Below are 56899 nucleotides of genomic sequence, written 5' to 3' on the forward strand. Positions count from 1 at the left end.
ACGGCCCGTCGGCGCGTACCTCCGGAGCAAGCCCGGAGCGAGGGAACCCCCGAAGCGCAGCGTAGGGGGCCGGATGATGGGAGCAGGCGGCTTTGGTTACTTTGGCCGTCCAAAGTAACCCGCCGTAAGGGCGGAAAGGTGAATAAAAGCCGCTATCGTCAATGAATGCGCGTATATCTCCAAAAGCAATCACCATAAGCCCCGAACCCGAACCCGAACCCGAACCCGAACCCGAACCCGAACCCGAACCCGAACCCGAACCCGAACCCGAACCCTACCCCCAACCCCACATTCCAAGTAAAGTGCCGCTCCCCGCCGTACCCCAGCACCCAGAAGGACCCACCCCCATGACGACCCAGCTAGACATCGCCGTAGTAGGCGCCACCGGCACCGTAGGCGAAACCCTGGTGCAGATCCTCGAAGAACTGGCCTTCCCGGTAGCCACCCTGCACCTGCTGGCCAGCATGGAATCGGCGGGCAGCAGCGTCATGTTCGCCGGCAAGAAGCTCAAGGTTCGCGAAGTCGACAGCTTCGACTTCAGCCAGGTCAAGCTGGCGTTCTTCGCCACCACCCCGGCCGTCAGCCGCAGCTTCGCCGCCAAGGCGCACAAGGCCGGCTGCGCGGTGATCGACCTGTCCGGCGCACTGGACGGCGCCGTGGCCATGGTGCCCGAGGCCAACCCTGAACGCCTGGGCCAATTGCCGCAGCCAGCCCTGATCACCAGCCCCAGCGCCGGTGCCGTGGCCCTGGCAGTGGCACTGGCCCCGCTCAAGGGCCTTGTGGATATCGAGCGCATTCAGGTCAACGCCTGCCTGGCCGTCTCGGCCCAGGGCCGTGAAGCGGTCAGCGAGCTGGCGCGCCAGACCGCCGAGCTGCTCAACGCCCGCCCGCTGGAGCCGCGTTTCTTCGACCGGCAAATGGCCTTCAACCTGCTGGCCCAGGTCGGTGCGCCCGACGAGCAAGGCCACACGGCCGTTGAGCGGCGTCTGGTCGGCGAACTGCGCCAGCTTCTGGGCATGCCGGAACTGAAGATTTCCGTGACCTGCATTCAAGTCCCGGTGTTTTTCGGCGATAGCTTCAGTGTGGCGTTGCAGAGCCGTCGCGCGGTCGACCTCGACGCGGTCAACCGGGCGCTGGACAGCGCCGAGAGCATCGAGCGGGTCGAAGCGGATGATTATCCGACCCCGGTAGGTGACGCAGTAGGCCAGGACGTGGTCTATGTTGGTCGTGTACGGCATGGCATTGATGAAGATGAACAGCTCAATCTGTGGCTGACCACCGACAATGTGCGCAAGGGAGCGGCGCTCAACGCCGTGCAAGTGGCGCAATTGTTGATAAAACACATGGCGTAAAAGATACTGGCCAGCAATTTTGTCCTACACCGCGACAGGGTTTTTGGGACGGTTCATACAAGGGAAGAGTTCATGCTGCGAATTCGCAAACTGGTTCTGGCCATCGCGGCCGCCTCGGCGTTGTCGTCGGGCGTCGCGAACGCACTGGGGTTGGGGGAGCTGACCTTGAAGTCGGCGCAGAACCAGCCGCTGGATGCCGAGATCGAATTGCTGGACGTGCGCGACCTCACCGCCACCGAAATGGCCCCGAGCCTGGCCTCGCCGGAAGACTTCGCCAAGGCGGGCGTGCCGCTTCCGACCTACCTCGAAGACCTGACCTTCACCCCGGTGATCAACCCCAATGGCCGCAGCGTGCTGCGCGTCACCTCCAGCAAGCCGTTGCCGGAGCCGGTGGTCAAGTTCCTGGTGCAGGTGATGTGGCCGCAAGGCCGCCTGCTGCGTGACTACAACGTGCTGCTCGACCAGGCCCAGGCCCAGGGCGAGCAGCCTGCCAAAGCCAACATCACCCCTGCGGTGAGCGCCGGCAGCTACACCACCAAACGCCGTGACACCCTGTGGCAGATCGCCGCGCGCAACACCCACGGCGGCACGGTGCAGCAGACCATGCTGGCGATCCAGGCCCTGAACCCGGATGCCTTCATCGGCAACAACATCAACCAGCTCAAGATCGGCCAGGTGCTGCGCCTGCCCGACCAGCAGCAGGTGCAGAGCATCCCTCGCCCCGAAGCCAACCGCGAAGTGGCCGAGCAGTACGCCGCCTGGCGTGAAGGCCGCCGCCTCGGCCCGCGTGCCCGCCAGCTCGATGCCACCCGCCGTGGCGAGGCCGGTGCCACGCCGTCGCGCATCAACCAGGGCGACAACCTGCGCCTGGTGTCGCCCGGCGGCAAGGCCGGTGCAGGTGAGGCCAAGGCGCTCAACGACAAGCTGGCGGTGGCCCAGGAAAGCCTGGACACCAGCCGTCGTGACAACGACGAACTGAAAAGCCGCATGACCGACCTGCAGAGCCAGCTGGACAAGCTGCAGCGTCTGATCGAGCTGAAAAATGACCAGTTGGCGCGCCTCGAGGCCCAGGCCTCGGCGCCAGCGGCACCGGCCGCGCCCGCCGCGCTGCCGGGTGAACCGGGCCCGGCTGCCCCGGCACAACCTGTAGTCAATGCTCAGCTGACCCCTGCCGAGCCTGTGGTCGCGCCTGCACCTGCTGCCACCGATACCGCCCCGGTCGAAGCCGAGGCGCCGGCCAGCGAAGAGCAGGGCATGCTCGACCAGGTGCTGGGCAACCCGCTGATGCTGGGCCTGGTCGCAGGTTCCGCGTTCCTGGTGCTGTTGCTCTTGCTGTTGCTGCTGGCGCGCAAGCGCAAGGCCCAGCAGGAAGCCGAGAAACATGTGCGCATGGCCCGCGCCCTGGCCGAGGAGGGCGAGCGCGCCCCGGACCTGGAGCTGCCAGCAGACAGCTTTGACGGCCTGGACATGTCGGCCCCCAGCGTGACCCTGTCGCCAGCCGTGGTGGCCGCGTCTGCCGCCGCCGCCACTGCCGCAGAGAAGCCGGTGCAGCCGGCCGTCGTCGAAGCCCCTGTCGTCGACCCGCGTGCCGCGTTGCTGGCCGAGGTGGACGAAAGTATCGCCCGCGGTCGCCTCAACCACGCCGCCGACCTGCTGGAGGCCGCCGTGGCCTCTGACCCGCAGCGCAGCGACCTGCGCCTGAAACTGATGGAAGTCTACGCCCGCCAGGGCGACCAGGACGCCTTTGCCGTCCAGGAGCGCAAGCTGGCGCCGAACGAGGCGAACCAGGCCGAAGTGGCATCGCTCAAGGAGCGCTTCCCCGCCATGCTCGGCGCAGCTGCCGTGGTGGCCAGCGCCGCAGCCCTGGCTTCGGGCCTGGACGAGCAGTACGTTCAGGAGTTGCTGCAGGAGCCGCCAGCGGCCGAAGCCGCGCCTGAGCCTCAAGTGCAGCCCGAGCCCGAGCCGGTTGCAGCCCTGGAGCCTGAGCCCGAGCCTGCACCAGCCATCGATGAGGATGATCTGGACAGCGCGTTCGACCTGAGCCTGGACGACGACCTGCCGGTGGATGACCCGCTCGACCTGCCGGTGCTGGATGAAACGGCAGGCTTGGAAGCGCTGGTCGAACCCCAGGCAGCTCCCGCAGCCGGCGAAACTGACGCCGACGACGACTTCGAAGCGCTGCTCGCCCAGGCCCAGGCTGCCGAGCCTGCACCTGAGCTGTCGGCTGACGACCTGGCTGACTTTGACCTGGACGTCGGCGACACCACGCCTGCTGCCGGCGGCGAAGAAGCCCCGGTGGATGTCGCCGCCGAGCTGGCAGCGTTCGAGGCCATGCCGGAATTCGACCCGATCTCCGAGCTGGAGCTGCCGGAAGACTTCGACCTGTCGTTGTCGCTGGAAGACGACTCGCCGGCGGCCAAAAACTTCGCCTCCGAACTGGATGATGTCAACGCCGAACTGGACAAGCTGTCGCAGAACCTCGAAGCCCCGTCGCTGGAGCCGCAGTTCACCGCTGAAGACGCGGCTCTGGAGCCCGAGCCGCTGGATGACCTGGACTTCGACTTCTTCTCCGGCACCGACGAGGTGGCCACCAAGCTCGACCTGGCTCGCGCCTACATCGACATGGGCGACCACCAGGGCGCCCGCGATATCCTCGACGAAGTGGTCAAGGATGGCGACGACAGCCAGCGCCAGGAAGCCAGCGATATGCTCTCGCGCCTGGTCTGAGGTGGTTCAAGGCCCCTTCGCGGGTAAACCCGCTCCCACAGGAAACGCGCAGTCCCTGTAGGAGCGGGTTTACCCGCGAAGAGGCCGGTGCAGGCAGTACAAAACCTACGGCAGCCCACCCGGGCTGCCGTTGTCGTTATAATCGCCGCTGTTTCGTATCACCTCACAGGTTCTCCGCTCTTGGACATCATCGACACCGCCGCCGCCGAATCGGCCGCCGAAGGCTACTCCCGCATCGCCCTGGGCGTGGAATACAAAGGCTCGCGCTACCGCGGCTGGCAGCGCCAGAGCAGTGGCGTGCCGAGTGTCCAGCAGGCGCTGGAAGAGGCGCTGTCGAAGGTGGCCAACGAGCCGATCAGCGTGCTGTGCGCCGGGCGCACCGACGCCGGTGTGCATGGCAGCGGGCAGATCGTGCACTTCGACACCCGCGCCGTGCGCGACGAGCGCGCCTGGACCTTGGGCAGCAATCAAAACCTGCCCCACGACATCAGCGTGGTCTGGTCGCGGCCGATGCCGGCGCACTTCCATGCCCGCTTCAAGGCCACCGCGCGGCGCTACCGCTACGTGATCTACAACGACCCGATCCGCCCGGCCCACCTGGCCGAGGAAGTCACCTGGAACCACCGCCCGCTGAATGTACAAAGCATGGCCCTGGCTGCCCAGTACCTGCTCGGCACCCACGACTTCAGTGCTTTTCGCGCCAGCCAGTGCCAGGCCAAGTCGCCGGTCAAGCACATCCACCACCTGCGCGTCACCCGCCATGGCCAGATGATCGTGCTCGACATCCGCGCCACGGCTTTTCTGCATCACATGGTGCGCAACATCGCCGGCGTGCTGATGACCATCGGTGCCGGTGAGCGCCCGGTGGAGTGGGCGCGGGAAGTGCTGGAGGGGCGCAATCGCCGCGAGGGCGGGGTGACTGCCCACCCGTACGGGCTGTACCTGGTGCAGGTGGAATACCCGGAGCAATACCAACTGCCCCAGCGTTACATCGGCCCACACTTTCTCACTGGCTTCGAGGCCCTGGGCGACTGACGGGGCACGGGGCATTTGCTAACATCCGCCGTTCACCGATCACCCAGGGTTCGCTTTCCATGAGCAACGTTCGCAGCAAGATCTGCGGGATCACCCGCATCGAAGACGCCCTGGCGGCCGCCGAAGCCGGCGCCGATGCCATCGGTTTCGTCTTCTATGCCAAGAGCCCGCGCGCGGTGGACGTGCGCCAGGCCCGGGCGATCATCGCCGAATTGCCGCCGTTCGTGACCACCGTGGGGTTGTTCGTCAACGCCTCGCGCTGCGAGCTCAACGAGATCCTCGAAGTGGTTCCGCTGGACCTGCTACAGTTCCACGGCGATGAAACCCCGGCCGACTGCGAAGGCTTTCACCGGCCCTGGATCAAGGCTTTGCGGGTACGCCCGGGCGATGACATCGAGGCAGCCTGCCGTGAGTACTCAGGCGCTCGGGGCATTTTGCTGGACACCTTCGTACCGGGCGTGCCCGGCGGCACCGGTGAGGCCTTCGACTGGTCGCTGGTGCCGGCAACACTCAGCAAGCCGATCATCCTTGCCGGCGGCCTGTCGGCCGACAACGTCGCCCAGGCCATCCGCCAGGTGCGCCCGTTCGCGGTAGATGTCAGCGGTGGGGTAGAGCAGGCCAAGGGCATCAAGGATGCCGCGAAGATAGAGGCTTTCATGCAGGCCGTACGGCAGGCGTAAGCGCGGATGTGACGGCTGGCCGCGCGCCATCGTCCATAGGTTTCGCAACGCGATACCGGCAGGCAGCGCCTGTGTTGGGTATCGACGTACATATTGGAGGTGGGGCGGCATGTGGCAGTGCCATGGCCGGCCCATCGTCGTTTTAAGCAGAATTTGAGCTCAAGGGCAGGTGTGGTGGCTAAAGGCTCCCTCTGCCGATACTGGAGAAAGCAAGCATGAGCAACTGGTTGGTAGACAAACTGATCCCATCGATCATGCGTTCCGAGGTGAAGAAGAGCTCGGTCCCTGAAGGCCTGTGGCACAAGTGCCCGTCTTGCGAGGCCGTGCTGTACCGCCCGGAGCTGGAAAAGACCCTCGACGTCTGCCCCAAGTGCAACCACCACATGCGCATCGGCGCACGTGCGCGCATCGACATCTTCCTCGACAAGGATGGCCGTGCCGAGCTGGGCGCGGAGCTTGAGCCGGTCGACCGCCTGAAGTTCCGTGACGGCAAGAAGTACAAGGACCGCCTGACCGCGGCGCAAAAGCAGACCGGCGAAAAAGACGCCCTGATCTCCATGAGCGGCACCCTGATGGGCCTGCCGATCGTGGTCAGCGCCTTCGAGTTCTCGTTCATGGGCGGCTCCATGGGTGCCATCGTCGGCGAGCGTTTCGTACGCGCCGCCAACTACGCCCTGGAACACCGCTGCCCGATGGTCTGCTTCTCCGCCTCGGGCGGTGCGCGCATGCAGGAAGCGCTGATCTCGCTGATGCAGATGGCCAAAACCTCCGCCGTGCTGGCGCGCCTGCGCGAAGAAGGTATTCCGTTCATCTCGGTACTGACCGACCCGGTCTACGGCGGCGTTTCCGCCAGCCTGGCCATGCTCGGCGACGTGATCGTCGGTGAGCCAAAGGCCCTGATCGGCTTCGCCGGCCCGCGCGTGATCGAGCAGACCGTACGGGAAAAACTGCCAGAAGGCTTCCAGCGCAGCGAGTTCCTGCTGGAGCACGGCGCCATCGACCTGATCATCTCCCGTGACGAGCTGCGCCCACGCCTGGCGCGTCTGCTGGCGCAAATGACTGGCCAGGCCACCCCGGCCGAGGCCAAAGAGGTCGCTGCGGTCGCCTGATGAACCAGCGCAGCCTGGGCGACTGGCTCGCCTACCTCGAGCAATTGCACCCCTCGGCCATCGACATGGGCCTGGCGCGCTCGCAGCAGGTGCTCGAGCGCCTGCAGCTGGGCGCCCTGGCGCCGCGGGTGGTGACCGTTACCGGCACCAACGGCAAGGGCTCCACCTGCGCCTTCGTCGCCTCGCTGTTGCGGGCGCAGGGGCTCAAGGTCGGGGTGTACAGCTCGCCGCACCTGCTGCGCTACAACGAACGGGTGCTGATCGACGGCCGCGAGGCCAGCGATCAGCAGCTGTGCGAGGCCTTTGCCGCCATCGAGGCGGCGCGGGGCGATGTTTCGCTCACTTATTTCGAAATGGGCACCCTGGCGGCGTTCTGGCTGTTCAAACAGTCGGCATTGGACGCCGTGGTGCTCGAGGTCGGCCTGGGCGGCCGGCTGGATGCGGTCAACCTGGTGGATGCCGACGTATCGCTGGTGACCAGCATCGGTGTCGACCACGCCGACTACCTGGGGGATACCCGTGAGTCGGTGGCCTTCGAGAAGGCCGGCATCTTCCGCCAGGGCAAGCCTGCCCTGTGCGGCGACCTGGACCCGCCACAGCCGTTGCTGGACAAGGTTGGCGAGCTGGCCTGCCCGTTCTTCCTGCGCGGTCGTGACTTTGACCTGGCGAGTACCGACAGCCACTGGCACTGGCGCGGTACCGCAGGCGATGGCGCAAGCGTAGAACTGCGTGACCTGCCGCTGCTCGACCTGCCCATGGAAAACGCCGCGCTGGCGCTGCAGGCCTTCCTGCTCCTGGGCCTGCCGTGGAACGAGCCGCAGGTTCGCCAGGCGCTGCTGGATACCCGCATCACCGGCCGGCTTGACCGCCGTGTGGTGCAGTTCGCCGGCAAGCCGGTCGAGCTGTTGCTGGATGTCGGGCACAACCCGCATGCCGCCGAATACCTGGCCCGCCGCCTGGCGGCGCGGCCGCCCAAGGGCCGGCGCCTGGCGGTGTTCGGCCTGCTCGCCGACAAGGATCTGCAAGGCGTACTCGCACCCCTGCACGCGCTGGTCGACGACTGGGCCGTGGCCCCCCTGGATACACCGCGCAGCCGTCCGGCTGCCGAGCTGGCCCAGGCCTTGACGAACCTTGGTGCGACAGTGAAGTCTCACCCAGGCGTCGATGCTGCTCTTGATGCGCAGTGCGGCCAGGCGACGGCGGATGACCAGATCCTGCTGTTCGGTTCGTTTTTCTGCGTCGGCGAGGCCTTGGCCTGGCTCGAACGGCAGGTCCCCATGAATGGAGTAGATGGCAGTGCTGGATAAAGGGATGAAGCAGCGCATGGTCGGTGCGCTGGTGCTGGTGGCGCTGGCGGTGATCTTCCTGCCGATGCTGTTCACCCGTGAGGACGAGATGCGCCAGGTGCGCGTCGAGGCGCCGGAGGCGCCAGCCATGCCGAGCCTGCCGCAAGTGCAGGTGGAGCCGGTGCAGGTGCCGGAGCCGCAGCCATTGCCCGAGCAGAACGAGCAGCCGCCGGTGGTGGTGGATGAGTCTACCGCACCGCCGAGCACGCCCAGCCAGCCCATTACCCCGTCACCCCAGGTGCAGGCCCAAGTGCAGCCGCAGGCGCAGCCCAAGCCGCAGACCCCGGTTCCAACGCCAAAGGCTGCAACACCTGCGGCCGCCCCGGCAGCTGCGGTGGCAGCCAAGCCGGCAGCACCGTCCAAGATTGACCCCAACGGCCTGCCGGTCAGTTGGTCGATCCAGCTGGCCAGCCTGTCCAACCGTGCCGGTGCCGACAACCTGCAGAAAACCCTGCGCAGCCAGGGTTACAACGCTTACATTCGTTCGGCCGATGGTATGAACCGGGTGTACGTGGGTCCGCTGATCGAACGTGCCGAGGCCGAGCGCCTGCGCGATGTGATCAACCGCCAGCAAAACCTCAAGGGCTTCGTGGTGCGCTTCCAGCCCGAGCGTGGTTAAAGCCGCACCCACGGGTGCAGTACCGAATCTGGTCTTTGCATGGCACTGTGGGAGCGGGTTCACCCGCGAAGCAGGCGGCGCGGTGGATGGCACCGGCTGCGCCGGTGTTCGCGGCTAAAGCCGCTCCTACAGGGATCGCATGACTTTCAGGCCCTGTTGGAGTCGGCTTGCCGGCGATGGGGCCCGAGCAGGCAAACCCAAGCCTCAAAGCTGTCCCCCGAGTCAGCCCGCAGCCCTTCAACCACGTGACATTCCGCTTACCCCAAGCCCGCTGCTCTGCTAAAATGCGCCGCCTCAAACGTTAGCAGGCAGCACCGTGGCATTTACCTGGGTTGATTGGGCGATCATCGCGATCATCGCCGTTTCCTCACTGATCAGTCTCAAGCGCGGCTTCGTCAAGGAAGCCTTGTCTCTGCTCATCTGGATTGTCGCGGGTGCCGTGGCCTGGATGTTCGGCGGCTCGCTGGCACAGTATCTGGAGAGCTACATCCAGACGCCCTCGGCCCGGGTCATCGCTGGCTGCGCCATTCTTTTCGTCGCCACCCTGCTGGTGGGGGCGATGCTCAACTTCCTCATCGGCGAGCTGATCCGCGTCACCGGGCTGTCCGGTACCGATCGCTTCCTCGGCATGGCCTTTGGCGCCGCGCGCGGGGGCTTGCTGGTAGTGGTGGCCGTCGGGCTGCTGAGCCTGGGCCCGGTACAACAGGACCCGTGGTGGCAGGAGTCGCGGCTGATACCACAATTTCTATTGGTGGCCGACTGGTCGAAGAACCTCATACTCGGGTTCACCGGCCAGTGGATGTCCAATGGGGTCAGCGCACCTGCTGACCTTCCGTTCAAGGAACAGCTGCTCGGGCCCATCAAGCCCTGAGCGCTTTTCACTCAAGTTTCATCAAAGTAGGGGTTGCGTCGCATGTGTGGCATCGTCGGTATCGTCGGTAAGTCGAACGTCAATCAGGCGCTGTATGACGCGCTTACGGTCCTCCAGCACCGCGGCCAGGACGCTGCCGGTATCGTGACCAGCCATGACGGCCGGTTGTTCCTGCGCAAGGATAACGGCCTGGTGCGCGACGTCTTCCAGCAGCGCCACATGCAGCGCCTGGTCGGCAGCATCGGCATCGGCCACGTGCGCTACCCCACCGCGGGCAGCTCCACCTCGGCCGAGGCCCAGCCGTTCTACGTCAACTCGCCATACGGCATCACCCTGGCGCACAACGGCAACCTGACCAACGTCGAGCAGTTGGCCAAGGAGATCTACGAGTCCGACCTGCGCCACGTCAACACCAACTCCGACTCCGAAGTGCTGTTGAACGTATTCGCCCATGAGCTGGCGGTGCGCGGCAAGCTGCAGCCCACCGAAGAAGACGTGTTCGCCGCTGTTTCCCACGTGCACAGCCGCTGCGTCGGCGGCTACGCGGTGGTGGCGATGATCACCGGCTACGGCATCGTCGGTTTCCGTGACCCCAACGGCATTCGTCCGGTGGTGTTCGGCCAGCGTCACACCGACGAAGGCGTGGAATACATGATCGCCTCCGAAAGCGTCGCCCTGGACGTGCTCGGCTTTACCCTGATCCGTGACCTGGCCCCGGGTGAAGCGGTGTACATCACCGAAGAAGGCCAGCTGTTCACCAAGCAGTGCGCCGATGCGCCAAAACTGCAGCCGTGCATTTTCGAGCATGTCTACCTGGCCCGCCCGGACTCGATCATTGACGGCATCTCGGTGTACAAGGCGCGTCTGCGCATGGGTGAAAAGCTCGCCGACAAGATCATGCGCGAGCGCCCCGAGCACGACATCGACGTGGTCATCCCGATCCCCGACACCAGCCGCACCGCCGCCCTGGAGCTGGCCAACCGCCTGGGTGTGAAGTTCCGCGAAGGCTTCGTCAAGAACCGCTACATCGGCCGTACCTTCATCATGCCCGGCCAGGCCGCGCGCAAGAAATCGGTGCGCCAGAAGCTCAACGCCATCGAGCTGGAATTCCGCGGCAAGAACGTGATGCTGGTGGACGACTCGATCGTGCGCGGCACCACCTGCAAGCAGATCATCCAGATGGCTCGCGAAGCCGGCGCCAAGAACGTCTACTTCTGCTCCGCAGCCCCTGCGGTGCGCTACCCGAACGTCTACGGCATCGATATGCCGAGTGTCCACGAACTGATCGCCCATAACCGGACCACCGAACAGGTGGGCGAGCTGATCGGCGCCGACTGGCTGGTCTACCAGGACCTGCCGGATCTCATCGACTCGGTCGGTGGCGGCAAGATCAAGATCGATCACTTCGATTGCGCGGTGTTCAACGGTGAATACGTCACCGGCGACATCGATGCGGCCTACCTGGATCGCATCGAACAGGCCCGTAACGACCTGGCCAAGGTCAAGAACCAGGCTGTCAGCGCGATCATCGACCTGTACAACAACTGATTTGGGAGCCACGGCATGACGGATCAATGGGATGCCGGACGACTGGACAGTGACCTCGAGGGTGTCGGTTTCGACACCCTGGCGGTACGCGCCGGTCAGAACCGTACACCGGAGGCCGAGCACAGCGAAGCGCTGTTCCTGACCTCCAGCTATGTCTTCCGCACGGCCGCCGATGCGGCCGCGCGCTTTGCCGGCGAAACACCCGGCAACGTCTACTCGCGCTACACCAACCCCACCGTGCGGGCGTTCGAAGAGCGTCTGGCGGCGATGGAAGGTGCCGAGCAGGCGGTCGGTACCTCCACCGGCATGGCGGCAATCCTCGCCGTGGTCATGTCGCTGTGCAGCGCCGGTGACCACGTGCTGGTGTCGCAGAGCGTGTTCGGCTCGACCATCAGCCTGTTCGAGAAGTACTTCAAGCGTTTTGGCGTGCAGGTGGACTACGTGCCGCTGGTCGAGCTGAGCGGCTGGGAGAAGGCCATCAAGGCCAACACCAAGCTGCTGATCGTCGAGTCGCCGTCCAACCCGCTGGCCGAACTGGTCGACATCCGTGCGCTGGCCGAAATCGCCCACGCCCGTGGCGCCATGCTGGTGGTGGACAACTGCTTCAGCACCCCGGCGTTGCAGCAGCCGCTCAAGCTCGGTGCCGACATCGTGTTCCACTCGGCTACCAAATTCATCGACGGCCAGGGCCGCTGCATGGGCGGTGTGGTTGCCGGCCGTGCCGAGCAGATGAAAGAAGTGGTGGGCTTCCTGCGTACCGCAGGCCCGACCCTCAGCCCGTTCAACGCCTGGATTTTCACCAAGGGCCTGGAAACGCTGAAGCTGCGCATGCGCGCGCACTGCGAAAGCGCCCAGGTGCTGGCCGAATGGCTGGAGCAGCAGGACGGCGTGGAGAAGGTGCATTACGCCGGCCTGCCGAGCCACCCGCAGCACGAGCTGGCCAAGCGCCAGATGAGCGGCTTCGGTGCGGTGGTCAGCTTCGAGGTGAAGGGCGGCAAAGAGGGCGCCTGGCGCTTCATCGACGCCACCCGGGTGATCTCCATCACCACCAACCTGGGTGACAGCAAGACCACCATCGCCCACCCGGCCACCACCTCCCACGGCCGCTTGACGCCGCAGGAGCGTGAAGCGGCGGGAATCCGCGACAGCCTGATCCGGGTTGCCGTGGGCCTGGAAGACGTGGCTGACCTGCAGGCGGACCTCGCCCGTGGGCTGGCGGCACTGTGATGGAAATCCGCGGCGGTGGGCCAGGCCATAACGGCCGGGTCGCCCTGGTAACCGGTGCCGCCCGCGGCATCGGCCTGGGTATCGCCGCGTGGCTGATCTGCGAAGGCTGGCAGGTGGTGCTGAGCGATCTCGATCGCCAGCGCGGCGCCAAGGTGGCCGAGGCGCTGGGTGACAACGCCTTGTTCATTGCCATGGACGTGGCTGACGAGGCGCAGGTCAGCGCCGGGGTGTCCCAGGTGCTCGGCCAGTTCGGCCGCCTGGATGCGCTGGTCAGCAATGCGGCCATCGCCAACCCGCACAACCAGACGCTGGAGAGCTTGTCGCTTGCCCAGTGGAACCGTGTGCTGGCGGTCAACCTCAATGGCCCGATGCTGCTGGCCAAGCACTGTGCACCGTACCTGCGCGCCCATGGAGGCTCCATCGTCAACCTGGCCTCGACCCGGGCGCGGCAGTCCGAACCGGATACCGAGGCGTATGCCGCGAGTAAAGGTGGCCTGCTGGCATTGACCCACGCCCTGGCCATGAGCCTGGGCCCGGAGATTCGCGTCAATGCGGTGAGCCCGGGCTGGATCGATGCCCGCGACCCGGCGCAACGCCGCGCCGAACCCCTGACCGACGCCGACCATGCCCAGCATCCGGCGGGCAGGGTAGGGACGGTGGAGGACGTCGCAGCGCTGGTGGCCTGGTTGCTGTCGCGCCAGTCGGGCTTCGTCACTGGCCAGGAATTTGTGGTCGATGGCGGCATGAGCCGCAAGATGATCTACACCTGAGTGGTAAGTTATTGAGATACAACAGAAAGGGGCCGAAAGGCCCTTTTTTTGTGCCAAGGCTTAGTGTGCATTGCCGTGGGTGCGGGCTTGCCCCGCGATCAGCCTTCGCCAGCCCCTCCTTTTTTCATCTTTTTTAAAAAAACTTCAATGGGGCTATTGACTTAGCATCGGTACCTGCGTAAATTTCGCGGCCTCAGCGAAGCAAACGCAACAAGCAACATCGCGGGGGTGATTAGCTCAGCCGGGAGAGCATCTGCCTTACAAGCAGAGGGTCGGCGGTTCGATCCCGTCATCACCCACCACTTCCTGAGACGTTCCTGGTTCGGCAGCTTCTTATAGAAGCCGTTGGCAGAGAGGAACAGGACGCATGTCCAACTATGCGCGGCGGTAGTTCAGTCGGTTAGAATACCGGCCTGTCACGCCGGGGGTCGCGGGTTCGAGTCCCGTCCGCCGCGCCACTTTTCTCCAGATGGGTGTTTACACCGGTCTGAGGCCGCAAGGCCAGATCCCAGTTTCAATCAGGCGCAAGCCTGAACGATACGCAGCGGTAGTTCAGTCGGTTAGAATACCGGCCTGTCACGCCGGGGGTCGCGGGTTCGAGTCCCGTCCGCTGCGCCATCTTCTGCATCAAGCCCCTTGAACAGCTTGAAGCAAACCAGAAAAGGCGATCACAAGTCGCCTTTTTTGTGCCTGGCTTTCGCGTTTTTATGCTTGAAAGCTCAGATCCTAGTTTCAATCGGGTGCAAGCCCGAACGATACGCAGCGGTAGTTCAGTCGGTTAGAATACCGGCCTGTCACGCCGGGGGTCGCGGGTTCGAGTCCCGTCCGCTGCGCCATCTTGCGCACCAAGCCCCTTGAACAGCTTGGTGCAAACAAAAAAAGCGACCTTCGGGTCGCTTTTTTTGTTTCTGCACTCCTGCAAGCCGGCCCACGCCTGCAGGGGCAGGCTTGCCTGCGATGAGGCCAGCACAGCCAACACCAGCCTTCACGCACTCTCAAAGCCTGAACTGCCCCAGCAACCCCTGCAGCTCTTCACCCAGCCCTTTCAGCTCGACGGCTGCCGCCTGTACCTCACGCGTGGCGCTCAGCGAGCCTTGCGCCACGTCACGCACGTTTTCCACGTTCTGCTGGATGGTCAGCACCACGGCGTTCTGCTGTTCGGTGCTGGCGGCGATCTGCTGGTTCATGCCCTGGATGTCGTCGACGCTGGCGGTGATGATCTGCAGCGCCTCACTGGCCTGGTTGGCCAGGGTGACAGTTGCCCCGGCGCTGTTGCGATTGCCGTGCATGCGTTCAACGGCATGCCGGGCATCGTCCTGCAGGGTGGCGACCAGGGTTTCGATTTCGGCGCTGGAGTGCTGGGTGCGCTGAGCCAGGCTGCGCACCTCGTCGGCAACCACGGCAAAGCCGCGCCCGGCCTCGCCGGCACGGGCGGCCTCGATCGCGGCATTGAGCGCCAGCAGGTTGGTCTGCTCGGCCACGGACTGGATCACCGTCATGATGCCGCCGATCTGCTCGGCAGAGGCCGACAACTGCTGCACCGCCTCGGTGCTGGTGCCGATATCGCTGGCCAGCTGGGTGATCTGCTGCTGGGTGTCGCACACCACCCGCAAGCTGAGGTCGGCTTTGTCGCTGGCCTGGCGGGTGGCCTCGCTGGCCAGCGAGCTGTTATGCGCCACCTCCTGTACGGCGCAGGCCATCTGGCCCATTGCGGTGGCCACCTGGCTGGTTTCGGCCTGTTGGCTGGCCGCGCCCTGGCTGGTGCGCTCGATTACCCCGGTCAGCGAGGCCGCGGCGCCCGACAGCCGCGTACAGACTTGGCTGACCTGCTGCAGGGTACGCCGCAAATTAGCGCTGCTGCGCTGCAGCGCCAGCAGCAACTGGCCGAATTCGTCGCGGCGGGGCGCGACCGGGCTTTCCTGCAGCTCGCCTGCGCCAATGCGTTGGGCCATGTCCAGGGCTTGCTGCAGGGGGCTGCAGATCTGTCGGACCAGCAACCAGGCGACTAGCCCGGCCAGCAGTACGGTGGCCAGGAATATGCCCAGCATCAGCTGTGAGCGCTGCCGCAGCTCTTCGGCGCTACGCAGGTTTTGCTCGCTGATCAGCGCGTTCACCTGGTCGATGGCCTCGGCCACCTGCGCCGTCAGTTGCTTGCCGATGCCCACCGGCAGTTGCCGGCCATTGCTGTCCAGGGCGTTCTGCAGGGTTTGCTGGTAGCCCTGCATGATCCGGCGGATCGCCGGCAGGCTGGCCTGGGCCTGGGGGTCGGGTATTTTGGCCAGGTTTTCAGCGATCAGTGCGTCGATCTGTTGCTGGGCATTGCCCAGCGTCTGCAGCTCGCCAGGCTCGCTGGTGAGCGCATAGGCCATCTGTGCGGCGCGTATGTCGTTGAGGTGGTCGAGGATGTAGTTCACCGATACCAGCCGTTCGGCGCGGTGGGTGAGGGCTGAGAGGCTGAGCACGGCAATGGCGGCAAGCGAGGTTACCAGCAGCAGCAGGGGCGCCAGGCCCAATAGCAGTTTCAGGCGTACCGAAAGGTTTTTCATCGTGGGTCCTGATGCGATGCATTCATGAGGGCACACGAGTCTATTCAGCAAGGCTGATTTTTTCGGTCAGGCGGGGCTAGTAATTGCTGTAGGGGAGGTCTCTGAATTGTGTATGAAAATTCCCCTAAGCAACTGCCGGTTTTACCGGACTTTACATGAACCTTGCGCGCTCAAGGTTTCGAAGGCCTGCGGATGTGTTGCACAATAGGCGCCGTTCGATTTACCCCGGAATTCACGATGTCCAGATCATCCGTCTACGGTGCGCTCGGGCTGGCCCTGGTGCTGGCGGGCGTGACCGGTTGCTCCTCGAAAAAGCCTGCCGTGTACGAGCACGAGAACTTTGACGACTCGGGCACCTTCTCGCGCAGTTTCTCGGTGAGCGAGGCTGGCTCGTGCGAGGCCGCGCGGCGCGCGTTGCTCAGCCAGGGCTACATCATCACCAGCAGTGATGCCAACCAGGTGGCCGGCAACAAGAGCTTCCAGCAGACCGCCGAAAACCACATGCAGATCAGCTTCAACATCACCTGCGTGCCCGATATGGGCGACAAGCAGCGCTCGACCATGTTCGCCAACGCGCTGCAGGACCGTTACACCCTGAAAAAGTCCAACACCTCGGCAAGCCTTGGGGTGGGTGTGCTGGGTTCGGTGTCGATGCCGATCGGCTCCTCCGACGACTCCATGGTAAAGGTCGCCAGCGAGACGGTCACTGCGCCGCAGTTCTACGACCGCTACTTCGCGCTGGTGGAAAGCTACCTGCCGAAACCGAAAAAAGTTAAAAAGCCCGAAGCCGAACCTGCCAAGGTCGAAAAGCCCGCCCAGGACCTTGGCCTGCCGGAACCTGCGCCCGCCGCACTGGCCCCAGCCCCGCAGCCCGCCGCGCCGGTTGCCGTGAGTGCGCCGGAGCCTGCACCGGCAAGCGTCGCGCCTGTCGCCGAGCAGCCGGCAACCGCTGTGCCCGCCAGTGAGGCACCTGCCGCACCGGTAGTGGATGACAGCCAGGGCTCGCAGCCTGTTGCGCCGCCCGTCGAGGCCGCGCCGATCCAGGTGCAGCAGCAGGCACCTCAAAGCGAGGCGGCACCGGCTTCGCTGTAAAGCCCAGCCTTTGCCGCCCGTCGATTTGGCGCTCCCCCTGTAGGAGCGGCTTTAGCCGCGAACACCGGCATAGCCGGTGCCAGGCACCGCGTCGTCTGTTTCGCGGGTAAACCCGCTCCCACAGGGAGCGCGCGGGGCCTGAGTCAGCCGCTCTTCAGCCATCGATAACTTCCCCACACGCTGCTACGTTTATCTCTCAAGGCCTGTCATCAAAGCGTCACCCCGCCGAAATAGGGTGAAGCCAGACCGATGAACGACGAGCGAACACAGAGGAAGCAGCCAATGGACGAGTATCAGGAAGAACTGCTGGAATTTCAGGCCTACGAGCTGGATATGCCAGAGCCCGCCGACGACGCCACCGAGCTTTAACCCGCCAGCCGCTGCCTGCGGCGATATTCCCCCGGCGTCAGCCCGCTCCAGCGCTTGAATGCGCGCTGGAACGCCTCGGCCGAGGCAAACCCCAACAGATAGGCGATCTCGCCGAAAGCCAGTTCCGTGTCGCGGATATAGGCTTCGGCCAGGTCGCGGCGCGTGTCGTTGAGCAGGTCGCGAAAGCGCGTACCCTCTTCGGCCAGCTTGCGGCGCAAGGTCCAGGTGGGCAGGTGCAGGTGCTGCGCCACCTCTTCCAGGTCCGGCTCGCGTCCGCCATTGAGCAGCGGCCCCAGCAGGTGCACGATGCGCTCGCCCAGGCCGCGCACCCGGGTGCGTTGCGCCAGTTCCGCCTCGCACAGCTGCAGCAGGTGCTGCCAGGTACTCGGGCAATGTTGCGGGTTGGCCAGCGCCAGGGTGGCGGCGTCCAGGCGTAGCTGGTTGCCGCCAGCAGCAAACTGCACCGGGCCGTTGCACAGGCTCTGGTACTGCTCGGCATAGTCCGGTGCGTCAAACTCGATCTCCAGGCGCTCGGCCTGCACTGGCCTGCCGGCCAACGCACCCAGTTGCGCCAGCCAGCCGGCCAGCAGCGAGTCGACCACGAAACGGTTGTAGTGGTTGTATGGGCTGATCGAATAAAACCGCAGCCACGCCCCCTGGCCGTCCTCGTGAAAGCTCGACTGGCCGCGGTAGTTGGCGGCATACAGCGGTTCGAAACGCAGCAGGGTGCGCGCAGCCTCGCCCAGGGTGGGGGCCTGGGCGGCGGTGACCCCGGCCAGCCCGGCCTGGGCCAGGCGGCTCAGGCGGCCCATGTGCAGGCCCAGCCCAGGCTCGCCGCACAGGGCAATGGCAGCGTGGCCCAGGTGCATGTAGCGGGGGATCGACAGCCGTGCGCCGGGCTCGGTCAGGCGCTTTTCGTCGAGCCCGTAGCGCAACAGCAGCGGCCGTGGGTCGTGGCCGAGGGCGAGCAGGGCGTCGCCCAGCGGCTGCACGAAACCGACCGACAGGTCCCCCAGGCGTACCCGTGCGCGCGTCATGGCGCTACAGCCACAGGTTGAGCAGGCGCGCGCCGGAGCTGGCGGTACCGGCCCACCAGGCAGCGCCCTGGTGGGCGAAGCCCTGGCCGTCGCCGGCCTGCTCCCAGAACTGCCCGCGCAGGAACACGCTCATGCTGCTGATGCCGTTGCCGGCACTGTGGGTGAGCTGCTGCCAGGCATCCTGCTCGCTGACCTGGCCACGTTGCAGCGCCAGTGTGCTGGCCGCGTCCTGGTGGCGGTTGCCGCGCCACGGTGCCTGCCAGCTGTGCTTGCCGCTGAGAAACACCGGGTTGGCGATCAGTTGCACCGACTGCGCGGCCAGTTGCTGGTGGTTGGCGGGGTACCAGCTGTCGCTGCCCACCAGCACGCCCAGGCGCCCGGCGGGGGTCTGCAGCACCTGCAAGGGGTACTGCTGGCCGCCCTGCACATAGCGGCGGGTTTCGCTGTCCGGGTATTGCTGGTACTGCGGCTGCCCCAGTACCGAACCGTCGGCTGCAAACACCAGGCTGGTATTGAACAGTGGCCCGTTGCCAGCGTGCAGCACGCCGTCTTCTACGTAGGGGGCGGGCAGGATGATCGAGCCGGCCACCAGGGTTACGCCGTATTCGCGCGCCAGCCCGCCGAACAGTTGTTGGTAGTCGGCGGCCATCTGCCCGGCCTTCATGCGCAGGTGGGCATCGGTGCGCCGGTCATCGCCCTGGGCGGCCAGCATGGCCAGGCCGTAGCGTATCGGGTTGCTCAGCTCCAGCCACTGCCAGGCTTCGCGGCGCTGGGTCACCTGATACAGCTCTTTCTTCTCCCCCCGGGCCCACAGCCAGGTGCCGATATGCTCGGGCAGCACCACCACCGTGCGGGCGTTGACCAGCCCCTGGGCGCGGGCCTGGTCCAGGTAGGCGGACAGTTTGCGGTGCAGGCGCGTGAGGTTCTGGTAGTCGCTGGGGAACAACAGCGGCTCGACCCCCAGCAGGTTGCCGTGCCCGCCCGGCGCACCCTGGTTCAGCGCCAGGGTGATGCGCAGGTCGGACAGGTAGTGGCCTTGCGGGCGTTGCAAGGTCCAGAAGCCATAGCCGCAAAGGCCGGCGACGATGACCAGCGCCAGGGCGCTGGCGAGCAGTTTTCGCATTGGGGCAGTCGGTGCTGTGGGTAATGAGGTGGCCTAGGGTAAGCCTGCTGTGCAGCGGGATCAATAAGTTGTCAGTTTCGATCATTGAGCGCATTCAAACGCCTGTTTAATGTCCATGGCAGACAAACGACAGGCCCCGCCAAGCCGGTAGAGGCGCCTGCATTCCGTGATCACGCCAACTGTGGAGTCCATCCATGGCTACCCAAGCTTACCCGCACCTGCTGGCCCCGCTCGACCTGGGTTTCACCACCTTGCGCAACCGCACCCTGATGGGCTCGATGCACACTGGCCTTGAGGAGCGCCCGGGCGGTTTCGAGCGCATGGCCGCCTATTTTGCCGAGCGGGCCCGTGGCGGCGTCGGCTTGATCGTCACCGGAGGCATTGCGCCGAACGAGGAGGGCGGCGGGTATACCGGCGCCGCCAGGCTGTGCACCGTGGAAGAGGCGGACAAGCACCGTACCGTCACCGATGCGGTGCATGCTGCAGGCGGCAAGATCTGCATGCAGATCCTGCACACCGGGCGCTATGCCTACAGCCCGAAACTGGTCGCGCCCAGTGCCATCCAGGCGCCCATCAACCCCTTCAAGCCCCGCGAGCTGGACGAAGACGGCATCGAGCAGCAGATCCGCGACTTCGTCACCTGCGCAAGCCTGGCCCAGCGCGCCGGCTATGACGGGGTCGAGGTGATGGGCTCGGAAGGCTACTTCATCAACCAGTTCCTCGCTGCCCACACCAACCACCGCACCGACCGTTGGGGCGGCAGCTACCAGAACCGCATGCGCCTTGCGGTGGAGATCGTGCGCCGGGTACGCGAAGCGGTCGGGCGCGAGTTCATCATCATCTTCCGCCTGTCGATGCTCGACCTGGTCGAGGGTGGCAGCACCTGGGACGAGATCGTCGAACTGGCCAAGGCCATCGAGCGGGCCGGCGCTACCCTGATCAACACCGGTATCGGCTGGCACGAGGCGCGCATCCCGACCATCGCCACCAAGGTGCCGCGGGCGGCGTTCAGCAAGGTCACCGCCAAACTGCGTGGCGCGGTGAGCATCCCGCTGATCACCACCAACCGCATCAACACCCCTGAAGTGGCCGAGGCCGTGCTGGCCGAGGGCGATGCCGACATGGTTTCCATGGCCCGGCCGTTCCTCGCCGACCCGGACTTCGTCAACAAGGCCGCCTCCGGTCGTGGCGACGAGATCAACACCTGCATCGGCTGCAACCAGGCCTGCCTGGACCACATTTTTGGCGGCAAGCTCACCAGCTGCCTGGTCAACCCCCGCGCCTGCCACGAGACCGAGCTCAACTACCTGCCGGTGCGTGCGGTCAAGCGCATTGCCGTGGTGGGTGCAGGCCCCGCCGGCTTGTCGGCTGCCACCGTGGCAGCCGAGCGTGGCCATGAGGTGACCCTGTTCGATGCCGCCGGCGAGATCGGCGGGCAGTTCAACGTGGCCAAGCGCGTGCCGGGCAAGGAGGAGTTCTTCGAGACCCTGCGTTACTTTGCCAACAAGCTGCGCAGCACCGGCGTCGACCTGCGCCTGAACACCCGCATGGATGTGCAGGCGCTGGTGGCCGGCGGCTTTGACGAGGTCATCCTGGCCACCGGTATCGCCCCGCGCACCCCGGCCATCCCCGGCATCGACAACGCCAAGGTGCTCAGCTACCTGGACGTGCTGCTGCAGCGCAAACCGGTGGGCGAGCGGGTGGCGGTGATCGGCGCAGGCGGCATCGGCTTCGATGTGTCCGAGTACCTGGTGCACAAGGGCGTGGCCACCAGTCAGGATCGCGAGGCGTTCTGGAAGGAGTGGGGCATCGACACCCAGCTTGAAGCCCGTGGTGGCGTGGCGGGCGTGCAGCCCGAGCCGCATGCCCCGGCGCGCCAGGTGTACCTGCTGCAGCGCAAGAAAACCAAGGTGGGCGACGGCCTGGGCAAGACCACCGGTTGGATTCACCGCACGGGGCTAAAGAACAAGCAGGTGCAGATGCTCAACAGCGTGGAATACCTGAGCATCGACGATGCCGGCCTGCACGTACGCATCGGCGAGGGCGAGCCGCAGTTGCTGGCGGTGGACAACATTGTCGTGTGCGCCGGCCAGGACCCGCTGCGTGAACTGCACGAAGGGTTGCTGGCGGCGGGGCAGTCGGTGCACCTGATCGGTGGCGCCGACGTGGCCGCCGAGCTGGATGCCAAACGGGCCATCAACCAAGGGTCGCGGTTGGCTGCCGAGCTGTAATCGCCTGGGCGGGCCCCATCGCCGGCAAGCCGGCTCCTACAGGTACAGCGCAGGTTTCAGCGGTTGCGCAAACCTGTAGGAGCCGGCTTGCCGGCGATAGGGCCCGCCCCGGCAACTGATAAACTCGCGCCATGCCTGAATTCTCTCTCCCCCAAGCTCCCCTGCAACGCCTCGACCTGCCCTGGCTCCAGCCTGCCGGGGTCGAGCTCGCGACCCTGCGCCTGGACCTGATCGACCCACTGATCAGCGGCAACAAGTGGTTCAAGCTCCGCCACCACCTCATCGAGGCTCGGCAAGCGTCGGCCCCGGGCCTGATCAGCCTGGGCGGCAACCACTCCAACCACCTGCACGCCCTGGCCGCCGCTGGCAAACGCTTCGGCTTCGCCACCGCCGGCCTGCTGCGCGGCCATGAGCAGGACACCCCCACCGTGCGCGACCTGCGAGCCCTGGGCATGACCCTGCACTGGCTGGGCTACGGCGGTTACCGCGAGCGCCACCTGCCCGAATTCTGGCAACCCTGGCAGGCCCGGTACCCCGGCTGGCACTGCATCCCTGAAGGCGGTGGCGGCATGGCCGGCGCCCAGGGCTGCGGGCTGATCGTCGAGCAATGCCAGGCTCAACTTGCCAGTGTGGGTTGGGATGATTACCACGCCTGGTGGCTGGCCGCCGGTACCGGCACGACGCTGGCCGGCCTGGTGCTGGCAGAGGCGGGCGGGCACCCGGTGCATGGCGCCCTGGCGGTGCCGGCAGGCCATGGGGTGACAGAAACGCTTGCGGGGTTGGTCGGCACCCAGGGCTATGAACTGCACCACGCCAGCCGTGGCGGCTTCGCCCGCCTCGACGACGAACTGCTGGCGTTCATCGCGCAGAGCGAGCGCGAGGCGCGCATGCCGCTGGAGGCGCTGTACACCGGCAAGGCCCTGCTGGCCCTGCGCGAGCAGGTGCAGGCCGGGCGTTTCGCCCCCGGCAGCCGCCTGGTGTTCGTGCACACCGGCGGCCTGCAGGGGCGGCGCGGTTATTTGTAGGGCAGCATGCGCAGCAGGGTGTTATCGCGGCGCACGTAGTGGTGGTAAAGCCCGGCCACCGCATGTAGGCCGATCAGCCAATACCCCCAGCTGCCGATGCGCTCGTGCCAGCCCTTGATGAACTTGGCAAGGTCCGGGTCGGGGGATGTGATGGCCGGCAGCTCCAGGCCATAGAACGGGATCGGCTTGTCGGCGGCGCTGAGGATTGCCCAGCCAGCCAGGGGCAGGCCGATCATCATCAGGTACAGCAACAGGTGCACAAGGTGCGACAGGCCCGTCTGCCAGGCCGGGGGCTTGGGGATGATCGGTGGGGTCGGGCGCGACAGGCGCATGGCCAGGCGCAGCCACACCAGCACGAACACGCTCAGGCCAAGCATGAAGTGCAGGTCTTTCATCAGGTCACGCTCGGCGCTGCCCTTGGGGAACAGGCCGCGCAGTTCGATGCAGGCGTAGACCGCCGCCAGCAGCACCAGCATCAGCCAGTGCAGCACGATCGACGGCCGCGCGTAGTGGGCTGCGGGAGTGGATGAAACCATGGTGGGTCCTCGTCATCAGGTCGGTTGGGGCGCTCTTGCTGGCGCCTGGCGATCATCGTAATGGTTGGCTGTAAAAATTGTGTTGTTCCCCTGTAGGAGATCACCCAGCCCTTCGGGCTGCGCTGTCGCGCAGAGAACTGGGCACGAGCCCGCCGCGGTACCTGTGGGAGCGGGCTTGCCGGAGTGCCGGACCACCGCGAAGCAGGCGACGCGGTGTCTGGCACCGGCTTCGCCGGTGTTCGCGGGCAAGCCCGCTCCCACAGGCCCCTGCTAAATCAATGAGTTGTAGTTTGTTCTATGAGAGCCGGCTTGCCGGCGATAGGGCCACCCCCGCCGAGCTGGCTCACCCGCCCAGATGCGGCCACCTGTCGGCCACCAGAAACACCCGCTCGGCCTCCTGCCAGGTGCCGTCGTCATCCTCTTCAAGGCGCACCAGCAACTGCGCCGGCGCCACCTCGTCCAGCCCTTGCAACCAGTGCTCGAATTGCCCCGGCGCCCAGCAACTGCCTGCCTCGACCCGTGCCGGCGCCAGCCAGCTGTGCCTGGCCAGCGGCTGCCAGTGCTCGGCGCCCAGCGGCCAGTCGCGCCGGTGCTGCCAACGCCCGCGCAGGTGCCGCGGGTGGGCGCCTGCCGGTGGTTCGGCATGGCCCGGCCAGGGGTAGAACAGGTAGCCACCCAGCCACAGATGCGCCTGAACCTGCTCGACGCCCAGCCTGTGCAAGGCTTCGCGGCTGTGCGGCTGCGCCGAGATCGGCAACTGGTGCCCGGCCAGGTGCGCAAGCTTCAGGCTCAGCCGGTCATGGCAGCCGGGGCCCAGCCACTGCGCGGGGTCCTGGTCATCGCCTGCCTGGGGGCCCAGGTACAGCTTGATCGCCAGTTCCAGGTGATGGTCGCCTTCACGGTCACGCAACAGGATGTCCAGTTCGCCCAGGGTGCGCCCGCCTTCGCGGATCGCCAGGTTGGCCGCCAGCAGTTCGATGCCCGGGGCCTGCTGCAGGGCGAACTGCCACAGGTGCTCGTAGTACAGGCCCAGGCGCCGGCTGGTCAGGCGTGTGAGCCACGCCAGCAAGGGCGCGGGGTCACGGTCCAGGGCGTGCAGCCAGGCGGCCAGGCGCTCAGGTTCGTCGGCCCAGGCGCTGCCCGCCAGCGGGTGGCGCTGGCGGCACGGGGCGTCGCCCAGCAGCGGCGCAGACAGCAGCACCCAGGCCAGGTCGCGCACCGCAGGGTGGCGCAGGCGGCGGGGCAGGGGCTCGAGGTGGGCGAAAAGCGTCATCCAGCGAGCATAGCCGGTTTGCCGCTGGCCGGTCGTTTCGCCCATAATCGCGCTATTGTCACCCCGCCGCAGAGCCTTGCAGGAGCACCATGGAGCAATTTCGCAATATCGGTATCATCGGACGCCTTGGCAGCTCCCAGGTGCTCGACACCATTCGCCGACTGAAAAAATTCCTCCTCGAGCGCCACCTGCACGTGATCCTCGAGGACACCATCGCCGAAGTGCTGCCCGGCCACGGCCTGCAAACCTCCACCCGCAAGCTTTTGGGCGAGGTCTGCGACCTGGTGATCGTGGTCGGTGGCGACGGCAGCCTGCTGGGCGCCGCCCGCGCCCTGGCCCGGCACAACATCCCGGTGCTGGGCATCAACCGCGGCAACCTGGGCTTTCTCACCGACATTCGCCCCGACGAGCTGGAAGAAAAGGTCGCCGAGGTGCTCGACGGCCACTACCTGGTGGAGAACCGCTTCCTGCTGCAAGCCGAGGTGCGCCGCCACCACGAGGCCATCGGCCAGGGTGACGCGCTCAACGACGTGGTGCTGCACCCGGGCAAGTCGACGCGGATGATCGAATTCGAAATCCACATCGACGGCCAGTTCGTCTGCAGCCAGAAGGCCGACGGCCTGATCGTCGCCACCCCCACCGGCTCCACGGCCTACGCGCTGTCGGCCGGCGGCCCGATCATGCACCCCAAGCTCGACGCCATCGTCATCGTGCCGATGTACCCGCATACCCTGTCGGGCCGGCCAATCGTGGTGGACGGCAACAGCGAGCTGAAAATCGTGGTGGCCAACGACCTGCAGATCTACCCGCAGGTGTCCTGTGATGGCCAGAACCACTTCACCTGCGCCCCCGGCGACACCATCACGGTGAGCAAGAAGCCGCAAAAACTGCGCCTGATCCACCCGCTGGACCACAATTACTACGAGGTCTGCCGCACCAAGCTCGGCTGGGGCAGCCGCCTGGGGGGCAGGGACGACTGATGCTCGATCCGGCGCGCAGTTTCGACATCATCGGTGACGTGCATGGCTGCGCGCACACCCTCGAACGCCTGCTCGATGCGCTCGGTTACAAGCGCACCGGCGGGGTGTGGCGCCACCCGCGGCGCCAGGCGCTGTTTCTCGGCGACATCGTCGATCGCGGCCCGCGCATTCGCGAGGCGCTGCACATCGTCCACGACATGGTCGAGGCCGGTCAGGCCTTCTGCATCATGGGCAACCACGAGTACAACGCCCTCGGCTGGGTCACCCCGGGGTTGCCCGGTAGCGGCAAGGCCCATGTGCGCGAGCACACCCCGCGCCATGCCCGGCTGATCGACGAGACCCTCACCCAGTTCGCTCAGCACCCTGGCGACTGGCACGACTTCATCAACTGGTTCTACGAGCTGCCGTTGTTCGTCGATGCCGGGCGCTTCCGCCTGGTGCACGCCTGCTGGGACCCGCAACTGATCGGCCCGCTGCGCCAACAGTACCCCAACGGCTGCATCGACGAGCATTTCGTCCAGGCCTCGGCGGTCAGCGGCAGCTTCGCCGCCACGGTGTGCAACCGTCTGCTGCGCGGCACCGACATGCGCCTGCCTGATGGCCTTACGCTCACCGGTGGCGACGGCCTGACCCGGGCGTTCTTCCGCACCAAGTTCTGGGAAGAAGACCCGCAAACCTACGGCGACATCGTCTTCCAGCCCGACGCGCTGCCCGACGAAGTGGCCCGCGCACCGCTCAGCCACAGCCAGAAGAACGCCCTGCTGCGTTACGGGGCGGACGAGCCGCTGCTGTTCGTCGGCCACTACTGGCGCAGCGGCCGCCCGGCGCCGATCCGCGACAACCTGGCGTGCCTGGACTACAGCGCCGTGCTGTACGGCAAGCTGGCCGCCTACCGCCTGGATGACGAAACCCGCATCGACCCGCACAAGTTCGTCTGGGTCGATGTCGAACGCCCGCAGGCCAGCCAATGAGCGCGGTCGAGGTACTGCGCCTGCCGCTGGCCGTCGACCTGGCCGGCTTCGTCGCCTTGCTGCGCCGCCTGCAGGTGCCGCACCGGGTGGTGGAGGAGGGCGAGGAGCAGGTGCTGTGGGCGCCGCAGGCGATTGCCGCCGATGTGCATGAACTCTACCAGCGCTACCCCGACGGCAATGCCGACCTGCAGCTTGCAGACACCGACTTGCCGGCGCTGGCGCCCGCGCGGCCCTCGCTGAAAGACCAGGCCCGCGCGGCCAAGGTCACTACCTTCACGTTGTTCCTGTGCCTGTTGGTGGCCGGTATCACCAACCTGGGCGACAACCTTGCGACCATCGCCTGGTTCAGCTTCCTGCCGTTCCAGGTGCAGGGCGAGTACCTGTATTTCACAGGCTTTGCCCAAAGCCTGGCCGAGGGCCAGTGGTGGCGCCTGGTGTCGCCAATGCTGCTGCACTTTGGTGTGCTGCACCTGGCCATGAACGGCATGTGGTACTGGGAGCTGGGTCGGCGCATCGAGTCGCGCCAGGGCCCGCTGATGCTGCTGGCACTGACCCTGCTGTTCAGCCTGGTGTCCAACCTGGCTCAGCACTTTACCAGCGGCCCGGGCCTGTTCGGCGGGCTGTCGGGGGTGCTGTACGGCTTGCTCGGGCATGTATGGCTGTACCACAAGCTGGCGCCCAACCCGCAGTTCAGCCTGCCCCGCGGCGTGCTGGGGATGATGCTGATCTGGCTGCTGGTGTGCCTGAGCGGGGTGGTCGGCAAGCTGGGCTTTGGCGAAATCGCCAACGCCGCGCACGTGGGTGGCCTGCTCATCGGATGCCTGACGGGCCTATTGGGTGGAATGATCGCCCGGCGTAAACTAGCCGCCTGACTGAGGAGACAGCATGTCCACATTCGCGCAAATGATCGAAAACATCACCCCGGAAATCTACGAAAGCCTGAAAACGGCCGTGGAAATCGGCAAATGGTCCGATGGCCGCAAGCTCACCACCGAGCAGAAAGAGCTGTCGCTGCAGGCCGTGATCGCCTGGGAGATGCAAAACCTTCCCGAAGAGCAGCGCACCGGCTACATGGGCCCGCAGGAATGCGCCTCCAAGTCGGCGCCAATCGCCAACATCCTGTTCAAGTCGGACTCGGTACATTGATCGAACTCGCTCGTGGCTCTTTGAGCAAGATGGCGGTGCGTCTGGAAGCACCGGTCGTGCAGTACAGTTTTCGCCTGGACGACACCCAGGTGCCGGTGAACCCGCTGATCGGCCAGTCGATCCGCCTGGAATACCTCGGCGCCATCCACTGCACCCACTGTGGCAAACGCACCAAGACCAGCTTCAGCCAGGGTTACTGCTACCCGTGCATGACCAAGCTGGCCCAGTGCGACGTGTGCATCATGGCCCCGGAAAAATGCCACTACGACGCCGGCACCTGCCGCGAGCCGTCGTGGGGCGAGCAGTTCTGCATGACCGACCACGTGGTGTACCTGGCCAACTCGTCGGGCATCAAGGTCGGCATCACCCGCGCCACCCAACTGCCCACCCGCTGGCTCGACCAGGGCGCCAGCCAGGCGCTGCCGATCATGCGCGTGGCCACCCGCCAGCAATCGGGCCTGCTCGAAGACGTACTGCGCAGCCAGGTGCCGGACCGCACCAACTGGCGTGCGCTGCTCAAGGGCGACGCCGAAGTGCTGGACCTGCCGGCCATTCGCGAGCAGATCTTCGACGCCTGCGCCGACGGCATTCGCACCTTGCAGGAGCGCTTCGGGCTGCAGGCCATCCAGCCGCTGCCGGACGCCGAAGTGGTGCAGATGAACTACCCGGTTCAGGCTTACCCGCAAAAAATCGTCAGCTTCAACCTGGACAAGAACCCGGTGGTGGAGGGCACGCTGCTGGGCATCAAGGGCCAGTACCTGATTTTCGACACCGGCGTGATCAACATTCGCAAGTACACGGCCTACCAGTTGGCCGTGCTCCAGTAAAGGATCGTCACCATGCGTACCGAACAACCGCAAGTGATCTACCTCAAGGACTATCAGGCCCCCGAGTACCTGATCGACGAGACGCACCTGACCTTCGAGCTGTTCGAGGACCACAGCCTGGTCCATGCGCAACTGGTCATGCGCCGCAACCCCGAGCGCGGCGCCGGCTTGCCGCCGCTGGTGCTCGACGGCCAGCAACTGGAGCTGCTGAGCGTGCAACTGGACGACCAGGCGCTGGCCGCCGGTGACTACCAGTTCGACGACAGCACCCTGACCGTGCAGCCGCAAGCCGAGCGCTTCACCCTCGACACCAGCGTGAAGATCCACCCCGAGAGCAACACCGCGCTGGAAGGCCTGTACAAGTCGGGCAAGATGTTCTGCACCCAGTGCGAGGCCGAGGGTTTTCGCAAGATCACCTACTACCTCGACCGCCCGGATGTGATGAGCGTCTTCACCACCACGGTGATCGCCGAGCAGCACCGCTACCCGGTGCTGCTCTCCAACGGTAACCCGGTCGGCAGCGGCCCGGCAGAAGATGGCCGCCACTGGGCCACCTGGGAAGACCCGTTCAAGAAGCCGGCCTACCTGTTCGCCTTGGTGGCCGGTGATTTGTGGTGTGTCGAAAGCGAGTTCACCCGTAAGTCCGGCCGCGACGTGACCTTGCGCATCTATGTCGAGGAAGAGAACCTCGACAAGTGCGACCACGCCATGGTCAGCCTGAAGAAGTCCATGCGCTGGGACGAAGAAGTCTATGGCCGCGAGTACGACCTGGACATCTTCATGATCGTCGCGGTCAACGACTTCAACATGGGCGCCATGGAAAACAAGGGCCTGAACATCTTCAACTCAAGCTGCGTGCTGGCCCGCGCCGAAACCGCCACCGATGCCGCTCACCAGCGGGTCGAGGGTGTGGTCGCCCACGAGTACTTCCACAACTGGTCGGGCAACCGCGTCACCTGCCGCGACTGGTTCCAGCTGTCGCTTAAAGAGGGCTTCACGGTGTACCGCGACGCCGAGTTCAGCGCCGATATGAACTCGCGCACGGTCAAGCGCATCGAGGACGTCGCCTACCTGCGTACCCACCAGTTCGCCGAAGACGCCGGCCCCATGGCCCACCCGGTGCGCCCGGACAGCTTTATCGAGATTTCCAACTTCTACACCCTGACCGTGTACGAGAAGGGCGCCGAGGTGGTGGGCATGGTCCACACCCTGCTGGGCGCAGAAGGCTTCCGCAAGGGCAGCGACCTGTACTTCGAACGCCACGATGGCCAGGCGGTGACCACCGACGATTTCATCAAGGCGATGGAAGACGCCAATGGCGTCGACCTGACCCAGTTCAAGCGTTGGTACAGCCAGGCCGGTACCCCGCGCCTGGAGGTCAGCGAGCAGTATGACGCGGGCGCGAAGCGTTACAGCCTGACCTTCCGCCAGAGCTGCCCGCAGACCCCGGACAAGCAAGCCAAGCTGCCGTTCGTGATCCCGGTGGCCCTGGGCCTGCTGGACGCCGAGGGCAACGACCTGGCGCTGCAACTGGCCGGCGAAAGCGCCGCCAGCGGCACCAGCCGCGTGCTGTCGGTGACCGAAGCCGAGCAGACCTTCACCTTCGAAGGCATCCAGGCCAAGCCGCTGCCGTCGTTGCTGCGCGGGTTCAGCGCGCCGGTCAAGCTGAGCTTCCCGTACGACCGTGACCAGCTGATGTTCCTGATGCAGCACGACAGCGACGGTTTTAACCGCTGGGAAGCGGGGCAGCAGCTGGCGGTGCAGGTGCTGCAGGAACTGATCGGCCAGCACCAGCGCGGTGAAGCGCTTGTGCTCGACCAACGCCTGATCACCGCCCTGGGCACCGTGCTGGGCAATGCGGCGCTGGACCCGGCCATGGTCGCCGAGATGCTCTCGCTGCCCGGTGAGGCCTACCTCACCGAAATCAGCCAGGTGGCCGATGTGGATGCCATCCACGCCGCCCGCGAATTTGCCCGCAAGCAAATCGCCGGGCAGCTGTTCGACGCCCTGTGGGCGCGCTACCAGGCCAACCGCGAGGTGTCGCGCAAAACCGCTTATGTTGCTTCTGCCGAGCACTTCGCCCGCCGCAGCCTGCAGAACATCGCGCTGTCGTACCTGATGCTGTCGGGCAAGCCGCAGGTGCTGCAGGCGACCCTGGAGCAGTTCGAGCACTGCGACAACATGACCGAGCGCCTCACCGCCCTGGCGGTGCTGGTCAACTCGCCGTTCGAGGCCGAGCGGGCCAAGGCCCTCGAAGCCTTTGCCGAGCACTTCAAGGACAACCCGCTGGTCATGGACCAGTGGTTCAGCGTGCAGGCGGCAAGCGCGCTGCCGGGCGGGCTGGCGCGGGTCAAGGCGCTGATGCAGCACCCGGCGTTCACCCTGAAGAACCCGAACAAGGTACGTGCGCTGGTTGGCGCTTTTGCCGGGCAGAACCTGGTCAACTTCCACGCCGCCGACGGTTCGGGCTACCGCTTCCTGGCGGATCTGGTGATCGAGCTCAACGCCCTCAACCCGCAGATCGCTTCGCGCCAGCTGGCGCCGCTGACCCGCTGGCGCAAGTACGACGACGCGCGCCAGGTGCTGATGAAGGGCGAGCTGGAGCGCATTCGTGCGTCCGGTGCGCTGTCCAGCGATGTGTATGAGGTGGTGAGCAAGAGCCTGGCGTAAGCCTGGAAAAACCGGGGCCGCTACGCGCCCCTTCGCGGGTAAACCCGCTCCCACAGGGTTTATGTAATTTCTGTGGGAGCGGGTTTACCCGTGAAGGGGCGCGCAGCGGCCCCAGTCATTTTCGCGGTTAACAAAACATAACGTCCCGCTCGTTGTTTTCTGTCGGACAATCCCGATAGCATGGCCAAAAGCTATTCCAGGGCTCTGGAACAGGGTTTTCACAGCACCTGGCAATAGATTGACCCGCGACAAGAACACAACAGGGGGCAGTCATGAGAGAGCGGTTCAAGCCACGCCGCAGGCTGGCGACCGGCGCAATGCTGGCGCTGGTGCTGGGCATCGGCGCCAGCGATGTGGAAGCGGCGGTGGCCGCCGAGCAGTACTCGGTGGAGTCGGCCAAGGCCGCGCAGAGCCTGCTGATCGGCGCCACCCATGCCGGCAAACGCCTGGTGGTGGTCGGTGATCGCGGCCACATCTTGTTCTCTGACGACCAGGGCAAGACCTGGACCCAGGCCCGGGTGCCCACCCGGCAACTGCTCACTGCGGTGTTCTTCCTCGACGACAAGCGCGGCTGGGCCGTCGGCCACGACGCGCAGATTCTCGCCAGCAGCGATGGCGGCGCCACCTGGAGCAAGCAGTTCGAAGACCTCGAGCGCGAAGCGCCGTTGCTTGACGTGCGCATGCTCGACGCCCAGCGCGGTTTCGCCGTGGGCGCCTACGGCGCACTGCTTGAAACCAGCGACGGCGGCCAGCACTGGCAGGACGTCGCCGAGCGCCTGGACAACCCCGACCAGCTGCACCTCAACGCCATCACTCAGGTGAAGGACGCCGGCCTGTTCATCGTCGGCGAGCAGGGCGGCATGTTCCGCTCCAGCGACGACGGCCAGACCTGGAGCAAGGTGCAGGGCCCCTACGAGGGCTCGCTGTTCGGCGTGATCGGCACCGCCCAGCCACACACCCTGCTGGCCTACGGCCTGCGCGGCAACCTGTTGCGCAGCACCGATTTCGGCGACACCTGGCAAGCCATCGAGCTCAAGGCCGAACGCGGCCCCCTCGAATTCGGCCTGGCAAGCGCTACGCTTCTCGAAGATGGCAGCCTGGTGCTGGTGGGCAACGGCGGCAGCGTGCTGCGCAGCACCGACGACGGGCAGAGCTTCAGCGTGCACAACCGCAGCGACCGCATCGCCCTGGCCGGCGTCAGCGGCCTGGCCGGTGGCGGCCTGCTGCTGGTGGGGCAGGGTGGGGTACACCTGGCCACCGCCAACGGCGCAGAGGAGGCACGCCCATGACCAGCCGGGAGAGCTTCGACATGCAGCACAAGGACAAGGCCACCCTGCTGGAACGGCTGATCTTCAACAACCGCCCGGTGGTCATCGCCATCTGCGTGCTGGTGAGTATTTTCCTGTTCTGGCAGGCCACGCAGATCCGCCCCTCCACCAGCTTCGAAAAGATGATCCCGCTGCAACACCCGTTCATCGAGCAGATGATGGAGCACCGCAACGACCTGGCCAACCTGGGCAACACCGTGCGCATATCGGTGGAATCGACCAAGGGGGACATCTTCGACAAGGACTACATGGAGACCCTGCGCCAGATCCACGACGAGGTGTTCTACATCCCCGGTGTCGACCGGGCCGGCCTCAAGTCGCTGTGGAGCCCCAGCGTGCGCTGGAGCGAGGTCACCGAAGAGGGCTTTTCCGGTGGCGAGGTGATCCCCAACACCTACAACGGCTCGCAGGACAGCCTCGACACCCTGCGTGACAACGTGCTCAAGTCCGGCCAGGTGGGGCGCCTGGTGGCCAACAACTTCAAGTCCAGCATCGTCGACATCCCGCTGCAGGAAAGCTACCCCGACCCGCAGGACCCGGGGCGCCAGGTCAAGCTCGACTACCAGCAGTTCTCCCACCAGCTGGAAGAGAAGATCCGCGACAAGTTCCAGGCGCAGAACCCCGACGTGAAGATCCACATCGTCGGCTTCGCCAAGAAGGTCGGCGACCTGATCGACGGCCTGGTGATGGTGGCGATGTTCTTCGGCGTGGCGCTGGTGATCACCTGGGCGCTGCTGTACTGGTTCACCTGGTGCATCCGCAGCACCATCGCCGTGCTCATCACCACCCTGGTGGCGGTGGTCTGGCAGCTGGGCCTGATGCATGCCGTGGGTTTTGGCCTGGACCCGTACTCGATGCTGGTACCATTCCTGATTTTCGCCATCGGTATTTCCCACGGCGTGCAGAAGATCAACGGCATCGCCCTGCAGTCCAGTGACGCCGACAACGCCCTGACCGCCGCCCGGCGCACCTTCCGCCAGCTGTTCCTGCCGGGGATGATCGCCATCCTGGCCGATGCGGTGGGCTTCATCACCCTGCTGATCATCGACATCGGGGTGATCCGCGAGCTGGCCATCGGCGCCTCCATCGGCGTGGCGGTGATCGTGTTCACCAACCTGATCCTGCTGCCGGTGGCCATCAGCTACGTGGGCATCAGCCAGAAGGCCATCGCCCGCAGCAAGAAGGACGCCACCTGCGAGCACCCGTTCTGGCGCCTGTTGGCCAACTTCGCCAGCCCCAAGGTGGCGCCGGTGTCCATTGCCCTGGCGTTGGTGGCCTTCGCCGGCGGCCTGTGGTACAGCCAGAACCTGAAGATCGGCGACCTCGACCAGGGCGCCCCGGAGCTGCGCCCGGACTCACGCTACAACCAGGACAACAGCTTCATCATCAGCAACTATTCCACCAGTTCCGACGTGCTGGTGATCATGGTCAAGACCCCGGCCGAGCAGTGCTCGGTGCACGCCACCATGGCGCCGATCGACGAGCTGATGTGGGCGATGGACAACACCCCCGGGGTGCAGTCGACCATCTCCTTGGTGACCGTCTCCAAGCAGGTCATCAAGGGCATGAACGAGGGCAGCCTGAAGTGGGAGACGCTGTCGCGCAACCCGGACATCCTCAACAACTCCATCGCCCGGGCCGACGGCCTGTACAACGCCGATTGCTCGCTGGCGCCGGTGCTGGTGTTCCTCAACGACCACAAGGCCGAAACCCTTGAGCGGGTGACCGCTGCGGCCAAGGCCTTCGCCGACAGCCACAACAAGGACGGCCTGCAGTTCCTGCTGGCAGCCGGTAATGCCGGCATCGAGGCGGCCACCAACGAGGTGATCAAGTCGGCCGAGCTGACCATTCTCATCCTTGTGTACCTGTGCGTGGCGGTGATGTGCATGATCACCTTCCGCTCCTTCGCCGCCACCCTGTGCATCGTGCTGCCGCTGGTGCTCACCTCGGTGCTGGGCAACGCGCTGATGGCGTTCATGGGCATCGGCGTGAAGGTGGCCACCCTGCCGGTCGTCGCGCTGGGCGTGGGCATTGGCGTGGACTACGGCATCTACATCTACAGCCGCCTGGAAAGCTTCCTGCGTGCCGGCCTGCCACTGCAGGAGGCCTACTACGAGACCCTGCGCTCCACCGGCAAGGCGGTGCTGTTCACCGGTCTGTGCCTGGCCATCGGCGTGTGCACCTGGATCTTCTCGGCCATCAAGTTCCAGGCCGACATGGGCCTGATGCTGACCTTCATGCTGCTGTGGAACATGTTCGGCGCGCTGTGGCTGCTGCCGGCGCTGGCGCGCTTCCTGATCAAGCCGGAAAAGATGGCGGGCAAGCAGGGCGGGTCGATCTTCGCCCATTGAGGGGGCCATTCAAGGGTGCATTGGGGCTGCTTTGCAGCCCTTCGCGGGCAAGCCCGCTCCTACAGGTGAGGCGCAGGCTTTGAGCCCAGCGCCGTACCTGTGGGAGCGGGCTTGCCCGCGAAGGGCCGCAGAGCGGCCCCATTGGTTATAATGCCCGACCCATTTTTTCGGACAAACCCATGACCCTCGCCACCGCCCTCGCAGCCTGCGACATGCTCCTGATCGACGGCCTGCACGCCTTCGACTTCACCTTCGACGACACTGGCCTCACCATCGAATGCATGGACGGTCGCCAGCTGCGCCGCTGGGCCTTCACCCCCGAGCAGGTCGCCGCCGCCACCGGTGCCGGCGATGACTGGCAGCTGGCCTCTGAAGCAGGCGAGCATCGTCTAGTCTGTATGAGTGCTTTCCGCGCCCCGGACGAAGAAGACGATGAACCGCAAATGGACGAGCCTGCTGACCGCTAGCCTGATGACCCTCGTACTCGATACCCACGCCGCCGTGTTGCTGGTGGGCAGCTATACCGATGGCGCCAGCCAGGGCATCTACCGTTACGACTTCGACACCCGCAACGGCCATATCGCCAGCACGCCGCAACAGGTGGTCAAGAGCGTCAGCCCGTCGTGGCTGGTGCTGTCGGCCGACCAGCGCCAACTGTTCGCGGTCAACGAAACGCCCCAGGGCCACGTGAGCAGCTTCACCGTGGACGCCAAGGGCCAGATCACCCCGCTGAACCAGGTGCCAAGCCAGGGCGATGAGCCGACCCACGCCAGCCTCAGCCACGACCAGCGTTACCTGTTCGTCGCCAACTACGCCGTCGCCCCCGAGCCTGGCGGTAGCCTGGTGGTGATCCCGGTGATGAAGGACGGCAAGCTCAAGCCCGTGGTGCAACAGGCGCGGCACGCGCCGAGCAAGGTCAACCCCGAGCGCCAAGCCGGCGCTCATGTGCATTCGCTGGTGCTCTCGCCGGACGGCCAGCATCTGTATGCCTGCGACCTGGGGGCGGACAAGGTGTTCATCTACCGCTACGACGGCGCCAGCCCGGAACGCCCGCTGAGCCCAGCCATTCCACCTTCGGTAACGTTGCCGCCCGGCAGCGGCCCGCGCCACCTGCTGTTCGACGCCAAGGGCCGGCATGCCTACCTCACCCTTGAGATGAGCGCCGAAGTGGTGGTGTTCGATGTGCAGGACGGCGCCCTGAGCGAGCGCCAGCGCCTGCCGCTGACCGAGAGCAAGGATATTGCCGCCAAGGCCGGCGGCGGTTTGCACCTGTCGGCTGATGGGCGCTTTCTGTATGTGAGCAACCGCGGCACTGCCAACCAGATGGTGGTGTACGCGGTGGGCAAGGAGGACGGCCAGCTCACCTTGCTGCAGCGCCGCTCGGTGGAAGGCGATCACCCCCGCGAGTTCGCCCTGGACCCGACGGGTAACTTCCTGCTGGTGGCCAACCAGAAGAGCGACCGGATCGTGGTGTTCAAGCGCGACCCGCGCAAGGGCACCCTTGGTGAGGTGATACAGACGTTCGACCAGCCGGCACCGTCGGACCTCAAGTTTCTGTAGGAGATCACCCAGCCCTTCGGGCTGCGCTGTCGCGCAGAGAACTGGGCACGAGCCCGCTGCGGACCCTGTGGGAGCGGGCTTGCCCGCGAACACCGGCGAAGCCGGTGCCAGACACCGCGTCGCCTGCTTCGCGGTGGTTCGGCACCCCGACAAGCCCGTTCCCACAGGTCCCCGCTAAATCAATGAGTTATGTGTAGTTCTATGAGAGCCGGCAAGCCGGCTCCTGCAGGGGCGGTGAACGCCACTATCGATCTGGGTGATATCCGCTACTGCTGCAATGAATTTCAGCCAGCGGCCGCATCGGCGTAAGTTTTGACTCAAGGCCCCGACGGGCCAACGTCAACCACCGAAACCGAGGTCCGCCATCATGAATTTCAACCTGTTCCCGGTCATCGCCGCTTCCGCCATTTCCGCCTCCGTCGTGCTGCCGGCCCATGCTCAGGCCGACCAAGCCGGCAAGGTACCTACCACCCACAGCTACACCGAAAAATACCTGCAACAGAGCGCGCACTTTCACGCCGCGCTGAGCAAGCACTCGCACTGAAAGGGTAAAGGAGTTGGTAATAGCACAACGCCATGTGTTTTAATTTGACGCTGTATTTTTGACTCTCCAAGGGGCAGAGCATGATGTGGCGTATCACGGCGGTAGTGCTGTTGCTGATGTCCGCGCCGATTCTGGCGATCTGATTTCAACCTGCTTCGGCCCCACAGGGCTGATCACTTGGCCATGACTGCCTTGAACAAGGCCGATTCCAGCCAGCCTTCCAGCCAGCTCCGCAACCGTGGATAAGCCGCCTCGGCGAACCATTGAGGTTCGACCCCGGCAAACTGGCGCATCAAGGGCAGCAAGGCGGCATCGGCCAGGCTCGGGTGGTCGGCCAGCAGGTAGCGCTTGCCTTCGAGCAGGCCCTCCAGTCGCGCCAGCCAGGCTTCGGCCTGGCTGCGGTAATACTCCCGCGAATGCTCGGGGTAACGCTCGGCGTACTTGTACAGGTTCACCTGCGCTTTGAAGGTGCTGTCGTTGTGCGCAATCAGCGCCTCGGCCTGCTCGGCCGCAGTCGGGTCGGCCGCCAGGCGCCAGTCCTGCGGGTCGTGCCGGGCCAGGGCCCAGCGCATGATGTCCAGGCTTTCCTCCAGCACCCCGTCACCGGTGTCGAGCACCGGCACCGTGCCCTTGGGCGACAGTGCCAGCAGCTCGGCGGGCTTTTGCTTCATGTGTACCTCCACCACCTGCACCGCGCAGCCGGCATAGCGCAGCGCCAGGCGCGCACGCATGGCCCACGGGCAGCGGCGGAACGAGTAGAGAATCACCCACACACCTCCACGTCGCTCAGGCCGTTGCCCTGGCGGCGCACCTGGATCTGCACCGGGATACGCTCGTGCATCTCCTGCACGTGGGAGATCACTGCCACTTTGCGGCCCTGGGCCTGCAGGCCGTCGAGGGCGTCCATGGCCAGTTGCAGCGACTCGGGGTCGAGGCTGCCGAAGCCCTCGTCGATGAACAGCGACTCGATGCGCAGGGTGCTGGAGGCCATCGATGCCAGGCCCAGGGCCAGGGCCAGCGACACCAGGAAGGTCTCGCCGCCGGACAGCGAGTGTACCGAACGCATTTCATCGCCCATCTCGGTATCCAGCACCAGCAGGCCCAGGGCACTGCCGCCGCGCTTGAGGCGGTAGCGTTTGGCCAGTTGGCGCAGTTGGCTGTTGGCGTGGTGCAGCAGCAGGTCGAGGTTGTAGCCCTGGGCGATCTTGCGGAACACATCGCCTGAGGCCGAGCCGATCAATGCGTTCAACCGCGCCCAGCGCTGCCACTGGCGGTAGGCCTGGTCGATCTGCTCGGCCAGGGCCTGGCTGGCGTGCTGGCGGCGCTGGTCTTCGGCCTGGCGGGCGCGCAGCTCGGCGCACTGGTGCTCCTGGGCGGCCAGTTGTTGCGCCAGGGTTTCGAGGCTTTGCTCCAGTTCTTCAGCCGGCAGCTCGCCGTGGGCCTGGGCACTGTGCTGTTGCAGGCGCTGTTCGCGTTCCTGCAGCAGCACCCGGCCTTGCTCGACGGCTTTTTCAGCGTGCTGCAACTGCTGGCGCAGCTCGCCCACCTGGGCGTCGTCGATGGCCAGCAGGCGATCGAGGCCGCTGTCATCCAGCTCGGGGTGCTCCGCGCGCCACTGGGCGATAGTGCCTTGCAGCTGTTGGTGTTCCTGCTCCAGTGCCTGCTGGCGCTGGTGGTTGGCTTTCAGCTCGCCGGCCAGTTGCACGCCCTGGGTGTGCATCGCCTGCAACTGCTGCGCCGTGTCAGCCTCGCGCTGACGGGCCTGTTCCAGCTGGGTGTCCATATGCTGTTGCCAGGCCTCGGCGCTGGCCTGCTCGCCGAGCAGTTCGGCGAGGCTGGCAGCCACCTGCTGGTGCTGCGCATCCAGCGTGGCGAGTTTTTGCTGCACCTGCTGCAAGGCTTGCTGGCGCGCCTGCTGTTGGTCGTGCAGCTTGTCCAGCTGCACCTGGCGGGCTTGCTGTTCTTGCTGCTCATCCTGGCGCTGGTCGAGCTGCTGGCGGCGCTGGGCGATCTGCTGGTCCAGGCCGAGGAAGGCGTTGGCCGGGTCGTCGCGCAGGGCCTGGAGGATCTCCCCGGGTAGCACGCTGGCCAGGTCGTTCAGGCCCTGTTCCAGTTGCTGCTGGTCAGCCGCCAGTGCCTGATGCTGCTGGTCGAGGTGGCGCTGGGCCTGCTGCTGGGCATCGCTGGCAGCCTGCAACTGCTGGGTCAGGCGTGCGGCGTCCTTTTGCAGGCCGAGCAGGGCGGCCTGGCGCTTCTCGTCGCGCTCGATCTCTTCGCCCAGGCGCCGTAGCTGGCCGTCGAGCCAACGGCTGCGGGCCTGATCGTCCTGAGGGGCGAGGGCTGGCCACAGGGCGTGGCCCTGCACCTGCGCGGTCTGCGCCTGCAACTGCTCGCCCAGCTGGGCCTGTTGCTGCTGGTAGTCCTTGAGCTGGGCATTGACCACGCCCAGCTGGGTGCGCAGCTCCACCAGGCTGGTGTTGAGCTGCTCCACCTGCTTTTGCGCGGCGTCTTCTTCGGCCTGGTCATGCCGGCCGAGGCTGTGCAGCAGCGCTTCGGGCTGGTGGAACGGGTGCTCGGCGCTGCCGCACACCGGGCAGGGTTCGCCATCGCGCAGTTGGGCGCGCAGTTCTTCAACGCTGGTGTTGCGTGCCAGGCGCTGGCGTTCGAGCAACTGGCGGGTTAGGGTCAGGGCCTGCTCGGCGGCTTGCAGTTCGGCCTTGGCCGCGGTGCCTTCGGTGATCAGTTGCTGGCGCTGCTGCATGGCCTGCTGCTGACGCTCGCGCAGGCTGTCGAGGCCTTGGCGCAGTTCCAGTTCGCGGCCGTGCAGGCGTGCCAGCTCCTCCACCGCCCGCTGTTGCTTGCGGTTGTCCTGCAGCATGCCGCCCAGCAGGTCGATCTGTTCGGCCAGGGCGCCGGGTTCGGCGCCGGCTTCGCGGAACAGCAACTCGAAGCTGTCGCGTTGCCCCTGCAGCTGGGCAGTGGCCTGGCTGGCCTGGGCTTGCAGCCCGGGCAGCTCTTCGCGGCCCTTGGCCAGGCGCCCGCCAATCAGCATCACTTGCTTGAGCTGCGGCAGGTAGGCCTGCCAGGCATCGGCCAGGCTGGCCAGGTGGCTGCTCTCGGCCAGGGCGCTGTCGATCTGGGCAAGCTGTTGCAGGCTGCGTTGCTGGTTGTCTTGCAGCTGTTGCAACTGCTGCTGGCCTTCGCTGACCTGCTGTTCGGCCTGCTGGCAGGCTTTGCGCAGTTCTGTCTGCTCGTTGTCCAGCCGCGCCAGGTCGCCCTGGGCGGCGAACGCCTGGCGCAGGTGCGGTGCGTTTTCGCTGTGCTGGCGTTGGCTGTCGGCCAACAGCCCACGTGCGGCGCCCAGTGCCTGCTCCTGTTCGGCGGTGCTGGTTTGCAGGGCATCCTGCTGAGTTTGCTGCTGGGTGATCTCATCGAGCAGCGGCGCCAGTTGCGCGGCCAATTGCTGCTGGCGATGGAACTGGTGGCGCTGCGGCGCCAGGCGTTCCAGGCGTTGCAGGTCGACACGCTGCTCGCCCAGTTGCTGCCACTGCTGTTCGGCGGCTTGCAGGGTTTGGCTGGCTTCGCCGTGCTGGGCCTGCAACTGGCGTTGCTCGTTCAGCCAGGTGCGCTGCTGCTCCAGCTGGCGCTGGCGCGCCTGATCGGCCTTGAACTGCTGCTGCGCCTGCTCCAGCTGTTGGTCCAGCTCGGCGCGGGCTTCGTCGGCCAGGGGCAGCAGGTGCTCGGCCTGTTTCTTCAGGTCGTTGTGCGCCTCGCCGGTTTCCCGGGCCTTGCTGAAGGCGCGCTGGCCGAGGCGGGTGTAAATGGCCGTGTTGGTGAGCTTTTCCAAAAGCTCGCTGCGTTCTTTGTCGTCGGCCTTGAGGAAGGCGCCGAACTCGCTCTGGGCTAGCATCACCGCGCGGGTGAACTGCTCGAAGTTCAGCCCCAGGCGCGCCTCGACCAGTTGCTTGTAGTCGTTCTTGCCGCTGGCCAGCAGTTGCTCGCTGTCCAGGTCGTAGAAGCTCTGGCGGCTGTGCTGCAGCTTGCCGTTGGCTTTTTCGCGGGCGCGGTTGGCCTCCCAGCGGGCGCGGTAGCGGCGCCCGTCGATGCCGACGAAGTCCACCTCGGCAAAACCGCTGCCGGTGCCGCGGCGCAGCAGGTTGCGCGGGTCGGAGGTGGGGATTTCGCCATCGGCGTCGGGCACCTTGGCTTCCCGGGCGATGTCGTTGAGCCGCGGCACGCTGCCGAACAGCGCCAGGCACAGGGCGTCGAGCAGGGTGCTCTTGCCGGCGCCTGTAGGCCCGGTGATGGCGAACAGGCCGGCGCTGGCCAGGGGCTCGGCGGTGAAGTCGATATCGATGGGGCCGGCCAGGGATGCCAGGTTCTTCAGGCGGATGGCGAGAATTTTCATGGCTGTTCCTCTTCCTGCAGCACGTCTTGCAGCAGCTCGGCGAAATCGGCCAGGGCCTGCTCGTCGGCGGCGCTGCCGTAGGCCTGTTGCCAGGCGCGGCCGAACAGGTCCTGCGGGGTCATCTGGGCGAGTTCGACAAAGGCTTGTTCGTCGTCTTCTTCACGGCGGCTGCCGGCGTATTCGGCGCTGATGCGCACCAGGCGCACAGCCTTGCCCTGCAACGCGGTTTCGATTTGCTGGCGCAGGTCTGGCTGGGGTTCATCCAGCAGCACGCGCACCTCCAGCCAGGGCTGGCGGTTGGGGTCTTCGAGCAGGTCGATCACCGGCAGGTCGGCAAGCTGTACGAGCAATTCGGCCAGCGGCGCCGGCCCGACCCGGCGCAGCGCCACCGCGCGCGGCACCAGGCGTGGCTCGACGCTGACCAGCTGGCTGCCCTCCAGCTCCACCTCCAGCACCTGGTGCGGGTAGTTGATTTCGGCGAACGACAGCGGGATCGGTGCGCCGCTGTAGCGGATGCGCTCCTCGCGGTTGACCTTCTGCGGCTTGTGCAAATGACCCAGGGCGACATAGCCGATGGCCTTGTCGAACAGCCGCGCCGGCAGCGCCTCGGCATTGCCGATGATCAGGCTGCGTTCGGAGTCTTCACTGATGCTGCCGCCGGCCATATGGGCGTGGCTGATGGCAACCAGCGCCTGGTCCTTCTTGCGCTTTTTCAGCGCCGCCTCGATCAGTTGCTGGTGCACCTGGGTGATGCCTTGCAGATAGTCGTCCCCCAGCGCCGGGCCGGTCACCTCTGCCGGGCGTAAAAAAGGCAGGGCCAGGCACCAGGCCTCGACCTTGCCGCGGGCATTGGTCAGCGGTATCAGCAAACGCTCGGCATCCAGCTGGCCTTCGTCGAGCCAGTGCACGCGGCCCAGGGCATGGGTGCGCAGGCGGCGCATCAGCGGCGCCGGCAGCTCGATGCGCGAGCCGGAGTCGTGGTTGCCGGCGATCATCACGATATCCAGCTTGGGCTGTTGCTCGTGGGCCTGGACGATGAAGTCGTACAGGCGCTCCTGGGCTTTGACCGGCGGGTTGACGGTGTCGAAGATGTCGCCGGCAATCAGCAGCGCATCGGGCTGGCGCAGGCGCAGCTGGCCGAGCAGCCAGTCGAAGAAGCAGGCGTGTTCGAAGTCGCGTTCCTGGCCGTGCAGGCTCTGGCCCAGGTGCCAGTCGGAGGTGTGAAACAGACGCATGGGTGACCTGTTGATGTCGAGTCGGGCGTGGCTTGAATGGGGGCTCGCAAGGGCGCGTATGGTAACCCAACCAGGGGCGCGCATGGGCTGTACAGCGGTTGGCTTGTTCGCGCTTGGCCCAAGTGATTAAATATTTGGAAACAAGGATGTTCCATGAAGCGCACGCCCAACCCGTCTCCCGCCCACGCCGCCCCGGATGCAATGGCCCGAGGCCGGTGTGTGGGCGATGGATGAGCGTGCCTTCGTCAATGCCTGCGGCGCCAGGGATGTGCGCGCCAAGCGCGGCTTTATCGAGAACCACCTGAAGGAACGAAAATGGTAGATGTTTCCCTGAGCAAGGTTGACCTGAGCGGTTACAAGCCGAAATGGCAGGAGCGCTTCGCGTTCTTCGAAAAGAACGGCGACCCTTTCAGCCCGGCTTTCAAAGCCGCGTTCAAGGCCTTGCCGGCCGGCAAGCGCATTCTGATCAACCTGAACTTCATCGCGTTCTTCTTCGGCCCGATCTACCTGTTCGTGCTGGGCCTGTGGAAGAAAAACCTGTCGCTGCTGGGCATCGCCATCCTGGTGGGTGTGGTGCTGGGCTTCTACGAGGGTTTCACCGGCCATGCGCTGCCACGGGCGATCGACACCGGTGTCAACGTCGCCTTGTGCGTGCTGTGGGGCATGACCGCCAACTACGCCTACTACCTCAAGGAAGTGAAGGGCCGCCAGGGCTGGAACCCGTTCGAGAAGTAAGCACCACTGTACTTGTGGGGCCGGCTTGCCGGCGATAAGGCCGTCAGCCCAGATGCACAGGCCGGGCCCATGTTTGCGGGCCCGGCCTCATTGCCGGCAAGCCGGTTCCTACACGGCGTAAAAGCACTGACCTTTATGTAGGAAGCAGGCTTCCGCCTGCTCAGAAACGTCTTACAACAGCACTTCGGTTGCCTTTGTTAGGTTCGGCCTTTGCCACGCCTGACGAGGACAACGGATGTTCAACTCCCCTGCGCAACGGCGCATTCACCTGCACGCCGAGGCCTTGCCCGTCGATGCCCAGGTGCTGGCCTTCAGCGGTAGCGAAGGCATCAGCCAGCTTTATCACTTCACCATCGAACTGGTCAGCGAACAGCCCGACCTGCCGCTGCAGCGCCTGCTCGGCCAGCCAGCCTACCTGGCCTTCGACAGCCACGGCGTACATGGCGTGCTCGCCGAGGTGCGCCAGGGCAAGGTTGGCCGGCGCCTGACCCACTACCACCTCACCCTGGCCCCGCAACTGCACCGCCTGGCCCTGCGCAGCAACCTGCGGATCTTCCAGCAGCGCAGCGTGGCGCAGATCGTCGGCCAGTTGCTCGACGAGCACGGCATCCTGGCCCCGGCCTGGGAATTTCGCCTCGAGCAACCCTACCCGCTGCGCGACTACTGCGTGCAGTACGGCGAGACCGACCTGGTGTTCATCGAGCGCCTGTGCCAGGAGGTGGGCATCCATTACCGCTTCGAGCACGCCCGCGATGGCCACCGGGTGGTGTTCAGCGACCATCAGATGCACTTCCCGGCCCTGGCCCGGCCGCTGGCGTTCGTACCGGCCAATGGCATGCACGCCGACGGCCCGGTGATCAGCGCGTTCGGTGCCAGGCTGTGCACGGCTGTCAGCCGGGTCGAGTTGCGCGACCATGACTTTCGCAAGGCCAGCGCCGAAGTCGCCTACCGCCGCTCGAGCGGCGAGGGTGCCGACCTGCTGGAGCACTACACCTACCCCGGCAACCTGCTGCAGACCCTCGACCAGGCCCGCGGCCGTTCGCTGGCGCAGCGTACCCTGGAGCGCTGGCGCAGCGACCACTACCAGGCCGAGGGCGAAAGCGACGAGCCGGGGCTGCTCAGCGGGCAGTTGTTGACCCTGGGCGATCACCCGCAGCGGGCCTGGAACCAGCAGTGGCTGGTGACCCGCGTGAAGCACTGGGGCCGCCAGCCGCAGGTGCTGGAAGAGCAGGCCAACGGCGGCGACGGTGACCAGTACGGCAATACCTTCGGCGCCATCCCGTGGGATGTGATCTTCCGCCCTGAACTGACCCACTTCAAGCCGCGTGTGCCGGGCAGCCAGGCCGCACGGGTGACCGGCCCCGAAGGTGAGGAGGTGTACTGCGATGCTTTCGGCCGGGTGAAGGTGCAGTTTCATTGGGACCGCGAGGGCACTGGCAACGAGCACAGCAGTTGCTGGTTGCGCGTGGCGTCGGGTTGGGCGGGTGCCGAACACGGCCTGTTGACCCTGCCGCGTGTGGGTATGGCGGTGCTGGTGAGTTTTCTCGACGACGACCCCGACCAGCCGGTGATCACCGGCTGCCTGCCCGACAGCCTGAACATGCCGCCCTACGCCTTGCCCGAGTACAAGGCGCGCAGCGTGCTGCGCAGCCGCAGCCTGGGTGGCAGCGGTGGCTACAACGAACTGTCCATGGACGACCGCGCCGGCCAGGAGCTTTTGTACCTGCGGGCCCAGCGCAACCTCGAACAGCGGGTGGAGCGGGACAGCCGCCTGCATGTCGGCCGCCACCACCACAGGCTGGTCAAAGGCGACCACCAGCTCACGGTGGAGGCCGAGGACCTGCGCACCGTAGGCGGGGCGCGCAAGGTGCTGCTGCGTGCCAGCGACCACCTGACGGTAGAGCAGGGCAGCCACACCCGTGTCGGCACGGTGCTGCTGCAGCACGCCGGGCAGCGGGTACAGGTGTCGGCCGATGGCGAGGTGTTGGTGCAGGGCGGCGCCAGCATCACCTTGCGGGTAGGCGGCGAATACCTGGTGGTCAACGCCGGTGGCATCTTCAGCAGCAGCCCGATCCAGCTGGGCGGTGCGCCCGCTGCGGACATGCAGGCCATGCCCCTGCTGCCTGGGGGCGAGGCGCAAGCGCCTGCACCGGCAGCCTTGCCGCTGGCACCGATGATGCTGGCCCTGTTGCGCGCCAGCAAGGCCGCCGACCAGAGCTTCTGCCCACTGTGCCAGGCCTGCGCCGAGGGGCTGTGCCCAGCCGAAGGAGGCCGGCCATGACGGCATTCGACCCGTGGCAATGGATGGCCAGCCAGCGTGCCCGCGGGCATGCCATCGTGGTGATGCTGGACGAAGACGCCCAGGCCCGGCGCGCGATGATGGGCGCGTTACCCAGCGAACGCTGGTGCGCGCTGTACGACGTCACCCCCGCTGCACAACTGGCCGCGCACGGCCCCCTGTGCCTGCTGGTGGATGCCAGCGAAATGCGCTTGCTGCAAGACGACCTCGGCGCCCCGCAGCGCCACTGGGGCTGGCTGGCCAGCCTGGCCCCCGGCAGTTGGCCCGCCTGGCTCGAGCATTGGCGCCAGCGCCTGATGGTCGGCCCGGTGCTGTACCGCCTGCATGACAACCGCGTGCTGGCCCGTGCCATCGCCGCGCTCAGCGCTGCCGAGCTGCCGGCCTACCTCGGCCCGAGCATCAGCCTGTGCTACTGGCAGGGCGAGGCCTGGGCCGTCACCGACAACCCCGCCCCCGGCGATTACCCGGTGCCCGTCGACCCCGCGTGGCTGCACGTGCCCGCACCGGATGAGGGCACAACGCTGCTGGCCAATGCCGACCGTTACCTGTGCCGCCATCACTACGACCGCTACCTGCTGCTCGCCGCACAGCGGGAGCCCGATGCCTGGCTGAGCGCGGTGCTGGAGCAAGCCCGCGCCTGGGATTGGCTGGCGCCGCAACGGTTCGAGCTGTTGTTGCTCCACAGCCTGTACGCGCCCGAGTTCAAGTTGGGCGGGGAATGGGCAGCGCAGCCCGGCGAGTCATCGCACTTGCACTTCGAACGGGTGAAACGGGAGTTCCAATTGAGCCTGACAGGGAGTTCGGTATGAAAAACAAGTGGCTGTGCGGTGTTGTGGGTATCGGTGCCTTGTTGCAATTGGGGTGCACCCAGCGCGAGCCCAATACCTTCACGTTCGTGGCAGAGATGCCGCCGGGGTTTGCCTATTGGGCCGGGATGAATTATGTGCCGGAGCCAGGTACTGAATGTGCGGTAACTGATTGGCGGCGGACGATGCCGGAGATCAATCGGGACTGGCAGACGGATTACAGTCCATCAGTTGAAATTGAAATTCGAACGGTGATCAAAGGCTGTCAGATGGTGTTGCGGCATATTGAGATTCATATATTCGCTAAATATGGCAAGCAGCGTCTGGACTTCAGTTATCGCGAAGCTAATGTGGGCGTTTACTATGAGTTGGATGAGAAACATAAGCGAACGTTTGACCGGAATGGCGAGAATGTAATTTATGGGGAATGTCAGTGGCTCTTCAGGACGATTGGGCCTAAACGTGTGCTGACAAAGTTAATAGAATGCAAGAAAGACAATGAGCGTGGTGAGAAAGGGAAAGGGTTGGTGTTTGGTGCGTATCTGGTTGAACAATTGCCGGGTAAAACAATAAGAATGAATATACGGCTGAACGAAGAAGATCGCCCTTATGTGAAAGATACATGGGTAAAGGTTGCTGGTGGTTGGAAACGCTGTTTAGGCGAAGGGATGGAAGATGGCTATGGTTTTTGCAGGGGTGATCAGACTAGCTTTAGTGAATTCCTAGGTGTAGATCACCAAGTGTGTACTATTTACCCAGGTTGCAAGGAGTAGGAAATGAAGAGTATTGGTATCTTCGAGGATGACCTGTTGCAATCATTTAGTAGGCGGGTTCTTACGTGCCCTACAAGAACAGAGGTGACGAGCTTTCAGTTAGTGGACGAATTTGGTGGTGGGGAGGCTTATGGTGGGTTGCAGTTTGAGGCGATTGATAGAGAGGGCGTGGTCTATCAGGGTGTTTTAGATGGGGTCGGTGTCGGTACTGTATCTCATTACAGTGGAGGATTGGTGTTGCTGCTTTCGGCAGCGTACGTTGGGGGTGTGAAGTTTTACAGTTATCTGAGCTCGAGAGCTGATTATCCGTTGAGGATAACGGAGCTTCAAGTACGCGCAGAAAATACATTTTTCGCTAACGCAGACGGGACACGAACACGATCAAACGAGGCCATGGCGGAAGGCGAGGAGTTCTATCAAGTCGAGGTTCGTGATCTGGTAGAGCACACCAGCCATCTTCCGCCCTCCGTAGCGCGACATTTTCCTCCTGATGAGCATGCGCGCAAACTGATGCGAGGGCATGGGCAGCATGGCGTGTGCCTGAAACCAAACCGCAAGACGGTACTGGAAGTTCGCCCCCTGCGTGCCCTGCGCCCGATACTCGCAAAAAGCCATGAGTTCAGCCTGCTGAACATGTACCAACTGTCGTTGCTGGCAACCTTGAGCTATGCCCCCTTCGGCCAGAGGCCAGATGAACACCCCATCACCAGTGGTTTGGTTACGTTCCCTGAAACACCCAGTTCAGGCGACTGGTTCGCCAGCAAGTTGAATAGGTTCGAAGAGACACGTGAACTGGATGCTGCATTGCCGGGCGCTTATTTGCCGCTGCTGGAGGAGGTCGCCTACTCCGCGCGGTGGGAGGTCGTACCGTTTGATCCTGATTTGTACCCGGAAAATGATCCGGCCTTGGGCAATGATCAGGAAAGCCCAGTGAGAGTGGACTTCCTGGATGACCGTGGGCAACGCAGGGCGACGGACACCCAGGCCTACGCGACCCACAGCGACGAGCATCTGCTGATCGCGATTCGAGGTACTAACGAAATTCCGGCAGATCTGATTCGTGACATCGACTTCGCCCAGGTGGAGTTCACCGAAGGAAAAGGCCGTGCGCACAAGGGATTTTACGAAGCAGCAGTCACCGCCTTTCGCTTCGCTGAACGCTATATCTCCAGATTTCACACAAACCAACAGGTAATCATCTGCGGCCACAGCCTCGGTGGCGCCATCGCCCTGCTGTTGTCGGAAATGATCCGCCGCAAGAGACCAGGCATCGACCTGCAGCTCTACACCTTCGGCGCCCCCCGGGCCGGCGATGCAACCTTCGTGCAGAGTGCTGCAAGCCTTACCCACCATCGCATCGTCTACAACAACGACCCGGCACCCAGCGTGCCGGCAACCTGGATGCACAAGCCCCTGGAGCTGACGCGGCAGAGCCTTGAGCAGTTCAAGGTGGATGCGATCCTGGGCACGCGCAAATCCCTCACCAGCCTGATTCTCGAACCTGGCCAGCCCTACGAGCACCATGGGCAGATGCGCCATTTCATGGTCTTGCCGCTGGTCGAAGGGCGCACCTCTGCGGTGCTGTGGACGCCGGGCTGCCAGAGCATCACCGAAGGGGAGGTGTGCGACCGCATGCTGCGGGCCAAGGACGGGTTGCCCGAACGCCGGGCGTTCGTCGACACCTTGTTCCTGTCTGCCGACCACCGGATGATCCGCTACATCCCCGGTTGCTGGGCGGCCTTGCGCCGTTACCAGGAGGCCTTGCGCGAGCGTACCGCGCCGGTGACCCGGCGTGAGCTCGAGCTGTTGACCGGGCTGATTCGCCCGCTGGAGCAGCAACTGGGTTACCGGCATGCCGCGCTCAGCCGTGCCGACCCGTACCGGCACGTTCAGCAGATCAGCCTGCAGATGCTCGAGGAGGAGATCGGGCGGCTGAAGGCCTTGCTCAGGCGCTTGCAGGACCTGGCCCATACTCAGGTTGATGCGACCATGCTCTACGGCGAGTTGGCCGGCACGCAACGGCTGGCCGAGGCGCTGGAGCGCTGGCATGCCCACCCCGAGAACAACCGCGCCGAGCAGTTGGCCATGGCGCCGCCCGAACTGGCGCCATCGTTGCCGGATATCAAGGTGGTGACCTTCGAGCAGATCATGGCCAGCCTGGATGACCCGTTCGGGTTGATTTGAGGGGGAGCCGCTATCGGCAAGCCAGGCATGATCACTGTAGGAGCCGGCTTGCCGGCGATAGGGCCGTGAGCCCAGATGCACAAGCCGGCCGACGTTTGCAGGCCCGGCCTCATCGCCGGCAAGCCGGCTCCTACAGGATCGCGCGCAGCCTGGGTCCAGCGCGGTACCTGTGGGAGCGGCTTCAGCCGCGAAGCAGACGCCGCGCTAGATGGCACCGGCTTCGCCGGTGTTCGCGGCTGAAGCCGCTCCCACAGAATCTTCGTTAAATCAACGAGTTGTGATTTGCTCCATAGGAGCCGGCGTAGCGGTTGCCGGGTTACTTGGGATACAGCGGCGGCAAGTTGCCCGACTCACCGCCAGGGGCCAGCAACTGCTCGGCTGGCGGGATCGCCCCGATCGCCCGCCACAGCTCGTCACCATGCCAGTACTGGCCACCCTCGCTGTACAACGCCCCGTTCAACCCATCCAGCGCATCCGACAGCGGCACGAAGCGCGCGGCCATTTCGGCCAGGGTTTCCGGTTGCTGGCGCGCCCAGGCGTCCAGCGCCTGGCGGGTGGCCTGGGGGTCGTTGGCCTGGCACGCGCGCTTGAGGTCGTCCAGCAGCGTGCGCGGGCTCGGGCCGCTTTGCGCGGCGCGCAGCACCGCCGGTTGCGAACGGGCGCGCCACCACAGGGCGAAGCCGAGCACGGTGGTCAGGGCAAACACCAGGGTCGCCAGTTGCCAGGGCCACAGTGGCCGTTGCCCGGCGTTGCTGTCGCCTACTGGCGTGTCGGCGCTCAGGGCCGGGTTGTCCTGTACGTTCAGGGTGCGGGCCGGCAAGCTGCTTTGCTCCAGGTGGTCTTCGAGGGTGTTCCACCAGGTGACTTCCAGCGCCGGCAACGCCAGTTCGCCGCTGTGGGTGGGCACCAGGGCCTCGCGCTCTTCGCGGTTGGCGACCATGCCGCGCTCGCTGATTTCGTTGCGCAGCAACGGCTGGTCGGGGTAGCGGCGCAGGCCCGTGGCCTCGGTGGCCGGCAGCGGCGGCAACTGGGTGCTCGACAGGCCTTCGGCGCGCAGGGTCACGTTGCGGGTCAGCGAGTCGCCGATCTGCGTGGGCTGGCTGGCCGGGTCGGGGTTCCAGTGTTCTTCCAGGCTGAGGCTGCGGGCCGGCAGCCAGGGGCGGCCCTTGGGGTAGCTGGCCGGGATCGGTTTGACCGTAAGCTGCAGTGGCAAGGAGCTGACCTGTACCTGACGCCCGACCCGCGGGGTGCCTGCGGGTTGTTCGCCGTTGTCGGCGGCGGTGGCGGTAAAGTTCAGCGGCGGGATTTGCAGCTGGCCGCTTTGTTGCGGGTAGAGCGCGTAGCGGGTTTCGATGACCCCGTGGCGCACGCCGTTGATGTCCTTTTCATAGGTGCGCGACTCGCCCAGCGGGTCGACCTTGGCGTTTTCCAGTTGCAGCGGGCTGAGGTTGCTGTCGTCGTACAGCGCCACCGAGTGGTAGATGCGCAGGGTCAGCACGGCCTGGGCCTGCACGTACACCTCGGAGCTGTCGAGGGTGGCTTCGACGAACACCTGGGAGGCGATGTCGGGGCGCTGGCTGTCGGCCTGCTGCACCTGCAGGTCGATGGCCTGGCTGCGCGCGCGGCCCAGTTGCAGCTCGGGAATGCGCAAGCTGCCGCTGCGCCGCGGCAGCAGGGTGATGATCCAGCGGGTGCTGGCGCGGGTTTCGCCGTCGAGGCTGTGCAGGCTGTTGAGCTGGCGCGTGCCGCGCACCTCGAAGTCGCCCTCCAGCGCGCTCAGGTCGGGCTTGCCGAATTGGGTGACGTCCTGGCTTTCGAGGGTCAGCTCGAGGGTTTCACCTGCCTCCAGGCGGCTGCGGTCGACACTGGCTTGCAGGGTCGGCTCGGCCAGGGCCGCAAGGCTCCACAGCAGGCCAAGTACAAAGACGCCGAAGCGACTCATCGTGGGGTTTCCTGATGCAATTGCTGTTCATACCAGAATTTGCGGCGCAGCAGCTCGGCGGGGTTGTCGGGGATTTCCCGCAACCACTGCTCCAGGGCCTGGCGCTGTTCGGCGTCGAGGCTGGTGGAGACCGGCCGCTGCGGCGGCTGGGTGACTGTATCGTCGTCGCCACCGGCAGTGCCCGGTGGTGCCTGGGTGTTGCTCGAGGCCTCGGTGGAGGCCTGGGCTTGTGCCTGGTCATCGTTGCCCGGGGTGCCTTCGGCCTGGCTGCTGGCCGAGCTGCTGTTGCCTTCGGTCTGCTTGCCGGGGCTGCCCTGGGCATCGTCGTTGCCTGGCTGCTGTTCGGCCTTGGCGTCGCGCTGCTGCAACAACTGCTGCACCAGAGCCTGGTTGTCCAGCGCGGCCTTGAGGTCGGGCTGGCGCTCCAGGGCCTGCTCGTAGGCGTCCAGCGCGGCTTCCAGCTCACCGGCGCGGGCCAGGGCGTTGCCTCGATTGTAGTGGGCGGCGGCGTCGTTGCCCTGGGCAAACGCGGCGGCTGCACCTTCGAAGTCACCGGCCTGGTACAGCGCCATGCCGCGCCATTGCGGGTCTTCGAAGTGCCGCGCGGCCGCGGCCGGCTGCTGGCGCTGCAACAGCTGCTGGCCTTGCTGGTCGGGGCGCAGCCACAGGTCGTTGAAGCCGAAAGCGTAGCTTTGTTGCGGCAAGGCCAGCAGCAGCGGCAGGCAGAACAGCCAGCCGCGCCGCCCGGCACAGGCAGCCAGCAGCAGTAACGGCAGCAGCAGCCAGTAGCCTTGGTCGGCCCAGCTGTCCAGTTGCACGGTCTGGCCGTCGTCGCGCAGCAGGCGCGGGTTGTCGAATAGCCCCAGGCCGCGCAGGTCGAGGTCGTCGATGCGGGCGTGGCGGTAGCGCCCGCCGGTACCGCTGACGAAGGCCTTGAGTGCGGCGCTGTCCAGGCGCGGCAGAAGGATGGCGCCGTGCTCGTCCTTGAGGTATTCGCCGCTGGCCTGGCGCACCGGTGCGCCTTCGCCGCTGCCGATGCCCAGCATCAACAGGCTCGGGCCCTGGCGGCCGAGTGCCTTGACGATGCCGTCACGCTCCTGCTCGCTCAGCGACGAGCCGATCAACAGCAGCCGGCCCTGGCCCAGACCGCTTTGGGCCAGCAGCGCCAGGCCTTTTTGCACGGCAAGGTCGGCGCGCTGGCCGGGCTGCGGCATGATCGACGGGTCGACGGCCTCCAGCAGGTTGCGGGTGGTGCTCAAATCGTCCGACAGCGGCACCAGGGTGTGGGCACTGCCGGCATAGACGATCAGCGCGGTCTGGCTGTCGCTGCGGTGTTCGAGCAGGTCGAGGACCTTGCGCCGGGCCTGCTCCAGGCGGTTGGGGGCGCTGTCTTCGGCGAGCATCTGCGGGGTCAGCTCGAGCAGGATCACCAGCGGGTCGGCGGGGCGCTGGCGGGTTTCTTCCAGGCGCTGCCAGCTGGGGCCGAGCAGGGCCAGCACCACCAGCAGCCAGGCCAGGCCCAGGGCCACCCAGGGCAGCTTGCTGGTGCTGCCGCTGCCGCCACCCAGCAGCACGGCATGGAAGGGCTGGGGCAGAATCAGCTGCCAGCGCCCGGCGCGCTTGCGCCGGTGCCAGAGCTTGAACAGCAGCCAGCCGAGCAGCGGTATCACCAGCAGCCAGAGCGGGCGCAGCCATTGTGGCCAGAGGTCGATCATCGCCGCTTCCTCAGGCGCAGGCGCTTGAGGCGCTGGCGCCATTCCGGGTGGGGCTGCAGAAAGCGCGGCTTGCGCAGCAGGCGTTGCAGCAGGTTGTCCGGCCATTGCACGGCCACCACCAGCAGCACGCTGAGCAGCAGCGCCAGGGCCAGCGGCCAGGCATACAACTCTTTGGCGGTGCGCGCCTGGGTGGGTTGCTGGGCCACCGGCTCCAACTGGTCGAGGGTATCGCCGATGGCGTTGAGCTCGGCGCCGTCATGGGCGCGGAAGTAGGCGCCATGGGTGATGTCGGCGATCTCCTTGAGCGAGGCTTCGTCCAGGTCCAGGCTCGGGTTCAGCCCGAGCAGGCCCGGGGTGCCGCTGGCCTCGGGGTTGGCGCCGATGCCGATGGCGTAGATGCGCACGCCTTCCTGTGCGGCCAGGCGGGCGGCGGTCAGCGGGTGGATCTGCCCGCCGTTGTTGGCGCCGTCGGTGATCAGGATCAGCACCCGGCTTTGTGCCGGGCGCTGGCGCAGGCGCTTGACGGCAAGGCCGATGGCATCACCGATGGCGGTGTTCTTGCCGGCGATGCCGATCTGCGCCTCGTCGAGGAAGGTGCGCACGGTACGCCGATCGAAGGTCAGCGGGGCTTGCAAGTAAGCCTGGCTGCCGAACAGGATCAGGCCGACGCGGTCGCCCTGGCGGTCCTGTAGAAAGTCGCCCATCAGCGCCTTGACCAGGTCCAGGCGGCTGATTTCGTCGTTTTGCCATTGCATGTCGGGGAAGTCCATGGAGCCGGACACATCCACCGCCACCAACAGGTCGCGCCCGCTGGCCGACACCGGTACCGGGTCGCCCAGCCACTGCGGGCGGGCCGCGGCCAGCAACAGCAGCAGCCAGATCAGCACGAACGGCGCCTGCTGGCGCCAGGTTGGCAGGTTCAGCCGTGCGCGGCGCCCAGCCAGGCCTTCGAGCTCGTCAAGAAAGCCCACCTTGAGCACCGGCTCGCCGCTGTCGGCGGCAGGCAGCAGCAGGCGCGCCAGCCAGGGCAGCGGCGCCAGGGCGAACAACCAGGGCCAGGCCAGTTCAAACATGTTTGCGAATCCAGGTTTCCACCGCCTGGGCGAGCCCGACGATGGCTTTGTCGTCGAGTTTGCACTCGGGCTTGTAGGCGCCTTCGACCAGTACCATCCAGCGGGTCAGGCCGGCGGCCGGGCAGCGGTTGTCGAGAAACGCCAGCCACTGGCGGCCGTTGAGAGTATGGCTGTTGGCCCCGGGGTAGTGGTTGCGGCACAGGCGCTTGAGCAGGGCGTTGATTTGCTGCAGCCAGGCCCCGGCCGGGGCGCCGTCGTAGGGGCGCGGCAGGCGGGCGAGTTCGGCCAGGGCTTCGATGCGCACCGGGTCCAGGGGAAGTTCGGCGCGTACCACCTTGCGCTTGCCCGGGCGCCATTTGCGCAGGCGCCAGCCGGCGTAGCCGAGCAGTGGCAGCAGGGCGAGCAGCAGCCACCAGCCCGGGGCCGGCGGCCACAGGCCGATGGCCGGCGGGGCGATCAGCGGCTGCAGCTGGTCGAGCGGGTTCATTGGCCGCTCCGTGGCCGCTGGGCGTTCAGGTATTCGCGCAGTTGCTCGATCATTTCGCTTTGGGTGCTCAGCGGCATCAGCACCACGCGCAGTTTCTGCGCCAGCAGTTCCCAGCGCTCGATGCGCGCCTCGGCCTGTTCGCGGTAGGCCTGGCGCAGGCTGGCGTCGAGGGTGTCGAGCTCCAGTTGTGCGCCGCGCTGGGCGAAGCGCAGCAGGCCGGCGGCGGGCAGGGCGTGGTCGAGGGGGTCGCTGACTGGCAGCAGCAGCACGTCGCAGTGGCGCGATAGCATGGCCAGGTGCTGCTCGACGCTGGCGCTGAGCGCACGTTCGTCGCAGATGACAATGGCCAGGCTGCCGGGGCGCAGCACCTCACGCGCACGGCGCAGGGCAAGGCCCAGGCTGTCAGGTTGCGGTGTGGCCTCGGTGTGCAGGGCCTGGTTGATCCGCGCCAGGCGGTTGAGCAGTTGCAGCAGGCTCTGCTTGCTGCGCCGGGGCTTGATTTCGTGGTTTTCGTTGTCGCCGAACACCAGCCCGCCGATGCGGTCGTTGTGGCCCAGCGCCGCCCAGCCGAACAGCGCTGCGGCCTGGGCCGCCAGCACCGACTTGAACATCAGCCCCGAGCCGAAGAACAATCGCTGGCTCTGCTCGACCATGATGAAGATCGGCCGCTCGCGTTCTTCGTGGAACAGCTTGGTGTGGGGCTCCTGGGTACGCGCGGTGACGCGCCAGTCGATGTTACGCACATCATCACCAGCCTGGTACACGCGCACCTGGTCGAAGTCGACGCCGCGCCCGCGCAGCTTGGAGTGGTGCAAGCCCACCAGCGGGCTGCGCTGGCCGGGCCGCGAGAACAGCTGGATTTCGCGCACGCGGTGGCGCATGTCGATCAGTTCGGACAGGCCTATGCGGATGCCGGGCTCGGCCAGCTGCGAGGTGGGCATGGGGTCAGGCCACGGCGACCACGTCGAGGATGCGCTGCACCACGCGGTCCTGGTCGACCCCGGCGGCCTCGGCCTCGAACGAGAGGATGACGCGGTGGCGCAGCACGTCGAACAGCACCGCCTGGATATCCTCGGGGCTGACGAAGTCGCGCCCGGCCAGCCAGGCGTGGGCCCGGGCGCAGCGGTCGAGGGCGATCGAGCCGCGCGGGCTTGCGCCGTAGGCGATCCAGTCGGCCAGCTCGCTGTCGAACTTGGCCGGGGTGCGGGTGGCCATCACCAGTTGCACCAGGTATTCCTCCACCGCATCGGCCATGTACAGGCCGAGGATTTCCTTGCGCGCGGCGAAGATCGCCTGCTGGCTGACCCGCCGCTCGGGCTTGACCTCGCCGCCCAGCGCCTCGCCGCGGGCCTGGAGCAGGATGCGCCGCTCGACCGCGGCATCGGGGAAGCCGATTTTCACGTGCATCAGAAAGCGGTCGAGCTGGGCTTCGGGCAGCGGGTAGGTGCCTTCCTGCTCGATGGGGTTTTGCGTGGCCATCACCAGAAACAGCGGCGACAGCTCGTAGGTGCTGCGTCCGACGCTGACCTGGCGCTCGGCCATGGCTTCGAGCAGCGCCGACTGCACCTTGGCCGGTGCGCGGTTGATTTCGTCGGCCAGCACCAGGTTGTGGAAGATCGGCCCTTGCTGGAACACGAAGCTGCCGGTTTCGGGGCGGTAGATTTCGGTGCCGGTGATGTCGGCCGGCAGCAGGTCGGGGGTGAACTGGATGCGGTGGAACTGCGCCTCGATGCCTTCGGCCAGCTCTTTGATGGCCTTGGTCTTGGCCAGGCCCGGCGCGCCCTCCACCAGCATGTGGCCGTCGGCCAGCAGCACGATCAGCAGGCGCTCGACCAGTTTTTCCTGGCCGAGAATCTGGGAGGAGAGAAAGGTGCGCAGCGCGATCAGCGCTTCACGATGTTCCATCGTCGACGGTTCCTGGGGATGGGCCTGGGCGCGCGGGGGCGGTTGCCGGGCAGAGGGCTGATACTTTAATCCATCCGGGGGGGTGGCGACCAATGGCGCTGGGTAAATATCGCGAAAAGGACGGGGTATAGGGCTAAAGGCTGCGGCTTGCGCTGATGCAGCCTTTGTGTACCTGCTGGTCGTTCAGCTCGTTTGATTTGGTTTGGTTTGGTTTGGTTTTGGAATTTTTATGCGCATTCATTTGCTGTATTGACGCTTATTCACCTTTCCGCCCTGACGGCGGCTTACTTTTTGAAGCATCAAAAAGTAAGCAAAAAATGCTCGCTCCATTCATCCGGCCCCTGCGCTGCGCTCCGGGGTACCCTCACTCCGGGCTTGCTCCGGGGGTACGCGCCGACGGGCCGTCCCTGGCCCGATCGGCGCTCGACCGGCATCCATGCCGGT

General features: G+C 65.8%; 45 protein-coding genes and 4 tRNA genes. 35 read left to right on the plus strand and 14 right to left on the minus strand.

Features of this window, described 5'->3' with window-relative positions:
* Positions 1–347: 347 nt before the first annotated feature.
* The 15 genes from ACI2KK_RS23020 to ACI2KK_RS23090 all read left to right on the plus strand — a co-directional run bounded on the left by ACI2KK_RS23020 (position 348) and on the right by ACI2KK_RS23090 (position 14120).
* A complete protein-coding gene (locus ACI2KK_RS23020; RefSeq protein ID WP_404670752.1) occupies positions 348–1352 on the plus strand; it encodes an aspartate-semialdehyde dehydrogenase in 1005 nt (334 codons plus the stop codon).
* A gap of 72 nt (positions 1353–1424) precedes the next feature.
* Positions 1425–4079 carry a FimV/HubP family polar landmark protein gene (locus ACI2KK_RS23025; protein ID WP_404670753.1) on the plus strand — a complete coding sequence of 885 codons (2655 nt, stop codon included), beginning with the start codon at positions 1425–1427 and terminating at the stop codon, positions 4077–4079.
* A gap of 180 nt (positions 4080–4259) precedes the next feature.
* Positions 4260–5114, plus strand: coding sequence for a tRNA pseudouridine(38-40) synthase TruA (truA, locus tag ACI2KK_RS23030; protein WP_404670754.1), 855 nt, complete (start codon positions 4260–4262; stop codon positions 5112–5114).
* A gap of 59 nt (positions 5115–5173) precedes the next feature.
* Positions 5174–5794, plus strand: coding sequence for a phosphoribosylanthranilate isomerase (locus ACI2KK_RS23035; protein WP_404670755.1), 621 nt, complete (start codon positions 5174–5176; stop codon positions 5792–5794).
* Positions 5795–6009: 215 nt separating this feature from the next.
* Complete coding sequence (accD, locus tag ACI2KK_RS23040; RefSeq protein ID WP_217842466.1) at positions 6010–6903, plus strand: acetyl-CoA carboxylase, carboxyltransferase subunit beta; 894 nt, start codon at positions 6010–6012, stop codon at positions 6901–6903.
* Entirely contained in the window at positions 6903–8210 is a 1308-nt protein-coding gene (gene folC / locus ACI2KK_RS23045) for a bifunctional tetrahydrofolate synthase/dihydrofolate synthase (protein WP_404670756.1), read from the plus strand. Before accD ends, folC begins: the two co-directional genes overlap by 1 nt.
* Entirely contained in the window at positions 8194–8868 is a 675-nt protein-coding gene (locus ACI2KK_RS23050; protein WP_404670757.1) for an SPOR domain-containing protein, read from the plus strand. Before folC ends, ACI2KK_RS23050 begins: the two co-directional genes overlap by 17 nt.
* Positions 8869–9184: 316 nt before the next feature.
* On the plus strand, positions 9185–9739 hold the full coding sequence (locus ACI2KK_RS23055; RefSeq protein ID WP_217842469.1) for a CvpA family protein: 555 nt from the start codon (positions 9185–9187) through the stop codon (positions 9737–9739).
* A 42-nt stretch (positions 9740–9781) separates the two neighbouring features.
* Entirely contained in the window at positions 9782–11287 is a 1506-nt protein-coding gene (gene purF / locus ACI2KK_RS23060; RefSeq protein ID WP_217842470.1) for an amidophosphoribosyltransferase, read from the plus strand.
* 15 nt (positions 11288–11302) lie between these two features.
* On the plus strand, positions 11303–12514 hold the full coding sequence (locus tag ACI2KK_RS23065) for an O-succinylhomoserine sulfhydrylase (protein WP_404670758.1): 1212 nt from the start codon (positions 11303–11305) through the stop codon (positions 12512–12514).
* Complete coding sequence (locus ACI2KK_RS23070; RefSeq protein WP_404670759.1) at positions 12514–13284, plus strand: SDR family oxidoreductase; 771 nt, start codon at positions 12514–12516, stop codon at positions 13282–13284. Before ACI2KK_RS23065 ends, ACI2KK_RS23070 begins: the two co-directional genes overlap by 1 nt.
* A gap of 226 nt (positions 13285–13510) precedes the next feature.
* Positions 13511–13586 (plus strand) — tRNA-Val (locus ACI2KK_RS23075).
* A gap of 79 nt (positions 13587–13665) precedes the next feature.
* A tRNA-Asp gene (locus ACI2KK_RS23080) sits at positions 13666–13742 on the plus strand.
* Positions 13743–13825: 83 nt separating this feature from the next.
* A tRNA-Asp gene (locus tag ACI2KK_RS23085) sits at positions 13826–13902 on the plus strand.
* A 141-nt stretch (positions 13903–14043) separates the two neighbouring features.
* Positions 14044–14120, plus strand: a tRNA-Asp gene (locus ACI2KK_RS23090).
* 159 nt (positions 14121–14279) lie between these two features.
* On the opposite strand, the gene ACI2KK_RS23095 is transcribed toward ACI2KK_RS23090, so the two are convergent.
* A complete protein-coding gene (locus ACI2KK_RS23095; protein ID WP_404670760.1) occupies positions 14280–15830 on the minus strand; it encodes a methyl-accepting chemotaxis protein in 1551 nt (516 codons plus the stop codon).
* Positions 15831–16067: 237 nt separating this feature from the next.
* On the opposite strand from ACI2KK_RS23095, the gene ACI2KK_RS23100 reads away from it, so the two are divergent.
* Complete coding sequence (locus tag ACI2KK_RS23100) at positions 16068–16922, plus strand: DUF2242 domain-containing protein (RefSeq protein WP_404670761.1); 855 nt, start codon at positions 16068–16070, stop codon at positions 16920–16922.
* 365 nt (positions 16923–17287) lie between these two features.
* On the opposite strand, the gene ACI2KK_RS23105 is transcribed toward ACI2KK_RS23100, so the two are convergent.
* Positions 17288–18328 (minus strand): AraC family transcriptional regulator, encoded by a 1041-nt coding sequence (locus ACI2KK_RS23105; protein WP_404670762.1) that lies wholly within the window; start codon positions 18326–18328, stop codon positions 17288–17290.
* A 4-nt stretch (positions 18329–18332) separates the two neighbouring features.
* Positions 18333–19451, minus strand: a complete 1119-nt coding sequence (locus ACI2KK_RS23110) for a nitrilase-related carbon-nitrogen hydrolase (protein WP_404670763.1) — start codon at positions 19449–19451, stop codon at positions 18333–18335.
* A gap of 194 nt (positions 19452–19645) precedes the next feature.
* Here ACI2KK_RS23110 and ACI2KK_RS23115 point away from each other — a divergent pair, with 194 nt between their 5' ends.
* Both ACI2KK_RS23115 and ACI2KK_RS23120 read left to right on the plus strand, forming a co-directional pair.
* Positions 19646–21682 carry an FAD-dependent oxidoreductase gene (locus ACI2KK_RS23115; RefSeq protein ID WP_404670764.1) on the plus strand — a complete coding sequence of 679 codons (2037 nt, stop codon included), beginning with the start codon at positions 19646–19648 and terminating at the stop codon, positions 21680–21682.
* Positions 21683–21813: 131 nt separating this feature from the next.
* Entirely contained in the window at positions 21814–22707 is an 894-nt protein-coding gene (locus ACI2KK_RS23120; RefSeq protein WP_404670765.1) for a 1-aminocyclopropane-1-carboxylate deaminase/D-cysteine desulfhydrase, read from the plus strand.
* Here ACI2KK_RS23120 and ACI2KK_RS23125 read toward each other — a convergent pair.
* Together ACI2KK_RS23125 and ACI2KK_RS23130 are read right to left on the minus strand one after the other, a co-directional pair.
* Positions 22698–23243, minus strand: coding sequence for a cytochrome b (locus ACI2KK_RS23125; protein WP_217888358.1), 546 nt, complete (start codon positions 23241–23243; stop codon positions 22698–22700). The two genes, ACI2KK_RS23120 and ACI2KK_RS23125, sit on opposite strands and share 10 nt — an antisense overlap.
* 343 nt (positions 23244–23586) lie before the next feature.
* A complete protein-coding gene (locus ACI2KK_RS23130) occupies positions 23587–24561 on the minus strand; it encodes a DUF1853 family protein (RefSeq protein WP_404670766.1) in 975 nt (324 codons plus the stop codon).
* A gap of 44 nt (positions 24562–24605) precedes the next feature.
* Between ACI2KK_RS23130 and ACI2KK_RS23135 the strand changes: the two genes are divergently transcribed.
* From ACI2KK_RS23135 to ACI2KK_RS23185, 11 genes are all read left to right on the plus strand, one after another.
* Positions 24606–25496 (plus strand): NAD(+) kinase, encoded by an 891-nt coding sequence (locus tag ACI2KK_RS23135; RefSeq protein ID WP_217842482.1) that lies wholly within the window; start codon positions 24606–24608, stop codon positions 25494–25496.
* Positions 25496–26467 carry a metallophosphoesterase gene (locus tag ACI2KK_RS23140; protein WP_404670767.1) on the plus strand — a complete coding sequence of 324 codons (972 nt, stop codon included), beginning with the start codon at positions 25496–25498 and terminating at the stop codon, positions 26465–26467. Before ACI2KK_RS23135 ends, ACI2KK_RS23140 begins: the two co-directional genes overlap by 1 nt.
* Complete coding sequence (locus ACI2KK_RS23145) at positions 26464–27339, plus strand: rhomboid family intramembrane serine protease (RefSeq protein WP_404670768.1); 876 nt, start codon at positions 26464–26466, stop codon at positions 27337–27339. The genes ACI2KK_RS23140 and ACI2KK_RS23145 overlap by 4 nt, the downstream gene beginning before the upstream one ends.
* Before the next feature lie 13 nt (positions 27340–27352).
* Positions 27353–27613: a YeaC family protein gene (locus ACI2KK_RS23150; RefSeq protein WP_217842485.1), complete on the plus strand. Its 261-nt coding sequence runs from the start codon at positions 27353–27355 to the stop codon at positions 27611–27613.
* Entirely contained in the window at positions 27610–28440 is an 831-nt protein-coding gene (locus ACI2KK_RS23155; RefSeq protein ID WP_404670769.1) for a DUF2797 domain-containing protein, read from the plus strand. The genes ACI2KK_RS23150 and ACI2KK_RS23155 overlap by 4 nt, the downstream gene beginning before the upstream one ends.
* 12 nt (positions 28441–28452) lie before the next feature.
* A complete protein-coding gene (gene pepN, locus ACI2KK_RS23160; protein ID WP_404670770.1) occupies positions 28453–31110 on the plus strand; it encodes an aminopeptidase N in 2658 nt (885 codons plus the stop codon).
* A gap of 272 nt (positions 31111–31382) precedes the next feature.
* Complete coding sequence (locus ACI2KK_RS23165; RefSeq protein ID WP_404670771.1) at positions 31383–32399, plus strand: WD40/YVTN/BNR-like repeat-containing protein; 1017 nt, start codon at positions 31383–31385, stop codon at positions 32397–32399.
* Entirely contained in the window at positions 32396–34789 is a 2394-nt protein-coding gene (locus ACI2KK_RS23170; protein ID WP_404670772.1) for an RND family transporter, read from the plus strand. The genes ACI2KK_RS23165 and ACI2KK_RS23170 overlap by 4 nt, the downstream gene beginning before the upstream one ends.
* Positions 34790–34968: 179 nt before the next feature.
* Positions 34969–35256, plus strand: coding sequence for a DUF5629 family protein (locus tag ACI2KK_RS23175; RefSeq protein ID WP_404670773.1), 288 nt, complete (start codon positions 34969–34971; stop codon positions 35254–35256).
* Complete coding sequence (locus tag ACI2KK_RS23180) at positions 35222–36349, plus strand: lactonase family protein (protein WP_404670774.1); 1128 nt, start codon at positions 35222–35224, stop codon at positions 36347–36349. Before ACI2KK_RS23175 ends, ACI2KK_RS23180 begins: the two co-directional genes overlap by 35 nt.
* Before the next feature lie 367 nt (positions 36350–36716).
* Complete coding sequence (locus tag ACI2KK_RS23185) at positions 36717–36893, plus strand: hypothetical protein (RefSeq protein WP_369990489.1); 177 nt, start codon at positions 36717–36719, stop codon at positions 36891–36893.
* Positions 36894–37066: 173 nt separating this feature from the next.
* Here ACI2KK_RS23185 and ACI2KK_RS23190 read toward each other — a convergent pair whose 3' ends face one another.
* The 3 genes from ACI2KK_RS23190 to ACI2KK_RS23200 are packed head-to-tail and all read right to left on the minus strand — an operon-like array spanning position 37067 to position 42536.
* Positions 37067–37660, minus strand: a complete 594-nt coding sequence (locus tag ACI2KK_RS23190) for a glutathione S-transferase (protein ID WP_404670775.1) — start codon at positions 37658–37660, stop codon at positions 37067–37069.
* Positions 37657–41301, minus strand: coding sequence for an AAA family ATPase (locus ACI2KK_RS23195; RefSeq protein ID WP_404670776.1), 3645 nt, complete (start codon positions 41299–41301; stop codon positions 37657–37659). Before ACI2KK_RS23195 ends, ACI2KK_RS23190 begins: the two co-directional genes overlap by 4 nt.
* Positions 41298–42536 (minus strand): exonuclease SbcCD subunit D C-terminal domain-containing protein, encoded by a 1239-nt coding sequence (locus ACI2KK_RS23200; RefSeq protein WP_404670777.1) that lies wholly within the window; start codon positions 42534–42536, stop codon positions 41298–41300. Before ACI2KK_RS23200 ends, ACI2KK_RS23195 begins: the two co-directional genes overlap by 4 nt.
* A 196-nt stretch (positions 42537–42732) precedes the next feature.
* Here ACI2KK_RS23200 and ACI2KK_RS23205 point away from each other — a divergent pair, with 196 nt between their 5' ends.
* The 6 genes from ACI2KK_RS23205 (at position 42733) to ACI2KK_RS23230 (ending at position 49333) form a co-directional block, all read left to right on the plus strand.
* A complete protein-coding gene (locus tag ACI2KK_RS23205; protein WP_404670778.1) occupies positions 42733–42858 on the plus strand; it encodes a hypothetical protein in 126 nt (41 codons plus the stop codon).
* The gene (locus tag ACI2KK_RS23210) at positions 42852–43271 is read left to right on the plus strand and encodes a DUF2628 domain-containing protein (protein ID WP_404670779.1); all 420 of its coding nucleotides are present in this window, start codon (positions 42852–42854) and stop codon (positions 43269–43271) included. The genes ACI2KK_RS23205 and ACI2KK_RS23210 overlap by 7 nt, the downstream gene beginning before the upstream one ends.
* A gap of 235 nt (positions 43272–43506) precedes the next feature.
* Entirely contained in the window at positions 43507–45552 is a 2046-nt protein-coding gene (gene tssI, locus ACI2KK_RS23215; RefSeq protein WP_404670780.1) for a type VI secretion system tip protein TssI/VgrG, read from the plus strand.
* Complete coding sequence (locus ACI2KK_RS23220; RefSeq protein ID WP_404670781.1) at positions 45549–46379, plus strand: DUF4123 domain-containing protein; 831 nt, start codon at positions 45549–45551, stop codon at positions 46377–46379. Before tssI ends, ACI2KK_RS23220 begins: the two co-directional genes overlap by 4 nt.
* Positions 46376–47149 carry a hypothetical protein gene (locus ACI2KK_RS23225; RefSeq protein ID WP_404670782.1) on the plus strand — a complete coding sequence of 258 codons (774 nt, stop codon included), beginning with the start codon at positions 46376–46378 and terminating at the stop codon, positions 47147–47149. The genes ACI2KK_RS23220 and ACI2KK_RS23225 overlap by 4 nt, the downstream gene beginning before the upstream one ends.
* A gap of 3 nt (positions 47150–47152) precedes the next feature.
* Positions 47153–49333, plus strand: coding sequence for a lipase family protein (locus ACI2KK_RS23230; RefSeq protein ID WP_404670783.1), 2181 nt, complete (start codon positions 47153–47155; stop codon positions 49331–49333).
* Between the two features lie 316 nt (positions 49334–49649).
* On the opposite strand, the gene ACI2KK_RS23235 is transcribed toward ACI2KK_RS23230, so the two are convergent.
* From ACI2KK_RS23235 to ACI2KK_RS23260, 6 genes are read right to left on the minus strand one after another with little or no spacing between them, the layout of a single operon-like run.
* Entirely contained in the window at positions 49650–51275 is a 1626-nt protein-coding gene (locus ACI2KK_RS23235; protein ID WP_404670784.1) for a BatD family protein, read from the minus strand.
* On the minus strand, positions 51272–52990 hold the full coding sequence (locus ACI2KK_RS23240) for a tetratricopeptide repeat protein (RefSeq protein ID WP_404670785.1): 1719 nt from the start codon (positions 52988–52990) through the stop codon (positions 51272–51274). The genes ACI2KK_RS23235 and ACI2KK_RS23240 overlap by 4 nt, the downstream gene beginning before the upstream one ends.
* Positions 52987–54063 (minus strand): vWA domain-containing protein, encoded by a 1077-nt coding sequence (locus ACI2KK_RS23245; RefSeq protein ID WP_404670786.1) that lies wholly within the window; start codon positions 54061–54063, stop codon positions 52987–52989. The genes ACI2KK_RS23240 and ACI2KK_RS23245 overlap by 4 nt, the downstream gene beginning before the upstream one ends.
* Positions 54056–54550 (minus strand): DUF4381 domain-containing protein, encoded by a 495-nt coding sequence (locus ACI2KK_RS23250; protein WP_217842500.1) that lies wholly within the window; start codon positions 54548–54550, stop codon positions 54056–54058. Before ACI2KK_RS23250 ends, ACI2KK_RS23245 begins: the two co-directional genes overlap by 8 nt.
* Positions 54547–55491: a DUF58 domain-containing protein gene (locus ACI2KK_RS23255; RefSeq protein WP_217842501.1), complete on the minus strand. Its 945-nt coding sequence runs from the start codon at positions 55489–55491 to the stop codon at positions 54547–54549. Before ACI2KK_RS23255 ends, ACI2KK_RS23250 begins: the two co-directional genes overlap by 4 nt.
* A gap of 4 nt (positions 55492–55495) precedes the next feature.
* A complete protein-coding gene (locus ACI2KK_RS23260) occupies positions 55496–56455 on the minus strand; it encodes a MoxR family ATPase (protein WP_134693940.1) in 960 nt (319 codons plus the stop codon).
* Positions 56456–56899: the final 444 nt, after the last annotated feature.

This window comes from Pseudomonas sp. NPDC089406 (assembly GCF_044900265.1).
Taxonomy (GTDB): Bacteria; Pseudomonadota; Gammaproteobacteria; order Pseudomonadales; family Pseudomonadaceae; genus Aquipseudomonas; species Aquipseudomonas fakonensis.

Bases quoted from the DNA above. Each gene is read 5' to 3' on its own strand.
- ACI2KK_RS23185 (WP_369990489.1), top strand. From the start codon at position 36,717: ATGAATTTCAACCTGTTCCCGGTCATCGCCGCTTCCGCCATTTCCGCC.
- ACI2KK_RS23170 (WP_404670772.1), top strand. From the start codon at position 32,396: ATGACCAGCCGGGAGAGCTTCGACATGCAGCACAAGGACAAGGCCACC.
- ACI2KK_RS23105 (WP_404670762.1), bottom strand. From the start codon at position 18,328: ATGACGCGCGCACGGGTACGCCTGGGGGACCTGTCGGTCGGTTTCGTG.
- folC (WP_404670756.1), top strand. From the start codon at position 6,903: ATGAACCAGCGCAGCCTGGGCGACTGGCTCGCCTACCTCGAGCAATTG.
- ACI2KK_RS23180 (WP_404670774.1), top strand. From the start codon at position 35,222: ATGAACCGCAAATGGACGAGCCTGCTGACCGCTAGCCTGATGACCCTC.
- ACI2KK_RS23145 (WP_404670768.1), top strand. From the start codon at position 26,464: ATGAGCGCGGTCGAGGTACTGCGCCTGCCGCTGGCCGTCGACCTGGCC.
- ACI2KK_RS23100 (WP_404670761.1), top strand. From the start codon at position 16,068: ATGTCCAGATCATCCGTCTACGGTGCGCTCGGGCTGGCCCTGGTGCTG.
- ACI2KK_RS23245 (WP_404670786.1), bottom strand. From the start codon at position 54,063: ATGTTTGAACTGGCCTGGCCCTGGTTGTTCGCCCTGGCGCCGCTGCCC.
- ACI2KK_RS23095 (WP_404670760.1), bottom strand. From the start codon at position 15,830: ATGAAAAACCTTTCGGTACGCCTGAAACTGCTATTGGGCCTGGCGCCC.
- ACI2KK_RS23020 (WP_404670752.1), top strand. From the start codon at position 348: ATGACGACCCAGCTAGACATCGCCGTAGTAGGCGCCACCGGCACCGTA.
- ACI2KK_RS23250 (WP_217842500.1), bottom strand. From the start codon at position 54,550: ATGAACCCGCTCGACCAGCTGCAGCCGCTGATCGCCCCGCCGGCCATC.
- ACI2KK_RS23225 (WP_404670782.1), top strand. From the start codon at position 46,376: ATGAAAAACAAGTGGCTGTGCGGTGTTGTGGGTATCGGTGCCTTGTTG.
- ACI2KK_RS23200 (WP_404670777.1), bottom strand. From the start codon at position 42,536: ATGCGTCTGTTTCACACCTCCGACTGGCACCTGGGCCAGAGCCTGCAC.
- pepN (WP_404670770.1), top strand. From the start codon at position 28,453: ATGCGTACCGAACAACCGCAAGTGATCTACCTCAAGGACTATCAGGCC.
- ACI2KK_RS23165 (WP_404670771.1), top strand. From the start codon at position 31,383: ATGAGAGAGCGGTTCAAGCCACGCCGCAGGCTGGCGACCGGCGCAATG.
- ACI2KK_RS23260 (WP_134693940.1), bottom strand. From the start codon at position 56,455: ATGGAACATCGTGAAGCGCTGATCGCGCTGCGCACCTTTCTCTCCTCC.
- accD (WP_217842466.1), top strand. From the start codon at position 6,010: ATGAGCAACTGGTTGGTAGACAAACTGATCCCATCGATCATGCGTTCC.
- ACI2KK_RS23050 (WP_404670757.1), top strand. From the start codon at position 8,194: ATGGCAGTGCTGGATAAAGGGATGAAGCAGCGCATGGTCGGTGCGCTG.
- ACI2KK_RS23255 (WP_217842501.1), bottom strand. From the start codon at position 55,491: ATGCCCACCTCGCAGCTGGCCGAGCCCGGCATCCGCATAGGCCTGTCC.
- ACI2KK_RS23140 (WP_404670767.1), top strand. From the start codon at position 25,496: ATGCTCGATCCGGCGCGCAGTTTCGACATCATCGGTGACGTGCATGGC.
- ACI2KK_RS23195 (WP_404670776.1), bottom strand. From the start codon at position 41,301: ATGAAAATTCTCGCCATCCGCCTGAAGAACCTGGCATCCCTGGCCGGC.
- ACI2KK_RS23025 (WP_404670753.1), top strand. From the start codon at position 1,425: ATGCTGCGAATTCGCAAACTGGTTCTGGCCATCGCGGCCGCCTCGGCG.
- tssI (WP_404670780.1), top strand. From the start codon at position 43,507: ATGTTCAACTCCCCTGCGCAACGGCGCATTCACCTGCACGCCGAGGCC.
- ACI2KK_RS23210 (WP_404670779.1), top strand. From the start codon at position 42,852: ATGGTAGATGTTTCCCTGAGCAAGGTTGACCTGAGCGGTTACAAGCCG.
- ACI2KK_RS23070 (WP_404670759.1), top strand. From the start codon at position 12,514: ATGGAAATCCGCGGCGGTGGGCCAGGCCATAACGGCCGGGTCGCCCTG.
- ACI2KK_RS23120 (WP_404670765.1), top strand. From the start codon at position 21,814: ATGCCTGAATTCTCTCTCCCCCAAGCTCCCCTGCAACGCCTCGACCTG.
- ACI2KK_RS23235 (WP_404670784.1), bottom strand. From the start codon at position 51,275: ATGAGTCGCTTCGGCGTCTTTGTACTTGGCCTGCTGTGGAGCCTTGCG.
- ACI2KK_RS23205 (WP_404670778.1), top strand. From the start codon at position 42,733: ATGCAATGGCCCGAGGCCGGTGTGTGGGCGATGGATGAGCGTGCCTTC.
- purF (WP_217842470.1), top strand. From the start codon at position 9,782: ATGTGTGGCATCGTCGGTATCGTCGGTAAGTCGAACGTCAATCAGGCG.
- ACI2KK_RS23110 (WP_404670763.1), bottom strand. From the start codon at position 19,451: ATGCGAAAACTGCTCGCCAGCGCCCTGGCGCTGGTCATCGTCGCCGGC.
- ACI2KK_RS23125 (WP_217888358.1), bottom strand. From the start codon at position 23,243: ATGGTTTCATCCACTCCCGCAGCCCACTACGCGCGGCCGTCGATCGTG.
- ACI2KK_RS23130 (WP_404670766.1), bottom strand. From the start codon at position 24,561: ATGGGCGAAACGACCGGCCAGCGGCAAACCGGCTATGCTCGCTGGATG.
- ACI2KK_RS23065 (WP_404670758.1), top strand. From the start codon at position 11,303: ATGACGGATCAATGGGATGCCGGACGACTGGACAGTGACCTCGAGGGT.
- ACI2KK_RS23115 (WP_404670764.1), top strand. From the start codon at position 19,646: ATGGCTACCCAAGCTTACCCGCACCTGCTGGCCCCGCTCGACCTGGGT.
- ACI2KK_RS23230 (WP_404670783.1), top strand. From the start codon at position 47,153: ATGAAGAGTATTGGTATCTTCGAGGATGACCTGTTGCAATCATTTAGT.
- ACI2KK_RS23175 (WP_404670773.1), top strand. From the start codon at position 34,969: ATGACCCTCGCCACCGCCCTCGCAGCCTGCGACATGCTCCTGATCGAC.
- ACI2KK_RS23035 (WP_404670755.1), top strand. From the start codon at position 5,174: ATGAGCAACGTTCGCAGCAAGATCTGCGGGATCACCCGCATCGAAGAC.
- ACI2KK_RS23150 (WP_217842485.1), top strand. From the start codon at position 27,353: ATGTCCACATTCGCGCAAATGATCGAAAACATCACCCCGGAAATCTAC.
- ACI2KK_RS23135 (WP_217842482.1), top strand. From the start codon at position 24,606: ATGGAGCAATTTCGCAATATCGGTATCATCGGACGCCTTGGCAGCTCC.
- ACI2KK_RS23240 (WP_404670785.1), bottom strand. From the start codon at position 52,990: ATGATCGACCTCTGGCCACAATGGCTGCGCCCGCTCTGGCTGCTGGTG.
- ACI2KK_RS23220 (WP_404670781.1), top strand. From the start codon at position 45,549: ATGACGGCATTCGACCCGTGGCAATGGATGGCCAGCCAGCGTGCCCGC.